Below are 57,671 nucleotides of genomic sequence, written 5' to 3'. Positions count from 1 at the left end.
GACCCGGGTGACCAGCGCGCAGGTCCGCGGCCAGCCCGTGCCGTCCAGCGGGACCACCTCGTCCGGGGGCGCCGCGCCGTCGAGGATGGCCACGGACGACGTGGTGCCCGGACCGCCGGAGGCCGCCTGGCCATCCGGGACCGTCGAGCGGCTGGGGGCGCCGGCGGCGGTGCCCGCGCCGGCGAGGATGACCACGGGATAGGAGACCGCGGGATAGGAGATGTAGCCGTCGCCGGTACGGCCGTCGCACATCAGGGTCACGGTCACCCGGCCTGGCGGCGCCACCCGCAGGGTCTCGCTCAGCAGGTCGACGAGCTCGTCGCGGACCTCGTAGGGGATGTCGGCGAACTCGCCGGCGACCTGGAGGTTGACGGTCGCGCCGCGCGCCTCGGCGGCGTCGATCGCCGTCTCCAGCTCGGCGAGCGGCCCGGCCCGCCCACCGGAGCCGGACAGCATCCGGCGCAGCGCCCTGGCCCGGTTCGCGCAGAGCCGGCGGACCTGCTCGTCGCGCGGGTCGGCCGAGCCGTCCGCGACCGCGCGCAGCAGCGGGAGCACGTCCCCGTTGAGCCGGGCGAGCCGGCGCGCCCGGTCCCGGCGCACGACGGCGGCCGCCTCCTGGTGCGCGCCCAGCTCCGCCTCGAGGTGCGCCGCCCGCGTGGTCGCGTCGGCGGTCGCCCGCAGCACCGGCCCGGCGGTCGTCACCAGCAGCTGGACCGTCGAGATCCCGTAGAGGGTGCCGAGCATCCGGATCAGCTCCAGCGGCGCCGTGCCGATCCGGGGCAGGCTGACCGCCAGCGCCACCGCGAGCACCACCGTCACGGCCGCGACCCACTGCCGAGCCGGCCTGGACACGGTGATCGGGAGGAGCAGTACCGTCGGCGCCAGAATCCCGGCCCAGTCGTAGATCCTGATCACGTCGGTGCCGGAGGTGGTCGCCGCGCCGGCCAGGACGATCGCGACGATGAAACCAAGGGCCGTCAGCGACTCGACGCCCGTCAGCGGGCGCCACCAGGTGACGGCGGCGATCCGGAGCGCCCCGCCGGCCACCACCACCCACAGCAGGAGCGACGCGTACGACGCGATCGGCGCGAGGAGGTCCAGCGACGGCTCGGAGTGCGCGCGGAAGGCCACCGCGGGCAGCGCGAGCACCACGACGCCGGCCAGCAGGGCGACGCCGACGGCGCGGCGGATGGCCCGTTCGTAGTCCCGGCGCAGGTCGGCGCCGTCGGCCGACCCGGCGGGAACGGGCCGCGGCGCCTGCCAGTCCAGCTCGACCCGGGTGCCCTGCCCGGGGACCGACTCGATCCCGGCCCAGCCACCGACGTCGGCCATCCGGCCGTGCACCGAGCCGCTGACGCCGAGGTGGGCCTCCTCGTCCGGGCCGTCACCGGCCGGGACAGCGGCGGCGGTGCGAGTGGCCGCGGGGTCGTAGCGGACCGCGTCGAAGCCGACGCCGTCGTCCTCGATCTCGACGCGCACCCCGTCCCGCCAGCGGTTGACGCTGACGCGCGCCGCGCCGACGCCGGCGTGCCGGCGGATGTTGGTCAGCGCCTCGCGCATCGCCGCGGCGAGCGCGTTCACCACGTCCGTGGGCAGGAGCTCGGCCGCGGGCCCGGCCGGCTCGGCGTCGCGCGCCCGCCTGGCCGGCAGTGGCCACCGCCGGTCGTCGACCCGGGTGAAGGTCAGCGTCACGTCCAGGCCGTCGTCGACAGCCTCCTCGGCGACCGCGCGCACCTGCCGGTCCAGCTCGCCGTCCGAGTCGCCGGGGGCGTCGGCGGTGCTGCCGGAGCTGGCCAGCAGCTGCTCCACCTGCGCGACGACGCGGCGACAGCGCGCCCTGGCTCGCGCGAGACCCGCCTCGCCCGAGGAGGTGCCGGCGGTCTCGCCACCGGCGCCACCGCCCACACCGGCGTCGCCGACACCGCCGAGGCCGATGCCGGCGAGCATGTTCAGCACCGTGTCGTGCAGGAAGCGCTCGCTCGAGCGCGCCGACCGCGCGCGCGCCGCGGCGACCAGCTCGGCACGCGACCGCGCGCCGACCGCGTCCAGCCAGGCGTCGGCGTCCAGCGCCACCCGGCGGATCCGGACCACCCCCTGGCGCAGCGCGAGCCCGATGAACAGCAACAGCCCGGTGGAGGTGACGACCTGTGGCCGGTGGTCATGGGCCGGAATGAAGTGGGCGCAGGCGAGGGCCAGGATCGCCACCAGCGAGAAGCGGGTGCGCAGCGCGCAGACCGCGCTCAGCGCGGCGAACACGACGGTGAGCAGGACCCACGAGCTGGGGTCACCCAGCGAGGCGTCGGGCACCGTCCACGGCGCCGTCAGCCCGACGGCGATCCCGATGGCGACGTCGACGAGGACGAGCGCCCGCGGCAGCGCCCGCCGGGCGGTGACCGCGATGTAGACCAGGCTCCAGGCCACCACGAGCGCCGGGCCGACCAGGCCACCCGGGCGCTGGCCGTACCAGTCGCRCCACCAGATCCCGACATAGCTGACGGTGAACAGCACGACGAGGGCGCGCAGCACAGCCAGGCCGCGGAAGTACACCGCGGAGAACGTGTCAAGAGCGCGGGCCGGCATACGGCATTTCCCCCCACTGCCTGCAGAGCGGCGCAGTCCCGTATCTATCTACGATGCCGCATCTTCCAGGCACATGGGGTATCCGCCACGACGCTTTCGGTGCCGACCATCAGTGATCCCGGGGCAACGGCCTCCGGGCATGCGAAAGAAGATCATTTTCGCACACCCTTTGGCTCTCTAGGCGGCGGGTACGTCGACGCGGCAGGTGAGCACTCGGGACTCCCGGGTCGCGCGGCGCTCGTCGTCCACGAAGGAGCGGGCGGTGCAGATGAACAGGGTCCGCCCGTCCTCGCCGCCGAGCACGCAGGCGTAGGCGCCCTCCTCGCCGGTCGACACCTCGGCGCGGACCTCGCCACCCTCGCGCACCCGCAGCACCCTGTTGTGGAAGGCGTCCGCGACCCAGACCGCGCCTTCGGCGTCGGCGCAGATGCCGTCAACGGCGGTGAGCCGGTCGTCGGCCGGCAGCTCGGGCACCCGCAGCCCGCCGGAGGCGAGGTCGGCCCAGACCCGCTGGCCGACCAGCGCGCCGTCCTCGGCCACGTCGAACGCGGTCAGCCGGTACGCGAACGTCTCGGCAACCACCAGCGTCGGCCGGCCGCCGGCGCCGGCCGGGAGGACGACCGCGCCGTTCGGGAACATCAGGTCCTTCGCCGCGACGGTGGCCGTGCCGTCTGGGTCGACGCGGATGAGCACGGTCGGCCGGGGCTCCTCGCCGGCCATCACGTCGAAGCCGAAGTTCCCGGCATAGGCGCGGCCGTGCTCGTCGACGACCAGGTCATTGAGCTTGCCGTCGCAGAAGCTGGACAGGTCGGCGTGCACGGCGAGCTCACCCGTCGGCTCCTGGCGCAGCAGGTGCCGGTCGCGCATCGAGACGACGAGCAGTCGCCCGTCGGGCAGCCAGCCGAGCCCGGCCGGCTCGCCCGGGACCTGGGCGACCACCTCGGCCGAGCCGCTGACCGGGTCGACCGCCAGCACCTCGCCGAGGTACTGGTCGGACACCCACAGCCGGCCGTCGTGCCAGCGAGGGCACTCCAGGAACGACCGGCCGTCGAGCAGCACCGAAACGGGGGTAGAGGTCACCCGGGTCTCCATCCATCGATGTGAGCGCGGAACGGCCCGCAGCCAGCGTCGACCGACGGGGCCGAGCCCACACCGTAACGGCCGCCTACTCCGGGCCACCGAGACCCCTCCAGGACAGGATTCCTATACCGCCCGGCTAGGGCGAACCCCGACCATTCACCCCTGGTTTTCCCAGCAGCCGTTGGCGGGTGCGTGGCCGACGGGCAACATCGGACGACCGTCGCGCTTCGGAGGATGATCTGTGGGGCTGGACCTACCGCTGGCCGAGGCGCCCACTCGACCGGGCCTGGTCACCGTTTTGCGCGCCTGGGGCCGGATCGGGTGCGTCGGCTTCGGCGGGCCGCCCGCACACATCGCGCTGCTGCGGGCGCTGTGCGTGGACAGGCACCGGTGGTTGTCCGCCACCGAGTTCGAGGACGCGGTCGCGGCCTGCAACCTGCTGCCCGGCCCGGCGTCCACCCAGCTGGCGATCTACTGCGGCTTCCGGGTGCGCGGCAGGGCCGGGGCGATCGTCGGCGGGCTGGCCTTCATCGGGCCAGGGCTGGTGGCGACCCTGGCGCTGGCGGCGGTGTTCCTCGCCGRCTCGCCGCCGCGCTGGGTGCGGGCGGCGGGAGCAGGCGCGGGCGCCGCGGTCGCGGCGGTCGCGGTGCAGGCCGGCCTCGCGCTGCTGCCTGCGAGCTGGCGGCGGATCAGGGCCATCGGCCGCTTCGGCCGGCTGCGGTGGCCGGTGTACCTGGTCGCGGGGATGGCCGCGGCGGCGACGGTCGGCCCGTGGGTGGTGCTCGTCCTGCTGGCCTGCGGCGCGGTCGAGCTGGCGACGTCGGCCCTGCGCCCCCCAGCGGGGAGTCGATCGGCCGAGGCCGTGAGTGGCTCGCCGGAGACGGCGCAGGTCACGGCTGCGGCCCAGGAGACTCGAGCCACACGTTCGGCCGAGCCCGAGGGAGACACCGGCCCAGGCAGGCGAGCGAGCGGGCGCGACGGGGGCGACGGGGGCGAAGGGCGGGTGCGGGCCGGCGCGCCGCTGCCGGTGCTGGCGGGCGCGGTGTCCGCGGTGGGTGCCGGCGGGCTGCTGGCGCTCGTCTGGGTCGCGTTCAAGGTCGGCGCCCTGTCGTACGGCGGCGGCTTCGTGATCATTCCATTGATGCAGGCGGACGCCGTCGACCACTACCACTGGATGACCGCCGGCCAGTTCCTCAACGCGGTGGTGCTCGGGCAGGTCACCCCTGGGCCGGTCGTCCACACGGTGGCCGCGGTCGGCTACGCGGCCTACGGCGTGGGCGGCGGTCTGCTGGCCGCCGCGGTCGCCTTCGGGCCGTCGTTCGCGTTCGTGCTGGCCGGTGGTGGACGCTTCGACCAGCTGCGCGGCGAGCCCCGGGTACGCGCCTTCCTCGACGGCGCCGGCCCGGCGGCGGCAGGCGCGATCCTCGGCTCGGCGGTGCCGCTCGCGCTCGCGCTCGGCCAGGCGTGGCAGTACGCCATCCTGGCCGGCGCCGCGGTGCTGCTGGTCGCGGCGCGCCGCGGCGTCGTCCTCACCCTGCTCGCCGCGGCCGCGGCCGGCGTCATCGCCGTCGCCGCTGGCGCCCCGCTCCCCACATAGCGGAATCCGAGAGCGCTGGGCGAGGGATCAGGTATCAGGATCCGCCGGCCGTCGTTCAGCCGCGAGCGAGTGGGCAGGCCGGCCGGGCCGGGCGGGACAGCGCCGAGGAGACCACGATCGGCACTCGGCGGTTAGCAACGCCTAACCACCGAGAAGTTAGGGGATGTTAACCAGCCTGGCCGGGCGGCCGTTCGCGAGCGGTAATCTGCCTGCATGCCAGGGCGCGCCAGCACGACCCGCGCCGAGGCGACGCCCTCGGACGACGGCCCTCCGGGTGGTCACGGCGACGCCGGGACCGGAAGTGTCGCGCCGATCGCGACAGCGGCGCCCGCGGCCGCGTCGGGGGCGCGGCGCGAGCAGCTGCTGGCCGCCGCCGCGCGGCTGATGGCCGACCGGGGCTACCACGGCGTCAGCATCAACGACATCGGCGCCGCCGCCGGCGTCTCCGGCCCGGCGGTCTACAAGCACTTCCCGAGCAAGCAGGCGATCCTCACCGAGCTGCTGGTCGGGATCAGCGAGCGGCTGCTGGCCGAGGGGACGGTCAGGGCCGAGGCGGCTGCGAGCCCCGACGAGGCGCTGGACGCGTTGGTGCGCTGGCATGTGTCGTTCGCGCTGGRCTCCCCCGAGCTGATCCGCCTCCAGGACCGCGACCTCGCGAGCATGGACGAGACGGCGGCGCGGTCCGTCCGGCGCCTGCAGCGCCGGTACGTGGAGATCTGGGTGGCCCAGCTGCGGGCACGCGACCCGGGGATCGCCGAGGACGCGGCGCGCGCCGCCGTCCACGCCACGTTCGGCCTGCTCAACTCGACGCCGTACAGCGCCACCGGTGGCGCCGCCCGGCTCGGCCGCGCCCGCATGGCCGACCTTCTGCACCGCCTGGGCCTCGCCGCCCTGCGCGCCGCCAGCTGACGATCAGCCGATTGCCAGCCGCCCGCACGGCGACCGCTTGTACCTAGAGGGCACTATGTGATGAGGTCGCCTTCCTCGCGCCGCATCGGTCGCGCGCCGCATCGGTCGTACGCGGTGAAGGGGAGGGCGAACCAGTGACAGAGCCAGTCCAGAAGCTGCGGGTGGTGCAGTGGACCACTGGCAAGACCGGTTCCGCCGCCGTGCGCGGGATGGCCGGGCATCCGGCGCTCGAGATCGTCGGCTGCTATGCGTACTCGGCGGAGAAGGTCGGGCGGGACGTCGGGACGCTCGCCGGGATGGCGCCGATCGGGATCACCGCCACCGACGACGTCGAGGCGCTGTTGGCGCTGCGGCCCGACTGCGTGGCGTACATGGCGTACCGGCCGGACTTCGATCACCTCGAGCGGATACTCGCCTCGGGCGCGAACGTCGTGACGACGATGTACATGCTGGCCGGCTCCGGCTATGGCGACGACGCCCGCGAACGGCTGGTGGCGGCCTGCGAGCGTGGCGGCTCGTCGCTGTACACGACCGGCGTCTACCCCGGCCACGCCGCGATGACGGCGCTCGCGGCGAGCGCGATGTGCAGCCGCATAGACCGGATCTCGCTGCTGGAGTCGCTCGACATGAGCGGCTACGCGAACGAGAGGATGTTCCGGGCGATGAGCATCGGGCTGGACCCCGACGACCCGGCGGCGCCGGGGATGATCGAGGCGAACTGCGGCTCGTTCAAGGAGCAGATCCGGGTGCTCGCGCACGCGCTCGCGGTCGACCTCGACGAGGTCCGCTTCACCGCCGAGTTCGGCGCCGCGAATGCCGACACCGACTTCGGCTTCATGAAGCTGGAGAACGGGCAGATCGCGGGCTTCAAGGGCGTCATCGCCGGAATCCACCGGGGACGGTCGGTCATCGAGTGCCGGTTCGTCTGGAAGCTCGGCCACGACATGACGCCGAACTGGCCCGTCGAGGACGGCTACGTCCTGGACATCGAGGGCGAACCCGGTGTCCGGGTGCGCCTCGCGCCGCTCGGCGGCGCGCACTTCGCGGGCGCGGTCACCACCGCCATGCCCGCCGTCAACGCGATCCCCCAGGTGGTCGCCGCGCCGCCCGGCATCGTGAACCACGCCGACCTGCCGTTCGTCACGGGCCGGTATCTACTGACCCGCACGAACAACGCCTGACGAACGACGCCGGACGCCGGACGCCGACGCCGGACGCCTCCGAGGCGTCCGGCATGATCGTCTTTTGCGCCCCCTGGTGGTCGCGGAAGGACCGGCGGATGCGACCCGCGGAGGGCGCAGATCGCGATCATGCCAGACGGCGCGACAGGGTCAACCTTGCCGGGGCAGGCGCCAGGCGACCTGGATTGGATACTTAATACCGTTCGCCCATGCGCGCGAATGTTAGTCACGGCACATTCGGAGTTCCCGCGCCGGGTATGGCGCCGCGCGCTTGTTTCGGCAACTTTACCGGCGGCGTTCCGCGCGGCGTCCGTCAAAGCCGCCCTGAAGCGCGGACGCGCTTCTCGTTGTGACATTCACGACGCCACGGCGTACCGCCGTGAGCCCCAGGCGCGGCCGGCACCAGGGCATCTACCCGCAGGTAACGGCCGTGGTGACGGGCGGCGCCGAGCGGAACGGTCAGACCACGCCGCCCAGCGGGCACGACACATTTCAGCCCGCCAGGGACGCACCACATACTGCGCGCAGACACAAGTGATTGACCACGAACCGCCGCCTCGGTACCAACTATTTCACCGTGTCACCGACGTTGGAGGGACGCGTGGGTGAAGCACCCACTCGCACCTCCTTTGGCAGAGCCGCCGCTCGTTGGTGACGCGACGCGTCACAACGCGCTGGTCATGTCCCTGTCGGCAGTGCCGCCGAAGTGGTCCGGTAACCCGGCCACCGACGTGACCGGGTTTTCGCTGGCGGAGGTTCGCTGAGGTTGAAACCCCAGAACCCGGCCCGCGCGCTCGCCTGACCAGACGACTCCTGACCAGACAGACCCATCGCCTGACCAGACAGACCGCCTGCCCAGACGACCCCCTCCCCCGGAGATCCGCTGACGCCGATCCCCGGGACCGGGGGCGGCCGCCCCGCCAACAGCGTTTCTCCCCAGCCCGTTCGCGACGTCCGTCGCCGCGAACCGACCTCGCGTTCCCGCACTCGGTGTCCCAGCCCGGGACACCGTCGTCGGCACCACCCAACCACCAGCGGAGGTTCCTTCATGCACCGGACATCAGCTCTGACGGCGCCATGCGCCGTCAGGTCACCACGGCGGCGCGCCGCATTGCCCCCAGCCACCGGCACCGAGGCCGGCATGCCAGGTTTCCAGGCCCTGTCCCGTATCCAGATCCTGGCCCCCGCCGCCGAAAGCGCGATCAAGCCCATCAGCGGTTTCTCCGGTTTCTCCGCGTGCTTCGGCGAGATCGCCACACGTGGGGTGACCCGACAGGTACGTCGCAGCTCCGGCCGTCTCGGTGGCGGCGGCGGATCGGCCACGTCGCGGATCCGCCGGATCGGCGGCCTTCCGGATTCCCGATCCGGCGGGAACCTCGCCGCCGATCCGGCCGGAACCCCGTCGCCGGTCCGGAAGGGAGCCCGGGCCCGATGAGGATCGGTGTGGCGCGCGAGACCGCGCCGGGCGAGCGGCGGGTCGCCCTCATCCCGCAGGAGGTCGACGGCCTGCGCAAGGCCGGCCACGAGGTGGTCGTCGAGGCGGGCGCCGGCGCGGGCGCGGGCTTCCCCGACGCGGCCTATGCCGAGCGCGGCGCGGTCGTCGGCACGGCGGCGGACGTGTTCGCCACCGACGTCACGTTGTTCGTCCGCGTCCCGGGCCCGGACTCCACGGCGACGGGAGAGCCCGCCGCCTGGCCGCGGCCGGGACAGGTCATCGTCGGCCTGGCCGACCCGCTGGGGACGCCGGCCGCAGTGGCCGCGCTCGCCGCCCGCGGCGTCACCACCTTCGCGCTGGAGTTGTTGCCCCGCATCACCCGGGCGCAGGCGATGGACGTCCTGAGCTCGCAGGCGACGCTCGCCGGCTACAAGGCGGCGCTGGTCGCCGCCGGCCGGCTGAACAAGATCCTGCCGATGATGACGACGGCCGCCGGCACGCTGCCACCGGCACGGGCGCTGGTGATCGGCGCCGGGGTCGCGGGGCTGCAGGCGATCGCGACCTGCAAGCGGCTCGGGGCGGTCGTCTCCGCCTATGACGTGCGCGCGGCCGCCGCCGAGCAGGCCGAGAGCGTCGGCGCGACGTTCGTCGACCTGGGACTGGAGGCGGAGAGCGCCGAGACGGCCGGCGGCTATGCCAGCGCGCAGAGCGAGGACTTCCTGCGCCGCCAGCGGGAGGCGCTCGGCAAGGTGGTCGCCGCCCAGGACATCGTGATCTCGACCGCGCAGGTGCAGGGCAGGCGCGCGCCCGTGATCGTGACGGCGGAGATGGTCCGCGCGATGGCGCCCGGCTCCATCGTGGTCGACATCGCCGCCGCGCAGGGCGGCAACTGCGAGCTGTCGATGCCGGACGAGGAGGTCGACGTCGGCGGGGTGACGGTGCTCGCCCCGACGAACCTGCCTGCGACGGTGCCCGCGCACGCCAGCCGGCTGTACGCGAAGAACCTCGCCAACTTCCTGCGGTTGCTCCTCGTCGACGACGCGGTCCGCCTCGACCTGACGGATCCGATCATCGCCGACACGCTGATCACCCACGGCGGCGAGGTCGTCTCCCCCCGGGTGCGCGACCTGCTGGGCCTCGCGGCTCTCGACGCCACCACGGCGACGGGTGCCGGCACCGCCGACAGCGACCGCGAGGCGGCCGCCGTTCCTACCACGGCTGGGGGGTGAGGCCGATGTCCACCGCGATCGAGAGCGGCCTGTACGTGTTCCTGCTGGCGAGCTTCGTCGGCTTCGAGGTGATCCGGCGGGTGCCACCGCTGTTCCACACCCCGCTGATGTCGCTGACCAACGCGGTCGCCGGCATCTCGCTGGTCGGCAGCCTGGTCATCGCCGGTTCCGACCACGGCGTCGTGTCGACCCTCCTCGGCACGATCGCCGTCACCGCGTCGACGATCAACGTCGTCGGTGGGTTTCTGATCACCGACCGGATGCTCAAGATGTTCCGTCCACGCGACGCCGCCGGTAAGGGCGCGCCGACGGGCGGGGCCGGCCCCAGCGCCGCCGACTGGCTGCGAGCCAGGTTCCGTAAGGACCCCGCCGCCGCGACCACCCAGGAGACCGCCCGATGAACGACTACATCGTGCCTCTGTGCTACCTGGCCGCCGGTGGTCTGTTCATCGTCGGCCTGAAGGGCATCACCCAACCGAAGACGGCTCGGCGTGGACTGCAAGCCGCCGAACTCGGCATGCTGTTCGCGATCATCGGCACGCTGGTGAACAAGGAGATCGTCGACTTCCGCTGGATCATCCTGGCGTTCGTCGTCGGGTCGGCCATCGGCGCGCTGATGGCGGTCTTCGTCCCGATGACGGCGATGCCGCAGCGGATCGCGCTGTCACACGCCTTCGGCGCGCTCGCCGCCGGTCTCGTCGGCACGGCCGAGTACTACAACCACCAGCCGGAGATCGGGGCCTTCACGATGGCCGCGATCACGCTCGAGGTGCTGCTCGGTTTCCTGACCTTCACCGGCAGCCTGATGGCGTTCGGCAAGCTGCACGAGATCCTGCCCGGCCGCCCGCAGGTGTACCGCGGGCAGAACGTCGTGAACCTCCTGACGCTCGTCGTCGCCGTGGCGGCGGGCGTGTGGCTGGTCGCGGACCCGTCGAAGACGTTCCTGTTCCCGGTCGTCGCGGTGCTGGCGGCGGCGTTCGGCGTCATGCTGATCATCCCGATCGGCGGCGCGGACATGCCAACCGTCATCTCGCTGCTGAACTCCTACGCCGGCCTGTCGTCGGTCGCGATGGGCTTCGCGCTGGACAACAAGGCACTCATCATCGCGGGCGCGCTCGACGGCTCGGCCGGGTTCCTGCTCTCGGTCATCATGTGCCGGGCGATGAACCGCTCGTTCAGCAACGTGCTGTTCGGCGCGTTCGGGGCGGCGGACACGTCCGCCGCGGCGGCCGGCGTGGTGGAGGAGCGGCCGGTGCGCATCGCCACCACCGAGGAGGCGGCGATGCTGCTGGAGACGGCCCGCTCGGTCATCATCGTGCCCGGCTACGGGCTCGCGGTGGCCCAGGCCCAGCACCGCATCCGCGAGCTGGCCGACGCGCTCACCCGCAACGGCGCCCAGGTCCGGTTCGCCATCCACCCGGTCGCCGGCCGGATGCCGGGCCACATGAACGTGCTGCTCGCCGAAGCGGACGTGCCCTACGACCAGATCCTCGACATGGACGAGATCAACGCTGATTTCGCGCAGACCGACGTCGCCCTCGTCGTCGGCGCGAACGACGTGACGAACCCGGCCGCGAAGACGAACAAGGACAGCCCCATCTATGGCATGCCGATCCTCGACGTCGAGAGCGCCAGGACCGTCATGGTCGTCAAACGCGGCATGAAGGCCGGCTTCGCCGGCGTCGAGAACGAGCTCTACTACCAGGACAAGACCCTCATGATCTTCGGCGACGCCAAGAAGGTCGCCGAGGGCCTCGTCCGCGACCTGGAGGCATCCGTGCACGCCTGACCGTGTACCGGCTGACCGTGTACGGCTGACCGTGTACGGCTGAGCTGCCGGGGCCAGTCCAGGGAATGGATGCCTGGACTGGCCCCGGCAGTCGTCAATCTGGACTGGTCGCGCCAGTCATCAGGACGACAGCGCGGCCCACGAGCGCGGCCTAGCCTGCCGCTTCATGGATTCCACACGTTCAGGCGAGCCAGGCTCCCGCTCGCACCCGCTCCGCTGGGTAYTGGCATTGCTGCTCATCCTGGGCGGCGGCACCATCGTCGTTCTCGGGCTCGTCATGGGATCGAGCTGGGGATGGCACAGCGGCCACACCATTCACAGCCTGCTGTGGGGCACCGTCGTCCTATCCGCGGGAATATCGCGACTGCCACCGGTCCGCGACGCGGAGCAGGAAACGAAGCGGGCGACGGGTGGCGACGATCTCCCGCCTCAGGCACCCGAGCCGACGCGGGTCGACCCTGGCGCCTGAGGCCCCGTCAGCCGGCGCCCGAATCGCACTCGCACCCCCGGGTCAGCTCGTCGTCGACGGCGCGAGGCCGAGGATGGCGTGCATGGTGCGCAGCGCCCAGGTGGGGGCCTGGGTCTCGCCGTGGAGCTGCCGGGCCGGGTTGATGCCGGCGGCCAGCGCCTCCAGGCCGAAGACGGCCTGGTCGGTGTCGAGGTCGGCGGCGAGCTCGCCGGCCGCGACGGCGGTCCTGATCTCGGCGGCGAGGGTGCGCCGCCAGCGGCCGGTGACGACGACCAGCGCGTCGTGCACCGGGCCGGTCCGGCCGTCCCACTCGAAGCTGGTCTCGGCTATGAAGCAGCCGCCCGCGAACCCGGGAGCCTCGGCGTAGCGCGTCCACGACTCGCAGATCCCGAGTAGGCGTTCCAGGCCCGGCCGCAGGTGGCGCACCGGCTCCCAGACCCGTAGGCGGAAGAGATCCGCCGCATGGTCGAGGGTGGCGAGTTGAAGCTGCTCCTTGGTGCCGAAGTGGCCGATCACGCCCGACTTGCTCATCTCCAGGTCAGCCGCGAGCCGGCCGATCGTCAGCCCCTCCAGACCCTCGACCGACGCGATGTCGGCGGCGCGCCGCAGGATCGCCGCGCGGGTATCGAGCGCGTCAGCGACGGAACGGCGACCGGACACAGGCCGAGCATACCGATCGATCGTTCGCTATTGAAGTACGAACGTTCGGACGCTAAATTTCGGCATCATGAGCTCCCAGCCCCTGTCCTCCGCCGCCCCACCGACCCCGGCCACGGCGTCCAGCCCGGCCACGATCCCGTCGCCGGTCACGGCCGGGCTGACGCCGTCCGCGGCGGCGCCAGCCCGCTCAACCCGAACCGCGGTGCTGCTCGCCTGTGGTGGTTCGTTCCTCGCCTTCCTGGACGCGACGATCACCAACCTGGCGGTCCCCGACCTCGCCCGCGACTTCGAGGTCGGCGTGACCTCGGTGTCCTGGGTGGTGACGCTCTACGCGCTGCCGTTCGCCGCGCTGCTCGCGCCCGCCGGACGGCTGGCCGACCTGTTCGGCCGCCGCCGGCTGTTCGTCGCCGGCGCGGCCCTGTTCACGGCCGCCTCGCTGCTGGCGGTGGTCGCGCCGCTGTTCGGGGTTCTGCTCGCCGCCCGCGCCGCGCAGGGAATCGGCGCGGCCCTCCTGATCCCCGCGTCGTTCGCGATCGTGCTCGCCGACACCCCGCCCGACCGTCGCGCCGCCGCCATCGGCCTGTGGAGCGCCTCGGCCGGTCTCGCGGCGGTCGCCGGCCCGGCGGTCGGCGGGATTCTCGTGGACGTCGCCAGCTGGCGGGCGCTGTTCTGCGTCAACCTGCCGATCGGGCTGCTGCTGATCGAACGCGCCGTCCGTTACCAGCCCGCGGCCATGCCAACCGGAACCGCGGCCGGCACCGGAATCGGAACCGGGGCTGGGGCCGACACCGCGCGGCGCCGCGCGCCGGATGCCCTGGCCACCGTCCTGCTGGCCGTCGGCATCGGCGCGGTCGTCCTCAGCCTGACCGAGGCGCAGCGATGGGGTTGGGCGAGCCCGGCGACGCTCGGGTTTCTGCTGGGGGGCGTCCTGAGCACGGCCGCTGCCGTCGGCCGGTCGGCGCGCCACCCGGCCCCGGCCATCGAGGTCGACCTGTGGCGCAGCCCGGGCTACGCGGTCGCCAACGTCATCTCCGCCCTGTTCGGGGCGGCGCTGTACGCCTCGTTGCTGCTCGGCGTGCTGTTCCTCGTGGAGGCCTGGCAGTACTCGGTGCTGACCGCCGGCCTCGCGATGACGCCCGCGGCCGGCTGGGCGGCGCTCGTCGGCATCTCGATCGGCCGGTCCCGGCGGCAGCCCGCGCCCTGGGTGCTGGTCGTCGGCGGCGGCGCCCTGATCGCCGCGACCTCGTTGGTGCTCGCGATCTGGCTTCCCGTCGACCCGCGCTTCCTCACCGCCTGGCTACCGGCCGGGCTGGGCCTCGGCGTCGGCATCGGCGCGGTCAGCGTGGGGGTGTCCAGCGCCGCGGCCCTGGCGGTGGAACCCCGGCGGTTCGCGGCCGCCGTGGGCCTCAACATCGCGGCCCGCCAGGTCGGCGGGGCGATCGGCGTGGCCGCGACCGCGCTCCTGCTCGACCGTCAGCCCGGCGACGGCATCGGGCCCTTCCAGGACGTCTACTGGATGATGACGGCGCTGTGCGGCGCGATCGCCGTCGTCGGTCTCCTGCTGCGTCCTTCGCGGCGCCCGGGCCAGCCCGCCGAGGAGGTCGGGCGGTGACCGTCCTGGACGACGCCCTGGAGCGGGCGGATCCCGACTGCCTGACCCCGGCCGAGGAGGCCGAGCTGTTGCGCGGCGCGCCCTGGCGGCGGCTGGTGGTGCTGGGCGACAGCATCGCCGCCGGGGTGCGCGAACCCCGCGCCGGCTACCGGGACCTGTGCTTCGCCGACCGGCTCGCGGCGGCGCTCGCCGAGGGGAGGCTCGCCGACGGGAGGAGGGCACCGCGGGACCAGCCGCACCGCTCCCGGCATCTCGACTCCCGGCATGTCGACCCCCAGCACCTCGACGTCCAGTACCTCAACCTCGGCGTGCCGTGGGCCCGCCTCACCGACGTCCGCGACGGCCAGCTGCCCGCGGCGCTGCGGTTCGAGCCGGACCTCGCACTGGTCGTCGCCGGCGGCAACGACACGCTGCGCCCCGACTACGACCCCGAGCAGTCCTGGCGCGAGCTGCTGGAGATCGCCCTCCCGCTCGCCGACCGGGGCGCGCTGGTGGTGACCATCGGCCTGTTCGACCTCGCCCGCTCGGGGCTGCTGTCGCCGCGCACCGCCGCGACGATGGCCGGCCTGTTCGACCGGCTCGACGCGATCACCGCCGCCGTCGCGGCCCAGGTGGGCGGCCTGCACGTCGACACCCATCATCACCCGCGCGCGGCCGACCCGGCCATCTTCGCCAGCGACCGCGTGCACGCGAACGCGGCCGGCCACGCCATCGCGTCGGCCGCGATCATCCGGGCGCTCACGGCCCACCGGCCGGCCGACGACGCCAGGCCGTCGATGCCAGGCAGGGGATGACAGGCAGGGGATGAACCGTCCCTGAACCTCGCCGGGCTGGCGGCCCCCTCCGGGCCGCCAGCCCGGCGGCACAGCGAGCGCGCTGATCGGGGATCCGGGCGACGGCGGCGGCGTAGCGTGGCTACCGTTCGGTAGAGCGATGGCCGGCGCCGCCTGGGACAAAGGTGGGCTAACCGGCCGACGGTCCGGGCCGCCGGACCAAGACCTCGGCCGCCCGCAGTCCGTGCCAGGAGGAACGCGATGACCGCGACGACGCCCGTAGGCGCCTCCCCCACTGCGACGCCCACCCCCGCCGCGACCACCGGGCCGGGACGCCGGCTCGACGCGGCGCTGTTGGCGCGGCTGGTATCCGGCGTGACCGCCACCGGCGAGCCGACGACGGTCACGGCGCCGTTCACCGGCGAACCGCTGGTCTCGTTGCCGCAGTCGACGGCCGACGACGTCCAGGCCGCCTATGCCGCGGCGCGTGTGGCGCAGGCAGCATGGGCCGCCACGCCGGTCCGCGACCGGGCCGGCGTCCTCACCCGGCTGCACGATCTGGTGCTGCGCCAGCGGGACGAGGCGCTCGACATCCTGCAGTGGGAGACCGGCAAGGCGCGCGCGCACGCGGTCGAGGAGGTACTCGAGGTCGCCGCCTGTGCCCAGCACTTCAGCCGCCGGGCCCCCAGGCTGCTCGCGCCGCACCGCCGATCCGGTGCCTTCCCCGTGCTGACGCGGACCRTAGAGTCACGCCGCCCGAAGGGCGTCGTCTGCGTGATCACCCCGTGGAACTACCCGCTGGCGCTGTCCGACGACGTACTGCCGGCCCTGGTCGCGGGCAACGCGGTCGTGCAGAAGCCGGACACGCAGACCGCGCTGTCCGCGCTCTGGCTGCGCGAGCTGGCGATCGAGGCCGGCCTGCCCGCCGAGCTGTGGCAGGTGGTGCTCGGCGGTCGGGACACCATCGGCGACCCGCTGATCGACGGCGCGGACTTCATCGCGTTCACCGGCTCGACCACCGCCGGCCGGGCGATCGCCGCGCGCGCCGGCCAGCGGCTGATCGGCTGCTCCCTGGAGCTCGGCGGGAAGAACCCGATGGTCGTGCTCGCCGACGCCGACGTCGACAAGGCGGCCAGAGGCGCCATCCGGGCCTGCTTCAACAATGCCGGTCAGCTGTGCGTCTCGATCGAACGGATCTACGTCGACCGTTCGGTGTACGACGCGTTCGTGAAGGCGTTCGTGGGCGAGGTCGACCGGCTACGGCTCGGCGCCTCGCTCGACTACGCCACCGACATGGGCTCACTCACCTACCAGCGCCAGCTCGACGCCGTCCGCGCCCACCTCGACGACGCGGTCTCCAAGGGCGCGACCCTGCTCGCCGGCGGCAAGCCCCGCCCGGACCTGGGTCCGCTGTTCCACGAACCCACCGTTCTCGCCGACGTCACCCCCGGCATGGCGCTCCACCGGGACGAGACGTTCGGCCCGGTGGTCGCGCTGTACCCGGTGGATGGTGACGACGCGGCGATCGCCGCCGCCAACGACACCGAGTACGGCCTGAACGCCTGCGTATGGAGCCGCGACACCGGTCATGCCCGCGCGGTCGCGGCGCGCATCGACGCCGGCACGGTCAACATCAACGAGGGCTACGCGTCCACCTACGGGTCGCAGGGCGCCCCCATGGGCGGCATGAAGGCCTCCGGTCTCGGCCGGCGCCACGGCGACGAGGGGCTGCTCAAGCTCACCGAGCCCCAGACCGTCGCCAGCCAGCACCTCCTCGGTTTCGACCCGCCCGGCTTCCTCGGCCCCGACCGCTACGCCACCGTCCTCACCCACACCCTCACCGCCCTCAAGCGCCTTCACATCCGCTAGCCGGTCTCCGCCCGCCAGCTACCTCACGCGGGGATCCCGGACGTCCTGTCCGACGCCAGGGTCACGAAACGGCGCTGTTCGTGCCTCTGACGTCGGACAGGATTCGMCCTGATGTCGGACAGGCGGCGAGCGACCAGTGAGGGACGCGGTCAGGGGGCGAGGTCGTCCATGGCGCGGTAGAGACGCTCTTCGGAGACGGGGTAGGGGGTGCGCAGCGTCTGGGCGAAGAGGCTGACGCGGAGTTCCTCGATCATCCAGCGGATGCGCAGGAGGTCCGGGCCCGGCGGGGCGCCCGGCGGGAGGAGGTCCACCGCCAGCTCGTCGTAGGCGGCGCGGACCCGGGCGATCGTGGCCAGCTTGGGCTGCTCGCTGGCCACGTCGGCGGGGAGGCGGTCCAGGCGGCGCAGGGCGCCGGTCAGGTAGCGCGTCAGGTCGTCCAGACGGTCGGCGCCGGTGGCCGTGACGAAGCCCGGGTAGACGAGCGCGGCGAGCTGGCGGCGCAGGTCGTCGAGGCTCGCGGCGAGCGCCGGGGTGAGCTTGACGGCGGTCCGGGTACCGACGCCGCCCTGGGCGGCGGCGAACGCCGAGGACAACGACCGCAGGTCCTTCACCTGGACGGGGCGGCCCGCCGCCGGGCGGCCGGCTGCCGGACCGCCCGCCGGCGAACCGCCCGCGAGTGCCTCCGTCCGCGCCTTCACGTCATGGGCGAGGACGAGGACCCGTTCGACGGACCGGACGACGGCGAGGGAGCGCTCGGGCAGTTCCGCGCGGACCGCGTCTCGTAGCCGTTCGAACCCGGCCTCGTCCCACACCGGGCCGCCCGCCTCGGCGATCAGCGCGTCGGCGGCCGCGGCGACGGCGTCGTCGAGCAGGTCGCCCACGCTCGCGTGCGGATGATGGCGCAGGGCGAGCTTCGACGCGTTCGAGAGCTGAGTGTTGATGTACCGAACCGGTGACGGCACCGACGCCAGAAGGAGCGCCCTGGTACCGACGGGATGGGCCCGGCTCTGCTCGGCCTCGGTCGCCAGCACCCGCAGCGCGACACCCCCGGAAGGCTCGGCCACCAGCGCGGGGTAGCCACGGACCACGTGACGCCCGGACCTGCGCTCGACGGTGCGCGGGATCGTGCCCAGGTCGGCCCAGCCCGTCAGGCCGGTCCGTTCCAGGCTCCCGCCGGCGGCCGACACCGCCGCCGTCAGCTTCGGCGCCAGCTGGCGCTTGAGCTCGTCGAGGTCCTTGCCCTCGGCCAGCGCCCCCGACGGTCGCTCGGCGTTCCCGTCCCGTCCGTCACGCCCGCCGCCGCGCCCATCCCGCCCGTCGCGCTGGTTCTGGCCGCCGTTCTGTTTGTGACCGTCACGCTGTTTCTGGCCGTCGCGCTGCTTCTGGCCGTCGTAGACGCGAAACGTGATCCTCAGGTGCGGTGGCAGCCGGCTCAGGTCCCAGTCCCCGCGGGAGACGGTCGTGCCGCCGCCTATCCGGTTCAGCTCGCGTTCGACGACGGCGAGCAGCGGGCCGTCGGCCGGGCCGACGCGGTCCAGCACCGCGCGCGCGTAGTTGGGTGCGGGGACGAAGCTGCGCCGCAGCGCCTTCGGCAGCGAGCGGATCAGCTCGGTGACCAGGTCCTCACGTAGCCCGGGCACCTGCCAGTCGAAACCGTCCGGCTCGATCTGGTTGAGGATCGCGAGGGGGATATGCGCCGTGACGCCATCGGCGGCCGAGCCGGGCTCGAACTGGTAGGTCAGCGCGATCTGGTGCTCGTCCCCGGGCCGGCCGGGCCAGGAGTCCGGGAAGTCCGCGGCGCTCACGCCCGTCGCGCCCGGGTTGACGAGCATCTCCGGGGCGAGGACGAGCAGGTCGGGCGTACCCGGACGGGTCTTCTTCCACCAGGCGTCGAAATGGCGGCCCGAGACGACGTCCGCGGGTATGCGGGCGTCGTAGAAATCGAAGATCGTCTGGTCGTCGACGACGATGTCGCGACGGCGCGCGCGGTGTTCCAGTTCCTCGGCGTCCGCGAGCAGCCGCTGGTTCTCGGCGAAGAACGCGTGCCGCGTCTCCCAGTCGCCCTCGACGAGGGCGTGCCGGATGAACAGCTCCCGGCAGAGCGCGGGATCGATCGCGCTGTAGTTCACCGTCCGGGCGGCCACGATCGGCACGCCGTACAACGTCACCTTCTCGGTCGCGAGGACGGCGGCGGAGCGGCGCGACCAGTGCGGCTCGCTGTAGGAGCGGCGGACCAGGTGCCCGGCGAGCGGCTCGACCCACTCGGGCTCGATCTTCGCCGCGATCCGGCCCCACAGCCGGGACGTCTCGACCAGCTCGGCCGCGACCACCCAGCGCGGCGGCTTCTTGAACAGCGCCGAGCCCGGGAAGACGGCGAACCGGGCGCCGCGCGCCCCCAGGTAGTCCCTTTTCTCCGGGTCGAACAGGCCGACGTGCGACAGCAGACCGGTGAGCAGCGCGGCGTGTATCTGCTGTGGGCTCGCCGGGGTGGCATTCGTCGACAGGCCCAGCGAGCGGGCCGACTGGCGCAGCTGGCTGTGGACGTCCTGCCATTCCCGCACTCGCAGGTAGCGCAGGAACTCGGTGCGACACAGCTTGCGGAACTGGTTCGACGACAGTTCCGCGGCCTTCTCCCGCAGGTAGTTCCACAGATTCAGGTAGCCGAGGAAGTCCGACGTCGGCTCGGTGAACCGGGCGTGTTTCTCCGCCGCCGCCTGCTGGGCGTCGGGCGGGCGCTCGCGCACGTCCCCGACGGCCAGCGCCGCGGCGATGACGAGCACCTCGGCGAGCGCGCCCTGCTCCTCCGCCGCGACGATCATGCGGGCCAGCCGCGGGTCGGCCGGCAGCCGGGCGAGCCGGCGTCCGAGCGGTGTCAGCCGCGGCGTGCGCTCACCGCCGCCACGTGCCTCACCGCCGCTGCCGGCGACGTCGGTGGTGGCGGCACCGACGCTGGCACCGCCTTCGGCGTCGGCGACCGGTTTCGCCGGGGCGGGCAGGCGGCGCGGCGACTCGAACGCGCCGAGCTCGTGGAGCAGCGCCAGGCCGTCGGTGACCTGACGCGGGTCGGGCGGGTCGAGGAACGGGAAGTCCGCGACCTCGCCGAGCCCCAACGACGACATCGACAGGATGACGGAAGCGAGATTGGTCCGCAGGATCTCCGGGTCGGTGTACTCCGGCCGGGTCTCGAAGTCGTCCTCCGAGTAGAGGCGGATGCAGATACCGGCGGACGTCCGTCCGCAGCGGCCGGACCGCTGGTTCGCCGACGCCCGCGACACCGGCTCGATCGGCAGYCGCTGCACCTTCAGCCGGTGGCTGTACCGGGAGATCCGGGCCGTGCCGGCGTCGACGACGTACTTGATTCCCGGGACGGTCAGCGACGTCTCGGCGACGTTCGTCGCGAGCACGATCCGCCGGCCCTGATGCGACTGGAACACCCGATGTTGTTCGGCCGCGGACAGCCGTGCGTACAGCGGCAGGATCTCCCGGGGCAGCAGCTCCCTGCTCGGCCGGCGGGCCAGCGCGTCCGCGGTGTCGCGGATCTCCCGCTCCCCGGAGAGGAAGACGAGGACGTCGCCGGGCCCCTCGACTGACAGCTCGTCGACGGCGTCGCAGATCGCGGTGACGACGTCCCGGTCGGGATCACCATCGGGGTTTTCCGGGTCGATGACGGGCCGGTAGCGAACCTCGACCGGGTAGGTCCGGCCGGACACCTCGATGACCGGGGCGTCGCCGAAGTGGCGGGAGAACCGCTCCGTCTCGATCGTCGCCGAGGTGATGACCACCTTCAGATCCGGCCGGCGCGGCAGGATCCGGTGCAGGTAGCCGAGGATGAAGTCGATGTTGAGGCTGCGCTCGTGCGCCTCGTCGATGATGAGCGTGTCGTACTGGCGCAGCAGCCGGTCCGTGGTCAGCTCCGCGAGCAGGATGCCGTCGGTCATCAGCTTGACCAGCGTGTCCTCGCCGACCTGGTCGGTGAAGCGCACCTGGTAGCCGATGAGTCCGCCCAGTCCCTGCGCGCCCGTCTCCTCGGCGATCCGGTCCGCGACGGTGCGGGCGGCCAGCCGGCGCGGCTGGGTGTGCCCGATCAGCCCGGTGACGCCCCGGCCGAGCTCCAGGCAGATCTTTGGGATCTGCGTCGTCTTGCCCGAGCCGGTCTCGCCGGCCACGATGACGACCTGGTTGTCGCGGATGGCCGCGAGGATCTCGTCCTTACGCTGGCTGACCGGCAGTTCGTCCGGGTACTTCAGCGCCGGCACGGCGTCGCGGCGCAACGCGACGCGAATCTCCGCCGTCTCGACCTCGTCGGTGATCTCGACGATCGCGCGGGCCCGCGCCGCGGCGTCCGGATCGTGGCGGACGCCGTCGAGGCGGCGCGCCAGCCGGTGCCCGTCGCGCAGCATCAGCGCGGGCAGCCGCGCGGACAGCCCGGCAAGCTCCGCCCGCTCGGCCGCCCCGAGGTCGACGGGCCGGCCGCCGTCGCGTTGCTTCCCCACCGGGTTCCCCACCGGCCCGCGTCCCGACGCTCCGCCGCCGGCACGGCCGCCGCCGGACCCGTCACCGCCTGGGCGGCCCGACGTTCCCGGCCTGCGGCGCCGGCCAGGTCGGCCAGCCCGCTCGGCCCCGGCGCGGCCGCCGGTCATGGGGTCGGCCGACCGGTCCACCGGGGTGGCGGCGGGGTCGGCGGACCCGCCGGTCGGCGATTCGACCGGCTGCTGAGCGTGCGGCAACGTCACGGTACGAGCAGAATCCAGGTTCCCGAGCAGGGGCTTACGGCGACAAACGACAGTCTCACAGCCCTGGCTACGCCAAGGCGGTCACGGCGGGCGACCCACGACGCATCACGCGACGCCCCCGCCCCGCGTCCCCGCAGGTCAGACACATGCGCCCACCATGAATATTCCCGTGGCCCCGCCACCGCAAGCCAATATCGGGCTCGTCGAGCCGTGGCCACGGCCTGACGAGCCGTGGCCACGGAGGCCGGCGGCCAGCAGCCAGCGGCCGGTCAGCCGACGCCGGAGGTGGCCGGCTCCGGCGTCTTCCCGCTGGCCGGCACCGGCTGGGCCGGGGTGCTGGCCGGGCCGGGCACCGGGGCCGCCGCCCCGTTCCCCCGCCAGGACGGCCGGGCGTCGGGGTCCGGCGGCAGTGACGGCGAGAACTCCTCGCCGAGGCGGCTGATCGCGGTCCTGGCGAAGATCTGCTGGTGCGTCACGGTGCGCTCCGAGCGGCCTCGGCCGACGAAGCTGACGGCCCAGTGCAGCAGCGTCGTCACCCGGTGCTTGAAGCCGATGATGTAGACGAGGTGCACGGCCAGCCACATCAGCCACGCCACGAAGCCGGTGAGCTTCAGCCTGCCGATGCTGGCGACGGCGCTGAACCGCGAGATCGTCGCCATGCTGCCCTTGTCGTGGTACTTGAAGAGCCGGCCGGACTCGCGGCCCTCGATCCGGGCGCGGATGTCCCGGGCGGCGTGCCGGCCACCCTGGATGGCGACCTGCGCCACTCCCGGAAGCTGGTTCAGCGAGATCATGTCGCCGACGACGTACACCTCCGGATGGCCGGGCAGGGTCAGGTCCGGCTCCACCTGGACCCGGCCGGCCCGGTCAAGCCCCGCGCCGCTCTGCTGGGCGAGCTGCCTGCCCAGCGGGCTCGCCTGCACTCCGGCCGCCCATACCTTGCAGACCGACTCGATGCGCCGCCTGGTGCCGTCCGCGTTCTTGACCTCGATGCCGGTCGCGTCGACGTCGGTCACCATCGCGCCCAGCTGAACCTCGACGCCCAGCTTCTCCAGCCGCTGGACGGCATAGGCGCCGAGCTTGTCGCCGAACGCGGGAAGTACGACCGGAGCCGCGTCGAGCAGGACAATCCGCGCCTTGCGCGGGTCGATGCTCCGAAAATCGCGGCGCAGAGTCCGGTGCGCGAGCTCGGCGATCTGGCCGGCCATCTCCACACCGGTCGGGCCGGCGCCGACAACGACGAAAGTAAGCAGCCGCTCAATGTCCGCCTCGTCGGTGGACGCCTCCGCCAACTCGAACATGCCGAGAATCCGGCCGCGAAGCTCGAGGGCGTCGTCGATGCTCTTCATTCCGGGCGCGTGCTCGGCAAACTGGTCGTTGCCGAAATATGACTGCCCGGCGCCGGCGGCGACGATCAGGCTGTCGTAGTGGTGCAGGGTGGTGCGGCCGACGAGCTCCGAGGTGACGGTCCTCGCGTCAAGGTCGATGTTGGTGACCTCGCCGAGCACGACCCGGGCGTTGCGCTGACGGCGCAGCACCTCGCGGGTCGACGGGGCGATCTCTCCCTCGGAGAGGATCCCGGTCGCCACCTGGTAGAGCAGCGGCTGGAACAGGTGGTGGGACGTCCTCGCGACGATCGTGACGTCGGCCCAGGCGCTGCGAAGCGCCTGGGTGGCGAACAGTCCGCCGAACCCGGAACCGATGACCAGGACGCGGTGCCGGTAGACACCGCCCTCGGTCGCGCCGACCTCGGTGTCACTGGTGGCCATGGTGTTCGCGGTCACAATTCCTCTCCACTCATCCCTTAGGCGAGCGCGGTTTCCGCCGTTCCGCTCGACCATCTCACAGGAACGCCGGAGAGTGGCCGCCGCACCAGGGTGAGCTTCAACCCGTAAGTAGCGCACCTTCACCCGGATGGCTGTAGCAGAAATCACACCCGCCAGAATGTCGGCCGTATCGCGCCGTCTTACGAGCCTGGTCACCTCTCTCGACCCACCGCCCGCCGTACGCGCTCATCGCCGCGGGAACACGTCGCAATTGCCTCTATTCCAAGCACATCCGGGCAGCATCTATTCCGTTCCGGCGCTGGCCGACTCCCGCGATGGCCGACCCGGTGGCCAGGGCATCGGGTCGGCCATAGCCGACCGCCGGCCAGCGCCACCAACATGGCGGCGCGGACCGGCGGCACGGACCCGGTGGCGTAGATCGGTGGCGTGCACCGGTGATACGGACCGGTGGCACGGATCGTGACCGGGTACCGGCGTCAGGCGCCCGGCTGCGGAACGATGCGCAGGTAGGGCTTCGGCGCCTCCCAGGTACCGAAGAGCTCCTTGGCCTGGTCGTTGTTGACCGAACCGGCGATGACGACGTTCTCGCCCTGCTTCCAGTTCACCGGCGTGGCCACCTTGTGCTTCGCCGTGAGCTGCAGCGAGTCGATCACCCGCAGGACCTCGTCGAAGTTGCGGCCGGTCGTCATCGGGTACACCAGGATGAGCTTGATCTTCTTGTCCGGGCCGATGACGAACACGTTGCGGACAGTCTGGTTGTCCATGGCCGTGCGCTGGGCCGGGTCGCCGCTGGCGTCGGCGGGCAGCATTCCGTACGCCTTGGAGATCGAGTAGTCGGCATCCCCGATCAGCGGGTAGTTGGGCGCGGTGCCCTGCGTCTCCTCGATGTCCTTGGCCCAGCCCTCGTGCAGCTCGACCGGGTCCACCGAAAGGCCGATGATCTTCACGCCGCGCTTGTCGAACTCGGGCTTGATCGAGGCGACGTAGCCGAGCTCGGTCGTGCAGATCGGCGTGAAGTTCTTGGGGTGCGAGAAGAGCACCGCCCACGAGTCTCCGATCCACTCGTGGAAGGAGATCGGCCCTTCGGTGGTCGCGGCCACGAAGTCAGGAGCGGTTGCGCCGATCGTCAGAGTCATCGATGTCTCCGTCGTGTTCCGGCGCGCGCCGCGCCGGGTTCCGTTGAGGTCAGTGGCGACTCTACGGATGCCAGGTGGCATCGACGGCTCCTTGCGACGTCCCAGCCGCCCACCGCCCTGATCGACCAACCAGACAGGGCCGCCGCCGGGTCAGGCCGCGGCCAGCTCCACGGTGGCGAACGAGTCGACGCGTGGGTATCCGGCGAGCGCGTCCGCGTAGGGCTCCCCGGCGCGGGCGACGCCGAGCGCGGCCCAGCCCGCGGCCATGGCCGCGTCCAACTCGCCGGGACGGTCGGTCAGGAACAGCAGCCGGCCCGGCTCGACGCCGAGGGCCGCCGCGATCCGCGCGTATGAGGCGGCGTCGCCCTTCGCCCCCGCGTTGTCGAGGTCGAAGTACGCCGACAGCAGCGGACCCAGGTCGTCCGGCTCCTCCCGGCCCGTCGTCGTCGTGACGCGGCTGAACCAGGCCCGCTGCGCGATGACCGAGCCCGAGGAGTAGACGGCAAGCCGGATCCCGGTGGCGTGCCAGCGCCGCAGCGCCGGCGCGACGTCCGGGAACAGCACCCCGGCCAGCTCGCCGGCGGCGAACCCGGCCGCCCAGATCTGCCCCTGCAACGCCTTCAGCGGGGCGACCTTCGCGTCCCGCGCGAGCCAGTCGTCCAGCGCCGCGAGGACCCGCCCGGGGCCGGCACCGGGCTCCCCGAGCAGGTCCCGCGCCTGCGCGACGGCGCGGCGCACCTCGGGGTCGTCCGCCCGCTCGGCGAGCCAGCTCGCCATCCGGGCCCTGGCATACGGGTACAGGGTGCCGACGACGGCGGAAGTCGGGCTGGCCGTCCCCTCGATGTCGACGACGACGGCGGTCACGGCCCGGCCGCCGGCCGGCCTGCCCGACGGGGCGGGCCGCGCGCCGCCCGGCGAGGACGCCGCCGCCGGCCGTCCGACCGGCCGGTCGGACGGCCGGCGGCCGGGGCCAGCCGTCATGCTCCGGCGCGCGGCGCGCCGACGCGCGCGAGCGTGTCGAAGTCGGGGAAGCGGGCGGCGATGTCGCTGCCGGTGAAGTCGCCCACCCAGCCGTCGGGGTCGCGGAAGAACCGGACCGCGGTGAACGAGGGCGCCGTCCCCATGTCGAACCAGTGGGTGGTCCCGGCGGGCACGAACAGCAGATCGCCGGCCTCGCACAGCACGGCGTGCACCTCCTCACCCCGGGAGGCGTCGCGGGTGTGCAGGTAGAAGACGCCGCGGCCGGCGGCGAAGAAGCGGACCTCGTCGTCGGCGTGGGTGTGCTCGGCGAGGAACTTCGCCCTGGCCACCGCCGCCGTCGCCGCGAAGCTCGGGGCGCCCGTCGGGTGCAGCGCGACCACGTCGATCTGGACGAAGCCCTCGGTCTGGACGACCCGCTCGATCGGGTCACGGTAGGCCGCGAGGACGTCCTCGGCCGGCGCGGTGGACGCCAGGCCGGGCACCAGCGGCCAGCGCTCGAACCGGAAGCCGAGCCCGCCAAGGAAGGAGCCGATCAGCGCCGGGTTGGTGGTCGCCAGGGCCACCGTCGCCGGGTCGTCCGCCGGCCAGGTCGTCAGAGCCGTCATCCGTGCCTCCTCGGTCCGAGCCGCCGTCCCACGGACGGAACCCGCCGATCGTCCGACCGGCGGAAAACCCGAGTCAAGACGCGGGCGCCATCATGACGTCCCGGTGACAACACCGTGGCATCGGCGCCACCCGCTTGACCAGGGCCGGGCACGATCCGCATAGTGCCGGCATGTCGGAGCCGCCGGACCCAGACCAGAGCGGGTCCGCCCCGCTGGCTGGCTCGAGCTGGCCTCCGCCGCGGCCAGCCCCCCGGCAACCGCACCGATGGCCACCGCCGTCCCCCGTGCCCTCGGCGGCGGCGCGGCCGCAGCCGCGGCCGTCATCCTCGCCGTCGCTGCCATCGCCTCCACCGTCGAGCCCGCGCCCGGTGGTGTGGACGGGCACGTCCGTCCGCCTGCTGGACCAGACCCTGCTGCCGGACCAGCTCGCGGACGTCGACATCCACCGGGTCGACGACCTGGTGGCCGCCATCCGCCGGCTCGCCGTCCGCGGCGCGCCCGCGCTCGGGATCGCCGGTGCGTACGGCGTCGCCCTCGCGATCGTGCAGGCGGCGCGCGAGGGCTGGGACGGCTCCACGTTCACCGCCGCGGTCGGCCGGTTGCGCGCCGCCCGGCCGACGGCGCTCGCGCTCGCGCTCGGTGTCGACGCCGCCTATGCCGTCGTCGACGATGGGCTCGACGCCGTCGTGGCGGTGGGGCACGCGCTCGCCGAGGCGGACGAGCGGGCGAACCGGGCGATCGGCCGGCACGGCGCCGACTGGATCCTCGCCCGGCTCGGCGACCGCCCACTACGCGTCCTCACCCACTGCAACACCGGCGCGCTGGCCACCGCCGCCTGGGGCACCGCCCTCGGAATCATCCGCGAGCTGCACGCCCGCGGCCGGGTCGAGCTGGTCTACGTCGACGAGACCCGGCCGTTGCTGCAGGGCAGCCGGCTCACCGCCTGGGAGCTGGCCCAGGCCGGCATCGACCACCGGGTGCAGGTGGACGGCGCGGCGGCCGGCACGATCGTCGGCGGCCTCGTCGACGTCGCCATCGTCGGCGCGGACCGCATCGCGGCGAACGGCGACGTCGCGAACAAGGTCGGCACCCTCGGGGTGGCGCTGGCCTGCGCGCACGCCGGCATCCCGTTCGTCGTCGCCGCCTCGGCGTCGACGGTGGACGAGGACCTGCCGAGCGGATCTCTGATCCCGATCGAGCGGCGCGCCGACGACGAGGTCCTGGCCTGGTCCGCCCGCCGTGTCGCCCCGCCGGGCGCCCGCGCCCACAACCCGGCCTTCGACGTCACCCCCGCGAGTCTGGTCAGCGCCCTCATCACGGAACACGGCCCCCGCCCGCCCACCGTCTCCCCCATCTGACCTCCCCCGCCTGATGGATACGCGTCGGTCTGGTTGATGGGAAGGCGTTGAAGCGGCCAGGGCGATCGTCCGACACTGGCGGTCATGAGCCTTACCGAGCGGACGGCGGACGCGCGTCCTCCGGAAGGGCGGCCTGGCGGCGCCGCCTCCCACGTCATCGACCACTCGGCACATGACGGCGCGGCACGCGCCGACGGGACGCGACGGCGGCGCACCATCGAGGACGTCGCGGCTCTCGCCGGGGTGTCGCGCGCGACCGTCTCCCGCGTCCTCAATGGCAGCACCCACGTGATCCCGGCGACCAGGAACCGGGTGCTCGCCGCGGCGGACGAGCTGGGCTTCGTGCCGAGCCCCGCCGCCCGCGCGCTGGCCGGCGGGCGAGGCGACCGGGTCGCCATCGTGGCGATCTCGCACCCCTGGTGCCCGGAGGAGGACCGGTTCTTCGGCACCGTCGCCTACGCCGCCGCCGAGGCCGCAGGCACGGCCGGTCTTGGGGTCTTCCTGCGGAGGTTGGAGCACGGGGACGGCGCCGGGCTGCGGGAGCTGGCCGCCGACCGCGCCCTCGCCGGCCTCATCGTCATCAACCCGAGCCGCGAGGCACTGGCCGTGTTGCCGCGGCAGGTGCTGCGCCGCACGGTCACCCTCGGGGCCTGCTCGCCGGACGTCGCGGCGGCCGACGTCGACAACCCACGCGCGTCACGAGCCGCGCTCACGCACCTGTCCAGGCTCGGCCGGCGGCGCATCACGCTGGTCGCGGGCCCGGACGACCTGCCGTGCGTACGGGAACGGACCGAGGCCTACCTCTCCCACCAGGCCGAGCTCGGCGAGCCGGGCCGGCTCGTGCGCTCCCGGCTCGGGGTGGCGGCCGCGGCCGCGGCACTCGACGCCTCGTTCGAGGCCGACGGACCGCCGGAGGCGATCTTCGCCGCGCACGACGGCCTGGCCACCGCGGTCGTCGAGGTGTGCCGCGAGCGGGGGCTGCGCCTCGGCGACGACGTGGCGGTCGTCGGGTTCGACGACGACCCGGCCCCGCTGGGGGCGGTCCGCCACGCCTACGCGGCCGTGCGCAGCCCGGTGCCCAGCATCGCCGTGACCGCCCTGCGGATGGTCGCCTCCGGCGACACCCGGGCCGAACAGCGCAGGCTCCCTCCGGCCGAGGTGGAACGGGGGCACGGTCGCGGGCTCTCGCCCCGACCGGCGGCGGTTGCGTCCGGCGGGTCGGTGTAGGCGCGGGTAGCGGTCGTTGGGTGGTGGCCCGTCGGTGGGGTGTCGAACCCGAGGCGGGCGGATCGCCTCCATCAGGTCGCCTCGGTCAGGTCGAGGTCACGTGACACGGTGAGGCGCGCGACGACGGCGACCGCCGCGAGGATCCCGGCGCAGGCCAGCAGGGCGATCTGCGCGCCGGAGGTGAACGCGTGGCGTGCGGCGGCCGAGAGGGCCGCGTCGTGCAGGCTCAGGGCGCCCCGCAGCGAGTCGCGCGCGGCCGCGGGCGCCGCCGACGGCAGGTCGGACTGGTAGATCACGTTGTAGATCGAGCCGAGCAGCGCCACACCCAGCGCCCCGCCGATCTCCTGGAAGGTGTCGCCGAGCGCCGCGCCCGTCCCGGCCGCCTCGGCGGGCAGCCCGTCGAGCACCGCCAGCGCCGCCACCGTGATCCCCAGGCGCACCCCGGCGCCGAGCGCGAGCAGGCCACCGGCCAGCGGCAAGTAACCGTGGCGGATCCCGAGACCGAGGCAGGCCATCGCCGCGGCGGCGATGAGCAGGCCCAACGCGGCGGTGCCCGCGGCGCCCAGGCGGCGCGCGCTCCACGTGAACAGCGGTCCGGCGCCGATGAGGCCGATCGCGATCGGCGCCGAGCTCACCCCGGCCTCGATCGGCGAGTAGCCCTTGAGGATCTGCAGGTGCTGCGTGATGAGGAACAGCGAGCCGCTCGCCGCGAACATGAGCGCTCCCTGCGCCGCGCCGGGGCCCGCGACCGCGCGACGCCCGATCAGCCGCACGTCGAGCATCGGGTGCGCCGCGCGCAGCTCCCACCACACGAACACGACGCCGGTGACGAGCGCGCCGAGCGCGGGGCCGACGACGAGCGGGGAGCCCCAGCCGTGGTCGGGCCCGTCGACCAGCGCGGCGACCAGGCCGAGCATCGCGAGCACCGACAGGACGGCGCCGGGCAGGTCCGCGGGACCGCCCGACCGTTCGGCGTCGGGCGGGATGACGGCGCGCACCAGCAGCAGCGCGAGTGCCGCGATCGGCACGTTGACGAGGAACACCGACTGCCAGGAGAAGAACTCCAGCAGCGCGCCGCCCAGCAGTGGGCCGATGACGAACCCCAGAGCCGCGACCGAACCCGCGATGCCGATCGCGGTGGCCCGCGCTGGCCCCTCGAAGGCGCGGTACATGAGCGCGACCGTGCTCGGCAGGAGGAACGCGGCGGCCACGCCGGAGAGGGCGCGCAGGGCGATCAGCTCGGGCCCGGAGTGGACGACGAGCACGAGCGCCGAGGCGGCGGCGAAGGCGGCGAGGCCGCCGAGCAGCACCCGGCGGCGGCCGAGGCGGTCGGCGAGGCTGCCACCGGTCAGCAGCAGGCCGCCGAACAACAGGCTGTAGGCGTTGACGATCCACTGCAGCTGGCTCGTGCCGGCGTTCAGGTCGGTGGAGATGGAGGGGAGCGCGACGTTCAGGACGGTGTTGTCCACGGTCACGGCGAGGGTGGCGAGCATCAGCGCGGCGAGCACGGGCCAGCCCGCGCGCAGCGAGGTCGCGGGCGGCCTGCCCGTACGAGGTTCGACTTCTAGAACGCTGTTCGATGCGGTCATGGGRACTACGATGACCCGAACAGTGTTCGAGCGTCAATAACCCGGACGGTTCCCATGCCCAAGCGGTCCACCCGGCCGCACGACTACGGCCACTCCTTCAAGCCCGCGAAACGCCCGCCGTTGCACCGCGACCGCGTCGTGGAGATGGCGATCGCGATCCTCGACGCGGACGGCCCCGACGCGCTGACCTTCCGCCGTCTGGCAGCCGATCTGGAGGTCGGGGTCGCCACGCTCTACTGGCACGTCGACAACAAGGACGTGCTGCTCAACCTCGCGTTCGACCACGTGGTCGGCGAGATCGAGGCCGGCTTCGACGCCGAGCCGCACCGGCCGTGGGAGGAACGCCTGCGCGACGGGTTCATCGACCTGTGGCGCGTRCTCAGGCGCCACCCCTGGGCGGCCCGCCTGGCCATCGCCTCCGTCGAGCGAGGCCCCAACACGCTGCGCCACTGGGACCGTGGCGCGATGCTGCTCCTCGACGCCGGCTTCGACGAGCGGGCGGTGTTCTACGGGCTGTCGGCGATATTCACGTACGTGATCGGCACCGGCGTGCAGGACGCCACCTGGCACTCGTACACCGCCGACAACGAGCAGGTCCAGCGGGAGGCACTCGACCAGGCGACCGCCTTCTTCGCGTCACTCGACCACGACGCCTACCCGTCGTTCCGACGCGTGCTGCCCGTGCTGGCCGCCCACAAGGAGGACGAGCAGTTCCTCGCCGGCCTCGACCTCGTCATCGCCGGCCTGCGCGCCCAGCGCTGACACCGACGCCACGCGTCTGATCACCCCGTCCGGCACCTGTCGAAAGAGCCGCCGCAGCCCCAGCGCCCGCCGCCCCGGTGTCCGGTGTCCGGTGTCCGGTGTCCGGACAGCGTTCCCTGTCAGGTGTTGGAGACCAGAGCGCAGAGCCAGTCGACGGCCTCGGCGTGGCGGCGGGCGGCGCGCAGGTCGTCGCCCCAGGCGTACATGCCGTGGCCGGCGACGAGGAGTGCCGGCACTCCCGGCTCGAGAGCGGCCAGGGCCGCGTCGGCGAGCACGGCCATGTCCTGGCTGTTCGGGACGACCGGCAGCCGGGTGGCCGCGCCATCGGCCGGCCTGCCCAGCGCCTTGAGCATCTCCAGGCCGGCAAGCTCCACTCCGCCCGGGTGGCGGGCCGCCGCGCGCACGCACGCGAGGGTGTGCAGGTGCACCACCGCCCCCGCCCCGGTCGTGGCGGCGAGCCGGGCATGCAGTGCCGCCTCGGCGGACGGGCGCACCCGGACGCCAGCCGCGATGACGCCGCCGGACGGGGTGGCCGTGCCGTCACCGGTGGCCACGAGCAGACGGCCGTGACCGTCCACCTCGACGATGTCGAGCACGGTCAGCTCGCCCTTGTCTCCGCCGGAGCCGGTGACGGCGAGCCGCAGTGGTTCCCGGCCGAGCACGACGGACAGGTTCCCGGAGGTCGCCCGCATCCAGCMAAGCCCGGCGAACCGCGCCGCCTCGGCGACCAGTGCCGCGGCGACGGCGAAGCGTTCCTCATGCCCGGCCATCCCGCGCGGTGTCGCCTTCCCATCGGCCACTTCTTGACACTGACACAACCACTCGGAGCAGGCCCGGACGCCAGCTGAGGCCGACGTCCGGTCAGGCCAGCGGGAGGTAGGCGCTGGCGACGGCGTCGCGGTTGGCCTCGGCCTCCGTCGCGGTGCCGGACCAGGCGAGCCGGCCGTGCCGCAGGACGTGGACGTGGTCGGCGATCGTCAGCGCGCTGCGGACGTGCTGCTCGACGAGCAGCACCGCGAGGCCCTCGTCGGCGGCGGCGCGCACCGCGGTCAACAGCCGGGTGACGATCTGGGGGGCGAGCCCGAGCGACAGCTCGTCGGCGAGCAGCGCGGTCGGCCGGCGGGCCAGCGCCCTGGCGAGCGTCACCATCTGCTGCTGGCCGCCGGAGAGCAGCCCGGCCTTGCGGTCGAGGTGCTCCTCCAGCTCGGGGAACGTCGCGAGCGCCAGCGCCGGGTCGCAGCGGCCGACGCGCAGGTTCTCGCGCACGGTCAGGCTCATGATCACCGAACGGTCCTCGGGGACGAGGCTCAGCCCGGAGCGGGCACGCCGGTGCAGCGGCGCGGTGGTCGCGCTGCCCGCCCAGTGCACCTCGCCCGCCTGCGGCGTGAGCGCCCCGGCGAGGGTGAGCAGCGTCGTGGTCTTCCCCGCCCCGTTCGGCCCGAGCAGGACGACGACCTCGCCGGCACGCACCTGGATGTCGAGCCCGCGGACGACGGGCGCCCCGCCGTAGCCGGCGGACAGCCCGTGTGCCGCGAGCACCGGAGGCCGGACAAGCATCGGCCGCGCACGGCGGCCACGCCCGGCCAGCTGCCTGACCACCCCTGCCTTCGCGCTCATCGGGCGGCCCCCGGCGCCACCGGCTCGCCGGCCAGGCCGGACTCGCTGGGCCGCGCGGCCGGCTCCCGCTGGGCGGGAGCCCGCCGGCTGCGCGGGACGGTGACCTTCTCCCCGAGGTAGGCCAGCTGCACCATCGGGTCCTCACGGACCTGCGCGGGGGTGCCCTCGGCGATGGTCCGGCCGGCGTCGAGGACGACGACCCGGTCGCAGACGGACATGACGACGTCCATGTCGTGCTCGTTCAGCAGGATGCCCAGGCCCCACTCGTCGGCGAGGCGGCGCAGCAGGGCGGCCACCTCGGCGCTCTCGTGCTCGTCCAGCCCGGCGCAGGGCTCGTCGAGCAGCAGCACCGACGGGCGGGCGGCGACCGCCCGCGCGATCGCGAGCAGCCGGCGCCGGCCGTAGGGCAGCTCGGTGACGGTCCGCAGGAGGTCGTCGGCCAGCCCGAAGGCCTCGATGGCGGCGCGCGCCGCCGGCGGCAGCACGCTCGTGCGCGGCCAGACCAGGTTCGTCAGGTAGGCGCGCAGGTCGCGCGGGTCGCTCGCGGCCTCGATGTTCTCCAACACGGTCAGGTCCTCGAAGAGCTCGAGGTTCTGGAACGAGCGCTGGACGCCGCGCCGCGCCCGGCGGTGCGCGGGCAGCCGGTCGAGCCGGTGCTCGCCGAGTGTCAGCTGCCGGGCCCTGGCCGGGGTGTAGCCGGTGATCGCGTCGATCACGGTGGTCTTGCCGGCGCCGTTCGGGCCGATCAGGCCGACGATCTGGCCGGGCGTGACCCGCAGGCTCACGTCGTCCACGGCGGTGACGGCGCCGAACCGGACCGTCAGCCCCCAGACCGACAGCGTCGCAGGCCGGATCACGCCCGCGCCGCCCGCGAGCGCGGCGAGCCTCGCGGCCCGGGCGCCGGCGGCCGCGCCGGCCTGGCCGCCGGGGCCGGCATCGGCCGCCGGGGCCAGGGCGGCCACGACCGGCGTGGCACCTGTCGGGCCAGCCAGCAGCTGGGCGAGTCGCCGGCGCTCGCGCGCCGCGCGCGCGGCCCTCCTCGACGGTGGCGTGAAACGAGCGGCCACGGCGCTGGCCAGGGCCGCGTTGCCAGGCGCCATCCCGCCGCCGGAGGTGGCGAGGATGGTGACGAGCACGACGCCGCCGATCAGCGGCACGTACCGGTCGAGCTGGGTCAGCCAGTCGAGCACCCAACCGCTGACCCCGATCGCGGCGGCGGCGAGCACCAGCGCGCCCACCCACGGCCAGAGCCGGCGCGAGGCCGGCCGCGCCGAGGCCGGCCGGCCGGCGCCCGTCCGCGCGGCGTCTCCCGGCGCGGACGCGTCGCCCAGGCCGTCCATCTCACCGTCGGCAGCGTCCGGCACCGTGGCGCGCGGCCGACGGACGCCCGCGCCGGCACTGAAGCCGACCACCGCGCCCAGGATGGCGATCATCGTCCTGGCGAACACCGCCACGTCGGTCAGCAGCTTCCCGAGCCAGGCTCCGAACCGGGTGCCGAGCGTGCCGGCGGCCCAGGCCGCGCCGGCGAACGCGCCGCTGACCCAGCCGACCCCGCCGAGCACCGCGAACGCGATCAGCAGGATCGAGCTGAACGGCGAGAACGTCATGCCGCCGTAGTCGATGTTGCCGCGCGAGCCGTAGAGGTAGAAGGCGTAGAGCACGCCGCCGAACCCGGCGATCGCGGCCGACAGCGCGAACGCGTAGAGCTTCGCGCCGACGACGCTGACCCCGAGCGATGCCGCCGCCCGCTCGTTGGTCCGGACCGCGATCAGCCGCCGGCCCGCCCGGCCACGGCGCAGGTTCGCGACCGCGACCGCGACGATGGCGAACGAGACCACGGCGAGCGTCGCGAACGCGCGCGGTGCCACGACCGTGTCCAGCCGCACCCCGAACAGCCGCGCGTGTTCGACGACGGTGCCCTCCGACTGGCCGAGCTCGCCGAGCGACGCCGCGACCGAGCCGGGCGGGGGCGGCGTGTGGTAGCCACGCTGGAACAGGATCGCGTCCGCGGCCGCGCCCAGACCGAGGGTGACGACGGCGAGCTGCAGGCCTCGGGTACGCAGCGCGGGCAGCGCGAACAGCACCCCGAGCGCGGAGGTCCCGAGGATGCCGAGCGCGAGCGCCGCCTCCAACGGCCAGCCGCGGACCGCCACGAGCCGGCCGGCGATCAGCGCGGCCACCCCGGCGAAGGCGAGCTGGGCAAGCGAGAGCTGGCCGGTGAAGCCGACGAGCGTGACGACCGAGAGGATGAGGATCGCCCACAGCGCGTTGGCGTTCAGCGCGTTCACCCAGTCCACCGGCAGCGCGTACCAGATCAGGCAGATCGCGGCGGTGACGCTCACCACGAGCGCCGGCCAGTGGATCCGGCCGCTGCCCAGCGCGGGGAGCCGCTCGCTCACGTGTCCCCGGTCGGGGATGTGCCGGCCCCGGATCGCCAGATAGAAGACGATCACGACCAGCGGGATCGCCCGGTCGACACCCCGCCAGGCGGGATGGCGGGTGACCAGCTGGACCTGCGTCTCCACCTCGATGACCGCGAGCACGACCGACGCGACGAACACGGCCGGCAGCGAGCGGAACCCCGCCAGCAGGCCGATCGCGAGCACCGGAACGATCAGCAGCATCAGGTTCGGCGCCGACAGCGGCATCTGCAACGGGGCGAGCAGCACACCGGCGAGCCCGGCGAGCGCGGCCCCGAGCGTCCACGCCCCGGCGGCGACCAGGTCGGGCGACCAGCCGAACGTCGCGGCCGCCCGCGGGTTCTCGGTGACGGCCGTGGCCGCCAGCCCGATCGTGGTGTGCCGGAACAGCGCCCACAGCGCGGCGAGCACCACCGCGACGACCCCGATGCGGACGAAGACATCCCAGCCGACCGGCATGCCGACGATCGTCACCTTGCCGGTCGGCAGGATGGTCGGCGCGGTACGCACGGGCGTGCCGTACATCAGGGTGAGCGCTGACTGCAGGATGATCAGCAGCCCGAGCGTGGCCATGACCCTGGTCAGCGCCGAGCCGTCGCGCATCGGGCGCATCACCAGCAGGTGGAAGAGCAGGCCGATGAGCGCCGTCGACCCGACGGCGAGCACGGCCGCGAACCAGGTGGGCAGATCCCACACCTCGGAGGCGCCGTGGAACGTGTAGGCCGCCCAGGCGAGCAGCGCGCCGTGCGCGAGGTTCAGCACGCCCGCGCCCCGCTGGACCACCACGATCCCGGCCGTCATCAGGGCGTACAGGCCACCGGTGCCCAGGCCGAGCAGGGCGTAGCCGATCGCGTCGTTCACCGTGGCCTACTTTCACTACCAGAAACGCGGTACCGGCACACCGGGACCCGATGACGCGTCACGGTCAGCAAACCAACGCCTCCGACGCATTTCTGTATCGAGAAGCCCACGGCTCTCTCAATGCCGGTGCGACCTCGTCTCCCACGGCGTCCGGTCGCGCGAGAACGACATGCTCGCACAACCGTCGACCGGGTATCCAACGGCCTCCGGTCACCCGAGAACAACATGGTCCCACGGCCCACGACAAGGCCCCCAGCTACCCCGCGGAACCCGGGCCGGCGTCGATCGTTGAACGGTCCAAGGGGGTGCGCATGCTCGAGCTGGTGGCGGGGGGCAACACGCCGCTGCCCCCGGGCGCCGTTCGCGTCCGGCTGGGCGGGCCGTTCGACCTGTCGGCGCTGATCGTCGGCGACGGCGGCCGAGTCGGCGGTGACGAGGACTTCGTCTTCTACAACCAGGCGGCGGCGGCCGGCATCCGGCTCACCCCCGCGACCAGGGACGGCGGCGCCGACGAGCTGACCATCGACCCGCGCCGGCTGCGCCGCGGCGCGGCGCGGGTGGTGCTGGTGGCGAGCCCCACGGACCGCGTCTCCCCGTTCGGCCGGCTGCCCGCGCCAGTGACGACCGTGCACGACCTCGCCGGCATCACCCTGATCCGGCTGCTGCCGCCGCGGCTCGGCCCGGAGACCGCCCTGCTCGTCGGCGAGCTCTACCAGCGCGGCCCCGCCGGCGCCGGCGGGGCGGCCGGAGCGGGCGGCGCTGGCGGAGGGGCCGCTGGGTGGCGGATCCGGTCGATCGGGCAGGGATACGCCGACGGCCTGGCCGGGCTCGCGCGCGACTTCGGTGTCGACGTGGAGCCCGAGCCGGCCACGCCGGCGCCCCGGCCCGTTCCGCTCCCGGCCGGCCCGCTACCGGTGCCCACGCCAGGTCCGCCCGGCCCATCCAGGCCACCCAGCGCACCCAGGCCACCCAGGCCACCCAGCGCACCCAGACCGCCAAGCCCACCGAGCCCGCCCGGTCAGCGGGCCGAGCCGGGCCCACCGTGGGCGCCGCTGTCGCCACGAACCCCGGACGCCGACCGGCTCGCCGAGGTGATCATGCTGACGAACCAGCAGCGTCAGCAGCACGGCCTGCGGCCGCTCGCGCCCGAGCCCCGGCTCGCCATGGCGGCCGCGGCGCACAGCGCCGACATGGCCCGGCGCCGGTTCTTCGACCATGCCAGCCCGGAGGGCAGGCAGGTCTCCGACCGGGTCGAGGCGGYCGGATACCAGTACGCGACGGTGGCCGAGAACATCGCCGCCGGCCAGCGGACCCCGATGGAGGTCGTCACGGGCTGGATGAACAGCCCGGGCCACCGCCGCAACATCCTGCTGCCCGAGATCACCGAGATCGGCATCGGCTACGCCGTCAGCGACGACGTCTACGGCTGCTACTGGACCCAGGTCTTCGGTGCCCCCCGCACCTGGTAGGCCGGAGCGTTACCGCACCCGTCAGGCGCCGGTCTGGGTGAGGATCTTCAGGGCGTCGTAGGCCTCGGTGCCGAGCGGGACGTAGGTCTTCGTCGCCGAGTCCCAGCGCACGCCGCGCATCGTGGTGTTGAACAGCCGCTGCGCGCCGGGGATCGGCGACGGCTTGGAGAAGTCCAGCGGCGGCAGCAGGCCGAGGTCGAGGCCCGAGGTCTTGTTGAGCTGGTCGAGCAGCGCCGCCGACGTCAGCTCGTCGCCAGGGATCGCGTTCGCGACCTTCTCGACGACCTGCACCGACAGCCACGAGCCGACGGTGTTCGTCGAGCTGATCCGCCTGTCCGTCGCCGCGGCGGCGTCGCCGGCGGCGGCCTCCGCGTCGAGTTCCTGGACCGCCCTGGCGAGCTCGGGGAACTGGCCGGCCTCGCTGAGCTCGGGGAACGCGCTCGCGAAGACGATCGAGTCGGCCGCCGCGCCCTCGTCGATGAGCCAGTCCCGGGAGAGGACACCCAGCGCGTGGCAGTACTTGCCGCCGGCGGCGCCGCCACCCTTGATCACCGCGTAGGCGCCCTGATCGACGACGACGAGGACCGTGCCGTTCACGCCGGCCCTGCTGAGCTGCGTCGCGGTCGGCGTGAAGTCGCTGGTGTCGATCGGGACCCGTGGCTCCAGCGCCAGCGGCGAGCCGGCGTCCTTCGCCCCGATCTCCGCCATCTTCATCAGCCGGTCGGCCTGCGGCAGGTTGTAACCGACGGCGCCGAGCTTCGTCGCGCCGGCCTTCTTCAGCAGGGCCGGGCACACCGCCGGGTAGTCGGTCAGCGGGCTGAGCATGAAGCTGACCGGGGAGGACAGCTCCGACTGGTCGACCGAGATGCCCCCGGAGCCGATCGACGGGATCTTGGCGGCCTCGAGGATCGGCATGATCCCACCGGTCGCGCTGACCTCGTTGACGACGGCGAGCACGTGCTCGTCCACCGCCCGCTGGGCGCAGGACTTGGCGGTGGCGGCGTCGTTCTTCTCGTTGCAGTAGACCAGCTCGACCTTGTGCCCCTTGATCCCGCCACGGGCGTTGAGCCCGCGCACCGCGGCATGGGAGGCCGCGAGGATGTCGGGGTAGTTGGAGCCGGCCGTCTCGGTGGGCAGGATGGCCATCAGCTTCACCGTGGCGCCGGCCGCGACCGGGGTGCTTGCTCCGGAGCCGCCGTCGTCGCCGGCGGACTCGCTGCAGGCCGCCAACGCCAGAGCGGAGCCGAGCGCCGCCGCGGCCAGGCGCAGCATGTGCCGTCGTCCCACCTGGGACCCTCCTCAAGTTCTCGTCGACAGATCTCGTCGACGGCGAGCCCTCGACCGCAAGCCACCTGGCCGCGGGGAGCGGCCAGCGCGCCGACGCGCCACGACCACGCGCGTCCGTCGGACCCGCGGAGGTTCTGGCGCGGGGATTCTGGCGTGGCGGTCAGGGCAACGACACGGTAGCTGGCGCCGGTTCGCCCCTTACGTGAGGGTGTGCGCGAACGTCCGGCCGTACGCGCTCAGATCACTCTCAGATCAGGTGCGACCAGGCATAGGCGAAGCCCATGATCTGGTCGGTCAGCGTGTCGAACCGGGCGGCGATCGACGGGCTCGAGATGGCGCCGTACTGGTCGATCGTGGCGGATTCCTGCCTGCTCAGGCTGACCCCCAGCGGGGTGGGCCAGCCGCCGAGCGCGTGCACCGTGGCCCGCAGCGCGGTCAGCGCGCCGCCGGCGCCCGGGCCCTCGTCACAGGCCAGCAGCCCGACGGGGCGGGCGTCCAGTCCCGGCCGGGGCGTGTCACCCAGGTCCCACAGGTAGTCGAGGGCGTTCTTGAGCGCGCCCGAGGTGCCGCCGTGATAGTCCGGGGCCGCGATGACCAGGCCGTCGGCGCGGCGGACCTCGCCGACGAGGCGGCGGATCGACCCTGAGCGCTCCTTGGCGTCCGGATGGTAGGGCGGCAGATCCAGCTCGGCGACGCTGAGCATGACCGTCTCCGCGCCGGCCTGGGCGAGCATCCGGGTCGCGGCGCCCAGCGCCCGCATGGCCGGCGAGTCGGTCCGCGCCGATCCGCCGATGCCRACGACCAGCGGCCGGCGCCGCCCCGATGCTCCCGGGCCGATACCGGAATTGCGGCGATCAAGACCGGGGGGTATGCGGTCGGCCGGCGCGTCCTTGCCGCGACGGACCGACAAGGGGGAACCGTCGCGCACCACTGCCGGGCCCGTCCCGAAGCCGTCCACCAGCCCGCTCCCTCCCGACCAGCCGTTATGCAGCGAGCCTATGGCCGTCATGCCGACGGCCGATACGGGGGTAGTAACCATGTTTGTCCCATGACGTTCCAGTGGTCGTCGTATGGCGAGCGCCCAATCAGCGGCCCAACGGCAGCTGCCGGGGGCAGGCGTCCCGTAACAGCGATGAGCGGAATCGGCAGACAGTTGTAACAGCAGCGGCCTAGCTTGCTCCCATGGACGACCCTGTCGACCCGGCCCTTCGCCGCCGCGCCGTCGACGCCGCCCGCGGCGTCGTGCCGTTCGACCTGCTCATCACCGGCGGCAGCGTCGTCGACGTCGGTACCTGCGAGGTCCGGCCGGCGGACGTCGGACTGGTCGGTCCGCTGATCGCGTCGGTCCACCCGAGCGGCAGCCGGACGGACGCGCTCGACGCGTTCGACGCGACCGGAAGGTTCATCGCCCCCGGCCTCATCGACATGCACGTCCATTTCGAGAGTTCGATGCTCACGCCCGGGGCCTACGCCTCGGCCGTCTGCCCGCGCGGCACTACGACGATCTTCGGCGACCCGCACGAGCTCGCGAACGTCTCCGGCGTCGCCGGGGTGCGCTACGCCGTGGAGGCGAGCCGCGGGCTGCCGGTGCGCTTCATCATCCAGGCACCGTCGTGCGTGCCGCCGATGCCGGGGCTGGAGCTGTCCGGCGCGGACCTGCACGGCCCCGAGGTCACCGAGATGCTCGCCTGGCCGGAGGTCGGCGGCCTCGCCGAGGTCATGGACATGCTCGGCGTGCTGACCAGCGACGGACGGATGGTCGACGTCGTGGCCGCGGGCCTGGCCAGCGGGAAGCTGGTCAGCGGGCACGCCGCCGGCCTCACCGGCCCCGAGCTGCAGGCCTACCTCGCGGCCGGGATCACCTCGGACCACGAGATCGTCACGCAGGACGACGCCATGGAGAAGCTGCGCGCCGGCCTGACCGTCGAGCTCCGCGGCGCGTTCGAGCATCTCCTTCCCGGCCTGGTCGCCGAGCTGAACGCACTGCCGGAGCTGCCGACACACCTGTGCGCCGCCACCGACGACCTGTTCGCGCTGACGCTGCTCACCGACGGCGGCATCGACCACCTGCTGCGCCGCCTGGTCGGCTACGGCCTCGACCCGGTGCGCGCGCTGCGGATCGCCACCTACCACGCGGCCTACCGGCTGCGGCGCACCGACCTCGGCCTGGTCGCCGCCGGCCGGCAGGCCGATCTGATCATCCTGTCCGACCTGGCGGCGGTCGCCGTCGACGACGTCTTCGCCGCCGGCCAGCACGTCGCCTCCGCCGGCGAGATGATCGTCCCGGTGGTCGAGGGACCGAGCGTGCCACCGCTGGACACGATGAAGATCGACTCGCTCACACCCGACCACTTCGTGCTGCGGGTCGGCCACCTGCCGGACGGGGTCTACAACGGCACGGCGCGGCTGCGGGTGCTCGACGGCCCGGTCTTCACCACCTGGGGCGAGGTCGACGCCGAGGTCCGCGACGGTGTGGTGGTGCCGCCGGCGGGGCACATGCTGCAGGTCGCGGTGCACCGGCACGGCCGGATCGCGCCCCGCCCGCAGGCCGCGCTGATCTCCGGTTGGGGGGAGTGGACAGGCGCCGTCGCCACCTCGGTCTCGCACGACACCCACAACCTGGTCGTCTTCGGCCGCGACCCGGTCGACATGGCGGCCGCGGCGAACCAGGTGATCGCGGACGGCGGGGGCGTCGCGGTCGCCGCCGGGGGCGAGGTGGTGGCCCGGGTCGCGCTCCCGATCGCCGGGCTGCTGTCGCCGCTGCCGGCGGCCCAGGTCGCCGAGGCCCAGCGGGCCGTCCAGGACGCGGCCGCCGAGGTCGGCCTCACCCTCCGGATCCTCACCCAGCCGCTGTTCACCGTCATGGTCGCCTCGCTCGCCTGCCTCCCCGGCCCCCACATCACCGACCTCGGCCTCATCGACGGCACCACCGGCGAGCGCGTCACCTCCCCCCTCCTCGCCTGATCGCCTGATCGCTGGTGGCCTGGTGGCCTGGTGGCCTGATCGCCGTTTGAGCCCTCCGGCGGTCACAGCAGAGCCCGGCTTACGACCACCACGGGGCCCAAGAAACGATCATGGCCGGGCGAGAGAGTGGCGAACGACAGCGGCGACGTGGTCGGGACGGGTGAGCACGTCTGACCAGGTGAAACGCAGGATCGTCCAGCCAAGGCGGGACAGGGCGTTCTGACGGTCGCGGTCGCGGTGCAGCGGCTCTGGATCGGCGGCGTGGTCGCCATGGAAGGCGGCGCCATCCGCCTCGACGAGCAGCCGACGAGCCGGGTAGGCGAAGTCGGCGCGCGCGACAGATCGCCCGTTCTCGTCGATGACGGCGTATTGAGCCTCGGGCGGCCTGAGTCCGTGGTCGTGCAGGACGAGGCGCAGCCGGCTTTCGAGCGCGGACTCCGTGCGGGCGTCGACCTCCGCGAGCCATCGGAACCGGGCCGCCGCGCCGCGTCGACCGAGCAGGTGCGCCGCCACCTCGACCACACCGCGGAACCGGCGATCGTGTGCGGCGGCGTCCAACAGCGCCACCGCCTCCGGTCGGTCCCAGGCGAGAACGAGATCAGCGAGCGTGCGCGTCACCGACGTGACCGGAACCCCACGGCGCCACCAGACCGGCGTGCCCGCGCGAGATCCCGAGTGCAGAACGATGCCCCGCGCAGCGGTCCGCGCGGCAGATCCGGTGATCAGGAGATGGATCGGCTCCGAGGTGGACAGCGCGGGAAGCGCGCGCAGGTCGAGCAGCCTCGCGGCCGTGACGCCGCATACGACCGCCTGCGGCCGACGAACCAGAGCCGCGTGCACCCGACCAAGAAACGGGTCGGCGCCAGCGACGAGATAGGTGCCGGGGAACGGCCGGACCCAGTCGCCGGTCCGCACGAGTTGCCGGATCTGGCCCCGGGTCAACCCCGCGCCCAGCGCCTGCTCATAGGTGACCATGCCGTCCTGCCACCCGGCTGTCCACAGCGCCGCCGCCATCCCCGGATACGCCAGAACCGACCGAGCTCCCCCGCCAACCCCCACACCAGCACACCCTCCTCCCCGACCACCCCCGGCACGGCCACCCCGGCGTCCCTGTGGACAGCCCTCAGTCGTTCTTGATCGGCGTCTCAGCCCCGCGGTGGTTGTGGATCCGGTCCCGGCGCAACCACGGAAGGGCACAGACGGCGATCACTGGGGGCGGGTGGAGGCGGGGAGGGCTCGGGAGTCGGGAGGTCAGGGGCCAGGGAGCCGGGAGGTCGGGAGCCAGGAGGTTGGGAGGTTGGGAGGTCAGGGGTCAGGGGGTCGGTGGGGCTGCCGGGGTGGTGGTGCCGGCGACGGGGTGGCCGCGGAGGATGATCAGGTCGGGGGCGGCGAGGACGGCGATGTCGGCGCGGGGGTCGTCCGGGTAGACGACGAGGTCGGCGGGGGCGCCTTCCTCCAGGGCGGGGAAGCCCAGCCAGGCGCGGGCCGACCAGGTCGCGGCGTCGAGCGCGGCCTCCGGCGGCAGGCCGGCCCGGACGAGCTCGGCGATCTCGGCGGCGACCAGTCCGTGCGGCAGGGAACCGCCTGCGTCGGTGCCGACGTAGATCGGGATGCCGGCGTCGTAGGCGGCGCCGACGGTCTCGAACCGGCGGGCGTGCAGGGCGCGCATGTGCTGGGCGTAGCGCGGGTACTTGGCCTCGGCGTCGGCCGCGATGCCGGGAAACGTGGCGATGTTGACCAGCGTCGGCACGATCGCGATGCCGCGGGCGGCGAACAGCGCGACGGTGTCGTCGGTGAGGCCGGTGGCGTGTTCGACGCAGTCGATGCCGGCGGCGGCCAGGTCGGGCAACGCGTCCTCGGCGAAGCAGTGCGCGGTCACTCGGGCGCCGGCGGCGTGCGCCGCCGCGATCGCCTCGACGACGGCGTCCGCCGGCCAGCAGGAGGCGAGGTCTCCGACGGAACGGTCGATCCAGTCGCCGACGAGCTTCACCCAGCCGTCGCCGCGTTCCGCCTGCCGCCCGACCTCGGCGACGAGCCCGTCGGGCTCGATCTCCTCGGCGTAGTTGCGGATGTAGCGGCGGGTCCGCGCGATGTGCCTGCCGGCGCGCACCAGCCGGGGCAGGTCCTCGCGGTCGTCGATCCAGCGGGTGTCGGCCGGGGAGCCGGCGTCGCGCAGCAGCAGCGCGCCGACGTCCCGGTCCGCGCGCGCCTGCGCGAGCGTGGTCTCCTGGTCGACCGCGCCATGCGCGTCGAGGCCGACGTGGCAGTGCGCGTCCACGAGACCGGGCAGCACCCAGCCACGTACCGTCTCGGCCGGTGCCGTGGGCCGGGAGAAGGTGACCCTCCCGCCGACCACCCACAGCTCGTCACGGACGTCCTCGGGCCCGACCAGCACCGGGCCGGCCAGCCGCAGGACTTCCTGAGACGGTGATCGCGCTGGGTTCACCACGAACAATGCATATCTCACCTGGCGGTGGCCGACCGGGTACTCGGCCGCGCCGGACCGCCCGACGGCTCCTGCGGACGAGGAAGGCCCGACCCGGGACGGAAACGTCCCCCCAGGCCGGGCCATCCGCGCTACGGGAGCCGCGGGACCACCAGTGGCGGTCTACGGGACCGGTCTACGGGACCACCGGGCCGGTCTGCGGACCACCGGGGCGGTCTGTTGGACCGCTAGTGGCGGTCGGACTGCCACGGGCCCTTGATGGCAACCGTGACGCCGTCCTCCTGGATGTTGGCGTAGAGGTACTTGCCGTCCGGCGAGAAGGTGGCGCCCGCGAACTCCGCCTGGCTCACCGAGCGGGCCAGCGGGTAGGGGTTGCCGTCGTCGCCGATGACGACGAGGTGGTTGTCGCCGTCGCCGTCCTCGCAGAGGATCATCTCGCCCCAGGCGGAGATGTGGATGTTGTCCGGCCCGTCGAACGTGCCGCCGGGTGCGAAGCGCACCACCAGCTCGATGGTGCTCCGCTTCGGGTCGAACCTCCAGACCTGGCCCTCGTGCAGGCCGGCGGCGGGTGCCGCCTTGGCGTAGCTGGAGACGAAGTACGCCGAGCCGTCCCGGAAGTAGATGCCCTCGGCCTTCGGCACCACGGAGACGGATCCCGCGGTGAACTGCTTGCGCACCGACGTGGTGGTGGCGTCCGGGTCAGGGACGTCGACCCACTTCACCGCCAGCTTGGTGCCGATCTCGGTGACACCGGACAGGTCGGCGAGGCCGCCCGCGAACATCGCCTGCAGCTTGCCGCCGGCGCGCAGGCTGCCGGGGCCGCCGAGCGGCCGCTTCGGCAGGAACCGGTAGACGAGGCCGAACGGGCCGCTGGCGTCCTCGGTCAGGTAGAGGATGCCGGTCTTCGGGTCGACGGCGACGGCCTCGTGGGCGTAACGGCCGAGCGCGGTGAGCGGCACCGGCGCCGGGTCGTGCAGCCGGCCGAACGGGTCGACCTCGAAGACGTAGCCGTGCCGCTTGGTCAGCTTCGCGTCGTGGAGGCTGGCGGTGTCCGGGGCGAACGGGTCGCCCACGGGGACGAGCTCGGTCTCCTCGCAGGTCAGCCACGTGCCCCACGGGGTCGGGCCGCCGGCGCAGTTGCGGACGGTGCCCGCGAGGCCGACCTTCTCCGACAGCAGCTTGCCGCCGTCGACGACGAGGACGGTGTTGCCGCCGTCCGCGCCCTCGTCGTAGGTGAGGCCCTTGACGTGCGGGACCGGGTACTTCGCCTCGTGGGTCAGCTCGTGGTTGCGCACGATGGCGGTGTTGCGGCCGGCCGCGAACGTGTGCATGCCGTCCTGGAAGGTGGGGCTGAGCCCGCCGCCGGCCAGCGGTGTGCCCTGGACGGAGACCTTGGTGTAGCTGAAGCCCTTGGGCAGGTCGACGACGCCGTTCGGGTCGGCGACGAGGTCACCGTAGCCCTTGAAGACCGGGCCGTGGCCCGGGTCGCCGTGACTACCCTGACCACCCTGTGGACCCCCCGCGTATGCGGTACCACCGAAAACGGAGCCGATCGAACCCGTGAGGACGATGCCCAGGCCGGCGGCACCGGTGCCGAGCACGTGACGACGATTGACAGACATGTGGAACCTCCTTCGGCCGGCGGTAAGGCTTCCAGCCGGAGGTGTCCGGTCGACGACGGCAGACGGAAGGACCGAGGTAGCGCAGTCGACCGACGCGTAACGGAGCACGGTCCGCGGCGTCCACAGGGTGTCGGCGAGCATCCGGTGCCGCCTCGCCCCACGCGGAGGGTGGCGTGGGACGAGGCGACGTTCTCCGCCAGGTAGCCAGCCTGGCAGCCCGAGTCGCCCAGACGGCCATGGCAGYCCAAACTTTTACACACTTGTAGCACTTTCCCGATGCTCCGCCCACCAGCCCGGCCAACCAGCCCGGCGACCGGCCCGACCGACAGCCCGGTGGCGGCCACGCGCGGACCTGGCGGAGTCGGCGAGCCCCGCACGGTGACGGGAGGCCGTGCCCGGCGCGCGGCGATTCGTCCGCGGCGGATGAGAACACGTTCCTCAAAGACTCTGGCCATCTGATCGGGGATCGGCCAGACTGCGCCGTGGGCCGTGATGTGCAGCACACGGACCCTCTATGCCTCGGCCATGGTGTATCGGCGTCCGGGCGGAGGGTCCGCGCCGCCGCGCGCCACGGGCCACGCGGCGCCGCGGGTACGCGGGCCCGCGTGGTACCCGCGTCCGCCGCGGGACGCCCGTCGGCGCACGCGCGATCCGGCGGGGGATGCGAAACCGCGGCGCCAGGAGCCGAGGAGACATGTATGCCCGTTCGGACCAGACCCGCGCCGACCGCGGACCCGGCCGCCACCTCACGCCCGGTACCCGCGCCCCGCGCGGCCGTCGGCGCGCGCACGCTGCGCAAGGACAACTGGTGGGTGGAACCGCTGGTAACCGTCGTCGTGCTCGCGGGATTCGTCGTCTACGGAATGTGGGCCGCGCTGCGGAACGGGAACTACTTCCACGACCCGTACCTTTCGCCGTTCTACTCGCCGTGCTTGACGGATAACTGTCTGGACAACGCGACCCCGCATATCTTCGGCGATATCTCGCCGGTGTCGCCGGCGATTATCATTCTGATCTTCCCGCTCGGCTTCCGGCTCACCTGCTACTACTACCGGAAGGCCTACTACCGCTCGTTCTGGTGGGCGCCGCCGGCCTGCGCGGTGCCGGACTTCCGCCGTGGCTACCAGGGCGAGACGCGCTTCCCGCTGATCCTGCAGAACATCCACCGGTACTTCTGGTACTTCGCGGTCGTCTTCGCCGCGCTGCTGACCTACGACGCCGTGCTCGGTTTCATCTACGACGGCCACTTCGGTATCGGGGTGGGCTCCGGCGTGCTGGTGGTCAACGCGGCGCTGATCTGGCTGTACTCACTTTCCTGCCATTCGTGCCGGCACCTGTGCGGCGGTGGTCTGAAGCGGCTGTCCGCCGCCCCGCTGCGCCGCCGGGTCTGGGCCAGGCTTTCGGTGCTCAACCGGCACCACATGTTCTTCGCCTGGGCCAGCCTGCTGTGGATCATGGCGACCGACTTCTACATCTGGCTGGTCGCGTCCGGCCATCTCACCGACGCGCACTGGATCTCATAGGCGGCGCCGGAGCGGCCTGGGCCGCTTCGAGCCCGCCAGCCAGATGCCAGGAACGAGAGAAGGAAACACCTGTGACAGCCGAGACACACAGCTACGACGTCGTGGTGGTCGGCGCCGGCGGAGCGGGCCTGCGGGCCGCGATCGAGGCGCACGAGCAGGGCGCGCGGGTCGCCATCGTCTGCAAGAGCCTGCTGGGCAAGGCGCACACCGTGATGGCCGAGGGCGGCATGGCCGCCGCGATGGCCAACGTGTGGCCCGAGGACAACTGGCGGGTGCACTTCCGCGACACCATGCGCGGCGGCAAGATGCTCAACCAGTGGCGGATGGCGCAGATCCACGCCCAGGAGGCCCCGGACCKGGTCTGGGAACTGGAGGAATGGGGCGCCGTCTTCGACCGGACCCCGGACGGGAAGATTCTCCAGCGCGACTTCGGCGGCCACCGCTACGCGCGCCTCGCCCACGTCGGCGACCGCACCGGCCTGGAACTCATCCGGACCCTGCAGAACCGGGTCGTCGCGAAGAAGCTCGACGTCTTCATGGAATGCACCGTGCAGCGGCTGCTGACCGCGCCGGACCCGGCGACCGGCGGCGAGCGGATCGCCGGCGTCTTCGCCTACTGGCGCGAGACCGGCACGTTCGTCCGGTTCGACGCGCCGGCCGTGGTACTCGCCACCGGCGGTATCGGGAAGTCCTGGCAGGTGACGTCGAACTCCTGGGAGTACACCGGCGACGGCCAGGCGCTCGCACTGCGCGCCGGTGCCGCCCTGATGGACATGGAGTTCGTCCAGTTCCACCCGACGGGAATGGTCTGGCCGCCGTCGGTGCGCGGGATTCTCGTCACCGAGGGCGTGCGCGGTGACGGTGGCGTGCTGCGCAACACCGAGGGCCGCCGGTTCATGTTCGACTACATCCCCGAGGTGTTCGCCGCGGACACGGCCGACACCGAGGAGGAGGCCGACCGCTGGTACACCGACAAGAAGACGGCGCGGCGCCCACCGGAGCTGCTTCCGCGTGACGAGGTCGCCCGCGCCATCAACTCCGAGGTGAAGGCCGGGCGCGGCACGCCGCACGGCGGTGTCTTCCTCGACATCGCCAGCCGCCGCGACCCGGAGACGATCCGACGCCGCTTGCCGTCGATGTACCACCAGTTCAAGGAGCTGGCGGACGTCGACATCACCAGGGAACCGATGGAGGTCGGCCCGACCTGCCACTACGTGATGGGCGGGATCAAGGTCGACCCGGAGAGCCAGGCGACGACGCTGCCGGGGCTGTACGCGGCCGGCGAGTGCGCCGCCGGGCTGCACGGCTCGAACCGGCTCGGTGGTAACTCGCTGTCCGACCTGGTGGTGTTCGGCCGGCGCGCGGGCGCCGGCGCCGCCGCCTACGCGACGGCGCTCGCCGAGACCGACCGCCCGGCGCCCGACGAGACCCAGATCGCCGAGACCACGGCGCGGGCGCTCGCCCCGTTCGAGCGGGCCGCGGCCGGAGGCGACACCGAGAATCCCTACCAGCTGCAGTCCGACCTGCAGGCCGTGATGCAGTCACTGGTGGGGATCATCCGGACCGAGCACGAGCTGACCCAGGCGCTCAAGGAGATCGGGGAGCTGCGCCAGCGTGCCGAGCGGGTCGCCGTCGAGGGGCACCGGCAGTACAACCCGGGCTGGCACCTGGCGCTCGACCTGCGCTCGATGCTGCTGGTCGCCGAGTGCGTCGCCACCGCGGCGCTCGCCCGCCGGGAAAGCCGCGGCGGCCACACCCGCGACGACTTCCCCGGCACCGACCCGGTGTTCGCCCGGATCAACCACGTGGTCCGGCTGCGCGACGGCGCCGTCGACCTCGCCGCCGAGCCGCTGCCCGAAATGCCCCCCGAGCTCACCTCGCTCTTCGACCCGCCGGCGCCCACGCCAGCGCCAGCGCCAGCCGCGGCGGCGTCCGACGTGCCGCCGCAGCCGGCCGACACGGGCCGGGACGAGACCCCACCCGAGACGCCCCCGGTCGCCGGGACGAACAACGAGAGGAACGCCTGACGATGGGCTACGACCTGGCTATGCGGGTGTGGCGCGGCGACGCCGACGGGGGCGAACTGCGGGACTTCACCGTCGAGGTCGAGGAGGGCATGGTCGTCCTCGACGCGGTGCACCGGCTGCAGGCCACCCAGGCGAACGACCTGGCCGTCCGGTGGAACTGCAAGGCCGGCAAGTGCGGCTCGTGCTCGGCGGAGGTGAACGGGAAGCCCCGGCTGATGTGCATGACCCGGCTGAACCTCTTCGAGCCCGGCGAGACCGTGACCATCACCCCGCTGCGCACGTTCCCGGTGGTCCGCGACCTCGTCACCGACGTGGCCTTCAACTACGAGAAGGCCGAGGAGGTGCCCACCTTCGCGCCGGGTCGGCCGACCGGTGACGACGGGCATCACCGCATGCAGCAGGTGGACGTGGACCGCGTCCAGGAGTTCCGCAAGTGCATCGAGTGCTTCATGTGCCAGAACGTCTGCCACGTGCTTCGCGACCACGAGGACAAGAAGAGGGTGTTCGCCGGGCCGCGGCTGATGATCCGCTACGCGGAGCTGGAGATGCACCCGCTGGACACGAACGACCGGCGTGACCTGCTGCGCGCGGAGGCCGGCGTCGGCTACTGCAACATCACCAAATGTTGTACGGACGTCTGCCCGGAACACATCAAGATCACCGATAATGGGATCATCCCGCTCAAGGAGCGGGTGGCTGACGCGTCCTTCGACCCGATCGCCGCGCTCGGCCGTCGCCTGCGCCGTCACTCCCCCGCCGATGGCACGGGCGGCGGCGCGGACGGCAGCGCCTGACGGCGACCCGCCAGAGCTGGCGTCTGACGCCGGCCCCGCCAGGGCACAGAACGGGCCGCCCCCGCATTCGCGGGAGCGGCCCGTTCTGTGCCCGCTGTGCCTCCGGTATCGCCAGCTGGTCCTTCGACCAGCGCGCCACCAGCCGCTTCTGGCTGGTGAGATGCCGCCTCAGCGAGGCTGAGGCGGCACCGCTTCCACCGTTGGCTTGTTACCAGTAGGTGTTACCGGTCGTGCTGTCAGCCCTCGGTGTGCGCGCCGAGGGTGTTGCGCCGACGCCGGGCCGCGACCCGGAGCAGCAGACCGCCGCCGAGGAGGGCGAAGGCGATGGAGGCCATGGCCCCGGTCTCGACACCGGTGAACGGCAGGGCACCGCCGGCCGGGGTCGCGCCACCGCCACCGACACCGCCACCGCCACCGCCGACGCCGACACCGACGACGCCGACACCGACGGCGCCGACACCGTCACGGCAGCGCCTGTCCTTGTCGTCGAACAGGCCGTCCTTGCCATCCCGGCCGTCCTTGCCGTCGATGCCGTCCTTGTTGTTCCGGCCGTCCTTGCCGTCGATGCCATCAGCCAGCGTCGTCCGGCCGTCCTTGTTGTTCCGGCCGTCCTTGCCGTCCTTGAAGCAGTCGTCCTTGTCGTTCCAGCCGTTGATCGGGATCGGGATCGGGATCGGGATGCCGTTGATCACGGTGATGTTGCCCTTGCCGTCGGTGATGGCGCCACCGAGCCCCGGGTCCCCGAAGTCACCGACGCCACCGATGTCGCCAGGACCGCCAGGCCCACCAGGACCGCCAGGGCCACCAGGACCACCAGGACCACCGAAACCGTCGGGGCCGAGCACGAGGACCGTGGCCGTCAGGGTCCGGTTGATCGGCGCGGCGGCCAGCGCAGTCTTGGCGGCAAGCTCTTCCTGGTCCTTGAACACCGGGTCGATCTTCTCGTCGCCGAGGATGCCGGCCGCCGGGAAGCCCGGGCCAGTCGCGGTGATCGTGTTGGTACCCACGGCCGTCAGGGTCAGCTGACCACTGATGTAACCGCTGCCGTCCGCGTACACGGTCGAAGCCGCGAGGCCCGACGGGCTTGAGGCGCTTTCGACGCCTCCGCTGGTGTTGAGCGCGACGGATGCGCCAGGCACGAAGCCACAGCCCGCGAACAGCAACGACTGGCCGGACTCGATCACGGTCTGGCTCACCTGAAGCGGGCCGAAGAGACCGCCGCACGTCTTCGACGGCGGGTACGGGTCCTTCTTCCGCTTGTCGTCGAACAGATCCCGCTTGTCGTCGAACAGCGACCCGTCATCGACCGCCAAAGAGGAGATCGAAGGGTCGCTGGTTGCCGCGTCACTGAGCGGTGGAGCGTCATCGACCGCCAAGGCGGCGGTCGCTGGTAGGGCGGCGACGGCGAGCCCGCAGCTTGCGAGCAGCGCGACGCCTAGCGTGCGGAGTTTCATCGAGGCACTCCCCAACGGGTGATCAGTGCAAGCAGTCGAACGATTGACTACGCGGAGGTTACTTAGCGTAACTGCCAGTGTCCAGAACCCTGCGGAGTTACTTCGATGCTGTGAGCGACCACGGTGGCCGGGCGGGGAGCCCGGCGACGGCGAACGACTCCGGCGTCACGAGCGGTTGGGTACGCACAGTGAGCGCGGGGCCGGCGACCGGCTCCCAGACCCGCAGCACGAGCGTCCGCGTCCGGCCTCGGTCCAGCGGCAGGAACATGGAGACGACGGAGTGGCCACGCTCGATGTCGTTGACGGGCAGCRCCCGCTTGCCGTCCAGCGCGGCTCCGAGCAGGCGACTGCCCACACCCGTGTAGACCGACAGCCAGACTTGGTTCTGCGCGTCCGGGTTTCCCCCGGGCCCGCCRCGATCGAGGCGGTAGCGCACGTACTCGGGCAGGCCCGCCGGAGCATCGTTCAGCAGCTGCACGGCGATCGTCGCGACCCCGCCACCGCCCGGCGCCGGGTCCATCCGGTAACCGACGGCGCGACGCATCCAGAAGTCCAGCTTGCTGGCCGCCGCGTTCTGCGTGACCACCGCCAGGAAAGGCCCGGGCGCGCTCGGCAACGCTCCGCCGAGCGGAGTGGTGGAAAGAATGCCCTGTTCCTCGACGTGGTCGCTTGACACCAGCAGCCGGCCTTCACCGGTAGCTCGGCCGAGCGCCTCGAGCAGCTTCGGCGTGCCGCCGACGCCCGACGTCACCGCGCGGTAGACGGACTTGCCTACATCGGCGAAAAACTGGTCGCGCTCGTTGGTGTCGCTGATGAGCGCGTAGGCGTCCGACTCCACCAGCCTGACCAGGTCGCCCGCCTTGATCACCCGTCCGTCCGGCATGACGGCCGGCGTGGTCGCCGCGAGCAGGTAGGACAGGGCCGTGGGATCGATGCTGACGGTGCCGTCGACGTCGATACCCGTGGTCCTCTTGTAGAGGTCGGAGTAGAAGCGCCCGGCCGTCGGGTAGTCGGGCGTGAGATTGGCGTTCGCCCAGATATCAGTCGGCTGGTAAGGCCCATATCTGGCGGCAAGGTCGGCCGGCAGCCGCGCATCGGCCCGCGGCGTCGAGTCGGGGGGCAGCTGCGGCAGCTTCCCGTTCCCCGAGATGTCGTCGAGGCTGAGTTCGCCGTTGCGCACGGTCAGTACACCGAACCCGCCGATGATGCCGCCATTGGCCCGGGACTCGGCGGGGTTCTGCACGATCAGCAGGTAGCGACGCGCCTCACCGCCCGCGCCCAGCATTGGTGGCCCGATCTCGGTGGCAAGCTTCAGGCCGGCAAGCGAGCCGGCGAGCCGGGTGGCCTGGCTGGCGGCGGTGGCGCGGGCTGGCGCGAGCCCCAGCCGCCGGCCCAGCCAGCCACAGTCCGGGACGGCGGCGAGTGCCGTGCGGAACCTCTCGACGGCCGCCGCGGCCGCGGCGACCGGTTCCTTGCCGCGGGCGAGCGCCGTCAGGTTGATCGTCAGGCCCGACCGCAGCGACGCCGGGTTGAGCGTGCCGGCGGCCTGGGCGATGGCGGGCAGCCCGCCGCCCGCCACGCCATCGACCGCGACGGTCAACGAGTGGGCGGACCGCAGCGGGCAGCCGACGCCGGGAAGGTACGTGGCGGCCGACCACACCGGGTCGCCAGTGAGGTCGGCCGCCGAGTGGGCCCGGTCACTGATCCGGCGCACCTCGGCCGCGAGGTCCGCGGGCGCCGGTACGTCGCCGGCGAGCAGCCGCTGCTGCAGTCGGGTGATGTCCGCCCGTGCGCGGTTCAGCTCCGAGTGGGCCAGCAGGCCGCGCACGCCAATCCAGCCGGCCAGCGCGAGCACCGGCCCGAGGACGCAGGCACCCACCAGCAGCGCCCGCCGGCTCGGCCGGCGCACGAACCGGCGCGCGAACCGGCGCGGCCACCGCGCCACCCGCCCGACCACCGCACCCCCACCGTCGATCGCACCCCCGCCGTCGCCGCCCGTCGCGCCTGGCCGCGTCGGCATCTTCCGGGCCGGCGGCGGGCCACCACGCGACGCCACGTCGGCCCGCGAGACCTGGGCCGGCACGGTGACCTCGACGACCGCCGCGCCCTCGACGACCGCCGCGCCCTCGACGACCGCCGCGCCCTCGACGACCGCCGCGCCCTCGTCGGCCGTCGGCGCCGAGGCGCCCGGGGCGTGTCGCCTCTCGTCGGCGGTCATGCGTCGACGGCGGGGGCGCGGTGGTCGGGCACGATCGCCCGCTGCTCGGGCATTGCCGCCCGCTGCTCGGCAATCGCGGTGAGGCTGACCGGCTCGTCGCCCGCGCGCGCCACGCCGGCCGGGCGGCCACTCGGGGCCGCGCCGGGTCCGCCCCGGTCGAAGGAGCCGGCGACCGGGCGCTCCGAACGCGCGGGCGACGCGAGGCGCGGCCACCAGCGGCGGCCAGCCGCGGCCAGGCGCGCGAAACCGAGGCGCCAGAATGCTCCCTMGCCAGCCGGTCGGCCGGCCAGCCCGCCGACCGGGACCATGGTCAGCACGGTGCCGAGCACCCGGCCGCCGGCCGCCCCCACCGTCGCCGTCGCGTCGCGCAGCTGGCCGCACCGGGTGTGCCCGGCCCGGGCGAGCAGCAGCGCGCCACCGGCCCGGCTGGCGAGAACCGCCGTACCGGCCTCCGCCAGCAGCGGCGGCGTGTCGACGACCACGAGGTCGTAGCGACTGGTCAGCCTTTCCAGCAGGTCCGCCATGCCACGCGAGGCCAGCAGCTCGCTCGGGTTCGGCGGGACCGGTCCACTCGGCAGGACGTCGAGCCACCCGTCGCCGACCCGGCCGGCGCCCCACGGCCGGGTCGCGACGTCCAGCTCGGCGGCGCCGATGAGCACGGAGGTGAGCCCGGGCGACGGCTCGACGCCGAGGTAGCCGGCGAACGACGGCTGGCGCAGGTCGGCCTCGACCAGGCAGACCCGCGCCCCGCCGTAGGCCGCCGTGATCGCCAGGTTGCAGCAGGTGGTGGACCGGCCCTCGGACCCGACGGCGCTGGTGACGACGACCGCGCGCGGCGGGCCGTCCACGTGCAGGAAAGGCAGGGAGGCGCGCAGCCGGCGGAACGCATCGGCGCGCGGCGAACGCGGGCTTCCGTACACGACCAGCGGGCGCCGGACCGCGTCGGGCTCCTGGGCGACCGACCCCAGCAGCGGCGCGCCGGTGATCCGGACGGCGTCGTGCTCACCGACGCGCGCGCGCTCGCCCGGCAGACCGCGCAGGAGGCGTGCCAGCGCCACCGCGCCGCCGACGACCAGGCCGAGCAGGACGCCGAGCGCGACGACCCGGACCGGCCGCCAGACGGCCGCCGCGGCGAGCAGCCCGCCCAGCGCCGCGCAGGCGAGGACGAGGAACCAGACGCGCCGCCCAGCGCACGCCCACTCCAGCAGCCGCGGGAGCCACGGGCCGGGAGCCCGCGGGCCCAGAGCCCGCGGATCCAGACTCGGTCGATCCAGAGTCAGCCGATCCAGAGTCCGCGGCTCCAGGGTCCGCGGTTCCGCGGCTCTCGGCTCCAGGCCTCGTGGCTCCGTGGCCCGTGTCTCCAGGTCCCGTGTTTCCAGGTCCCGTGTTTCCAGGTCCCGTGGCCGCGAGGCGCGGAACGTGGAGTTCCGCGGTTCCAGGTCCGGTAGTTCCACGCGTCCGCTCACTTTCCGCCCCGTCTAGTTGTTCCGCCGGGTCAGACCAGGACCGGACACGGAGGACGCGCCGGTCGCGGCGTACCGCCTCGTCGCGCCGCCGGGCGGGACGGCCGTACGACTCGCCACGCCCGCGCGTGCCCGCCGATCCGTAGCACCGAATCGACCTTCGGATGCGCTTACTCTATGGCGTCATGTGGAGACGTAGAGTAGAAGGCGCGCGTGGCCGACTGTGGACGGCGGCCATCGGGCGCCGCGTGTCGCGCCTCGTGGCGCGCCTCGAGCTACGCCAGCGGGTCGGTCTCCAGATCACCTTCGACAGCCTCGCGCTGGTCGCGGGACTCGCCGCCGCGCAGACGGGGCGGTCCAACTTCGACGTCAGCACGCTGCGCGACCCCGGCTTCTGGGTGATCGTGCTGCTGGCCGTCTGCCTGCTGCACTTCCTCGGCACCGCGCTGCACCTCTATCTCGGCCGCTATCGGTTCGGCGGCTTCGAGGAAGTGCTGAGCATCCTCACCTCCGTGACCCTGACGGTCATCGGGCTGGAGATCGCGGTGGCGGCGTTCGGCCAGCCCAGGCCGCTGCCACTGTCGGTGCCACCGCTCGGCGGCACGGTCACCCTCTCGATCATGTTCGGGGTGCGCTACCTCTACCGGCTCACCGAGGAGCGGCTGCTGCGCCCCACTCCCGAGGGCACCCAGGCGCTGATCGTCTTCGGCGCGGGCGAGGGCGCCGAGCAGGTGCTGGCCGCGATGTTGCGCACCCCCGACAGCCCGTACTACCCGGTGGCGCTGCTCGACGACGACCCGCGCTGCTGGAACCTGCAGCTGTATGGAGTGCGGGTCCGTGGCGGCCGAGACCAGATCGAGACCGTAGCGAGGGCGACCGGCGCCCGGACGCTGCTCGTGGCGATCCCCAGCGCCGAGGCCACGCTGCTGCGGGAGGTCACCGGGCTCGCGGAGGCAGCGGGGCTCGCGGTCAAGGTGCTCCCCCGGGTCGCCGACCTGCTGGGCGGCAACGTCGACGTCAGCGACATCCGTGAGATCGACATCGCCGACCTGCTCGGCCGCCGCCAGGTCCACACCGACATCGCCGTCGCCGCCAGCTACCTGACCGGCCGACGGGTGCTGGTCACCGGCGCCGGCGGGTCGATCGGCTCCGAGCTGTGCCGCCAGCTGCACACCTACCGGCCGGCAGAGCTGATCATGCTGGACCGCGACGAGTCGGCGCTACGCGCCGTCCAGCTCTCGATCTACGGCCACACCCGCCTGGACGACGACAGCGTCGTGCTCGGCGACATCCGCGACGTCGACATGATCACCGCGCTGTTCACCGAGCGGCGCCCGGAGGTCGTCTTCCACGCGGCCGCGCTCAAGCACCTGCCGCTGCTGGAGCGCTACCCCGGCGAGTCGGTGAAGACCAACGTCTGGGGCACGCTGTCGATCCTGGAGGCGGCGGTCGCCAGCGGGGTGCGGCGGCTCGTCAACATCTCCACCGACAAGGCGGCCGACCCGAGCAGCGTGCTCGGCTACTCGAAGCGGATCACCGAACGGCTCACCTCGCACGTCGCCGCGGAGCACGGTGTTCCCTACGTGAGCGTGCGGTTCGGCAACGTCCTGGGCAGCAACGGCTCGGTGCTCACCATCTTCGCCAGCCAGCTGGCCGCGGGCGGTCCGCTCACCGTCACCGACCCCGACGTGACCAGGTACTTCATGACCGTGCAGGAGGCCGTGGAGCTGGTCCTGCAGGCGGGCGCGCTCGGTTCCAGCGGTGACGCGCTGGTGCTCGACATGGGCGAACCCGTGCGGATCGACGACGTGGCACACCGGCTCGTCGCGCGCGCCGAGGCCAAGCCGGGCGGGCAGAAGATCGACATCGTCTACACGGGGCTCGGTGTCGGCGAGAAGATGCACGAGGCGCTGTTCGGTATCACCGAGACCGACGACCGGCCCCGCCACCCGCTGATCTCCGAGGTCCCGGTGCCGCCGCTGGACCCGAGTCTCGTCGTCGAGCTGGACCCGTGGGCCGACGACGAGAAGGTCCGGCACGCGCTGCGGGAGCTCGGCCGCGACAGCGACCTCGCCGCCGTCACCGCCGGCCTCACCTTCATCCCCCGCCAGCCCACCGGTCCCGACTCCACCACCCCCCGCCGCT

Annotated in this window: 39 protein-coding genes (1 of these 39 running past the window's edge); 19 read left to right on the top strand and 20 right to left on the bottom strand. The window is 73.2% G+C overall.

Annotated features, from left to right (window positions below):
• Positions 1-2,580: the 5' portion of an ATP-binding protein gene (locus tag BCD49_RS34990; protein ID WP_071042366.1), read on the bottom strand. The gene continues 63 nt to the left of window position 1, outside the view; 2,580 of the gene's 2,643 nt are visible here — the first part of the coding sequence; it begins with the start codon at positions 2,578-2,580; its stop codon lies beyond the left edge, outside the window.
• Positions 2,581-2,757: 177 nt separating this feature from the next.
• Positions 2,758-3,660, bottom strand: coding sequence for an SMP-30/gluconolactonase/LRE family protein (locus BCD49_RS34985; RefSeq protein ID WP_007513644.1), 903 nt, complete (start codon positions 3,658-3,660; stop codon positions 2,758-2,760).
• A 241-nt stretch (positions 3,661-3,901) separates the two neighbouring features.
• Here BCD49_RS34985 and BCD49_RS41480 point away from each other — a divergent pair, with 241 nt between their 5' ends.
• The 7 genes from BCD49_RS41480 to BCD49_RS34940 all read left to right on the top strand — a co-directional run bounded on the left by BCD49_RS41480 (position 3,902) and on the right by BCD49_RS34940 (position 12,269).
• On the top strand, positions 3,902-5,257 hold the full coding sequence (locus tag BCD49_RS41480; RefSeq protein WP_083401884.1) for a chromate transporter: 1,356 nt from the start codon (positions 3,902-3,904) through the stop codon (positions 5,255-5,257).
• 213 nt (positions 5,258-5,470) lie between these two features.
• A complete protein-coding gene (locus BCD49_RS34970; protein WP_083401883.1) occupies positions 5,471-6,166 on the top strand; it encodes an SACE_7040 family transcriptional regulator in 696 nt (231 codons plus the stop codon).
• A 134-nt stretch (positions 6,167-6,300) separates the two neighbouring features.
• On the top strand, positions 6,301-7,347 hold the full coding sequence (locus BCD49_RS34965) for an NAD(P)H-dependent amine dehydrogenase family protein (protein ID WP_007513638.1): 1,047 nt from the start codon (positions 6,301-6,303) through the stop codon (positions 7,345-7,347).
• 1,431 nt (positions 7,348-8,778) lie between these two features.
• Positions 8,779-10,011, top strand: coding sequence for an NAD(P) transhydrogenase subunit alpha (locus BCD49_RS34955; protein ID WP_007513632.1), 1,233 nt, complete (start codon positions 8,779-8,781; stop codon positions 10,009-10,011).
• Positions 10,012-10,016: 5 nt separating this feature from the next.
• Entirely contained in the window at positions 10,017-10,412 is a 396-nt protein-coding gene (locus BCD49_RS34950; protein WP_007513630.1) for an NAD(P) transhydrogenase subunit alpha, read from the top strand.
• A complete protein-coding gene (locus BCD49_RS34945) occupies positions 10,409-11,800 on the top strand; it encodes an NAD(P)(+) transhydrogenase (Re/Si-specific) subunit beta (protein WP_007513628.1) in 1,392 nt (463 codons plus the stop codon). The genes BCD49_RS34950 and BCD49_RS34945 overlap by 4 nt, the downstream gene beginning before the upstream one ends.
• A gap of 229 nt (positions 11,801-12,029) precedes the next feature.
• The gene (locus BCD49_RS34940) at positions 12,030-12,269 is read left to right on the top strand and encodes a hypothetical protein (RefSeq protein WP_027141190.1); all 240 of its coding nucleotides are present in this window, start codon (positions 12,030-12,032) and stop codon (positions 12,267-12,269) included.
• A gap of 42 nt (positions 12,270-12,311) precedes the next feature.
• On the opposite strand, the gene BCD49_RS34935 is transcribed toward BCD49_RS34940, so the two are convergent.
• Entirely contained in the window at positions 12,312-12,929 is a 618-nt protein-coding gene (locus BCD49_RS34935; protein ID WP_007513625.1) for a TetR/AcrR family transcriptional regulator, read from the bottom strand.
• 67 nt (positions 12,930-12,996) lie between these two features.
• On the opposite strand from BCD49_RS34935, the gene BCD49_RS34930 reads away from it, so the two are divergent.
• The 3 genes from BCD49_RS34930 to BCD49_RS34920 all read left to right on the top strand — a co-directional run bounded on the left by BCD49_RS34930 (position 12,997) and on the right by BCD49_RS34920 (position 17,183).
• A complete protein-coding gene (locus BCD49_RS34930; protein ID WP_007513624.1) occupies positions 12,997-14,541 on the top strand; it encodes an MFS transporter in 1,545 nt (514 codons plus the stop codon).
• The gene (locus tag BCD49_RS34925) at positions 14,538-15,335 is read left to right on the top strand and encodes a GDSL-type esterase/lipase family protein (protein WP_007513623.1); all 798 of its coding nucleotides are present in this window, start codon (positions 14,538-14,540) and stop codon (positions 15,333-15,335) included. The genes BCD49_RS34930 and BCD49_RS34925 overlap by 4 nt, the downstream gene beginning before the upstream one ends.
• A gap of 240 nt (positions 15,336-15,575) precedes the next feature.
• Positions 15,576-17,183 carry a succinic semialdehyde dehydrogenase gene (locus BCD49_RS34920; protein ID WP_071042365.1) on the top strand — a complete coding sequence of 536 codons (1,608 nt, stop codon included), beginning with the start codon at positions 15,576-15,578 and terminating at the stop codon, positions 17,181-17,183.
• Between the two features lie 149 nt (positions 17,184-17,332).
• On the opposite strand, the gene hrpA is transcribed toward BCD49_RS34920, so the two are convergent.
• From hrpA to BCD49_RS34895, 5 genes are all read right to left on the bottom strand, one after another.
• Positions 17,333-21,676 (bottom strand): ATP-dependent RNA helicase HrpA, encoded by a 4,344-nt coding sequence (gene hrpA / locus BCD49_RS34915; RefSeq protein WP_007513621.1) that lies wholly within the window; start codon positions 21,674-21,676, stop codon positions 17,333-17,335.
• 509 nt (positions 21,677-22,185) lie between these two features.
• The gene (locus tag BCD49_RS34910; protein ID WP_051467380.1) at positions 22,186-23,685 is read right to left on the bottom strand and encodes an NAD(P)/FAD-dependent oxidoreductase; all 1,500 of its coding nucleotides are present in this window, start codon (positions 23,683-23,685) and stop codon (positions 22,186-22,188) included.
• A 494-nt stretch (positions 23,686-24,179) separates the two neighbouring features.
• The gene (locus tag BCD49_RS34905) at positions 24,180-24,839 is read right to left on the bottom strand and encodes a peroxiredoxin (protein WP_027141192.1); all 660 of its coding nucleotides are present in this window, start codon (positions 24,837-24,839) and stop codon (positions 24,180-24,182) included.
• Between the two features lie 150 nt (positions 24,840-24,989).
• The gene (mtnC, locus tag BCD49_RS34900) at positions 24,990-25,820 is read right to left on the bottom strand and encodes an acireductone synthase (RefSeq protein WP_083401882.1); all 831 of its coding nucleotides are present in this window, start codon (positions 25,818-25,820) and stop codon (positions 24,990-24,992) included.
• Positions 25,817-26,425: a 1,2-dihydroxy-3-keto-5-methylthiopentene dioxygenase gene (locus BCD49_RS34895; protein ID WP_007520260.1), complete on the bottom strand. Its 609-nt coding sequence runs from the start codon at positions 26,423-26,425 to the stop codon at positions 25,817-25,819. Before BCD49_RS34895 ends, mtnC begins: the two co-directional genes overlap by 4 nt.
• Before the next feature lie 368 nt (positions 26,426-26,793).
• Here BCD49_RS34895 and mtnA point away from each other — a divergent pair, with 368 nt between their 5' ends.
• Together mtnA and BCD49_RS34885 are read left to right on the top strand one after the other, a co-directional pair.
• Complete coding sequence (gene mtnA, locus BCD49_RS34890; RefSeq protein WP_007520259.1) at positions 26,794-27,783, top strand: S-methyl-5-thioribose-1-phosphate isomerase; 990 nt, start codon at positions 26,794-26,796, stop codon at positions 27,781-27,783.
• An 84-nt stretch (positions 27,784-27,867) separates the two neighbouring features.
• Positions 27,868-29,010, top strand: coding sequence for a LacI family DNA-binding transcriptional regulator (locus tag BCD49_RS34885; protein ID WP_007520257.1), 1,143 nt, complete (start codon positions 27,868-27,870; stop codon positions 29,008-29,010).
• A 71-nt stretch (positions 29,011-29,081) separates the two neighbouring features.
• Here the strand turns inward: BCD49_RS34885 and BCD49_RS34880 are convergent, their stop codons facing one another.
• Positions 29,082-30,599, bottom strand: a complete 1,518-nt coding sequence (locus tag BCD49_RS34880; protein WP_007520255.1) for an MFS transporter — start codon at positions 30,597-30,599, stop codon at positions 29,082-29,084.
• Positions 30,600-30,653: 54 nt separating this feature from the next.
• Here BCD49_RS34880 and BCD49_RS34875 point away from each other — a divergent pair, with 54 nt between their 5' ends.
• Positions 30,654-31,361, top strand: a complete 708-nt coding sequence (locus BCD49_RS34875) for a TetR/AcrR family transcriptional regulator C-terminal domain-containing protein (RefSeq protein WP_007520253.1) — start codon at positions 30,654-30,656, stop codon at positions 31,359-31,361.
• Between the two features lie 119 nt (positions 31,362-31,480).
• On the opposite strand, the gene BCD49_RS34870 is transcribed toward BCD49_RS34875, so the two are convergent.
• The 3 genes from BCD49_RS34870 to BCD49_RS34860 form a co-directional block, all read right to left on the bottom strand.
• Positions 31,481-32,131: a class II aldolase/adducin family protein gene (locus BCD49_RS34870; RefSeq protein ID WP_071042364.1), complete on the bottom strand. Its 651-nt coding sequence runs from the start codon at positions 32,129-32,131 to the stop codon at positions 31,481-31,483.
• A 91-nt stretch (positions 32,132-32,222) separates the two neighbouring features.
• A complete protein-coding gene (locus BCD49_RS34865) occupies positions 32,223-32,918 on the bottom strand; it encodes an ABC transporter ATP-binding protein (protein WP_035930737.1) in 696 nt (231 codons plus the stop codon).
• Positions 32,919-32,974: 56 nt separating this feature from the next.
• On the bottom strand, positions 32,975-36,259 hold the full coding sequence (locus tag BCD49_RS34860; RefSeq protein WP_071042363.1) for an ABC transporter permease subunit: 3,285 nt from the start codon (positions 36,257-36,259) through the stop codon (positions 32,975-32,977).
• 311 nt (positions 36,260-36,570) lie between these two features.
• Between BCD49_RS34860 and BCD49_RS34855 the strand changes: the two genes are divergently transcribed.
• Positions 36,571-37,728 carry a CAP domain-containing protein gene (locus BCD49_RS34855; RefSeq protein WP_071042362.1) on the top strand — a complete coding sequence of 386 codons (1,158 nt, stop codon included), beginning with the start codon at positions 36,571-36,573 and terminating at the stop codon, positions 37,726-37,728.
• Positions 37,729-37,749: 21 nt separating this feature from the next.
• Here BCD49_RS34855 and BCD49_RS34850 read toward each other — a convergent pair whose 3' ends face one another.
• Entirely contained in the window at positions 37,750-39,015 is a 1,266-nt protein-coding gene (locus BCD49_RS34850) for an ABC transporter substrate-binding protein (protein WP_007519008.1), read from the bottom strand.
• Between the two features lie 247 nt (positions 39,016-39,262).
• The gene (locus BCD49_RS34845) at positions 39,263-39,973 is read right to left on the bottom strand and encodes an NADPH-dependent FMN reductase (protein ID WP_232794237.1); all 711 of its coding nucleotides are present in this window, start codon (positions 39,971-39,973) and stop codon (positions 39,263-39,265) included.
• Between the two features lie 224 nt (positions 39,974-40,197).
• Between BCD49_RS34845 and BCD49_RS34840 the strand changes: the two genes are divergently transcribed.
• Entirely contained in the window at positions 40,198-41,979 is a 1,782-nt protein-coding gene (locus BCD49_RS34840) for an adenine deaminase (RefSeq protein ID WP_007519004.1), read from the top strand.
• 108 nt (positions 41,980-42,087) lie between these two features.
• On the opposite strand, the gene BCD49_RS34835 is transcribed toward BCD49_RS34840, so the two are convergent.
• The 3 genes from BCD49_RS34835 to BCD49_RS34825 form a co-directional block, all read right to left on the bottom strand.
• Positions 42,088-42,993 carry a type IV toxin-antitoxin system AbiEi family antitoxin domain-containing protein gene (locus BCD49_RS34835; protein WP_035925522.1) on the bottom strand — a complete coding sequence of 302 codons (906 nt, stop codon included), beginning with the start codon at positions 42,991-42,993 and terminating at the stop codon, positions 42,088-42,090.
• 298 nt (positions 42,994-43,291) lie between these two features.
• Positions 43,292-44,551, bottom strand: coding sequence for an amidohydrolase family protein (locus BCD49_RS34830; protein WP_007519002.1), 1,260 nt, complete (start codon positions 44,549-44,551; stop codon positions 43,292-43,294).
• Positions 44,552-44,652: 101 nt separating this feature from the next.
• Positions 44,653-46,047, bottom strand: a complete 1,395-nt coding sequence (locus BCD49_RS34825) for an alkaline phosphatase PhoX (RefSeq protein ID WP_007519001.1) — start codon at positions 46,045-46,047, stop codon at positions 44,653-44,655.
• A gap of 698 nt (positions 46,048-46,745) precedes the next feature.
• On the opposite strand from BCD49_RS34825, the gene BCD49_RS34820 reads away from it, so the two are divergent.
• The 3 genes from BCD49_RS34820 (at position 46,746) to BCD49_RS34810 (ending at position 50,391) form a co-directional block, all read left to right on the top strand.
• Positions 46,746-47,570, top strand: a complete 825-nt coding sequence (locus tag BCD49_RS34820) for a hypothetical protein (protein ID WP_007519000.1) — start codon at positions 46,746-46,748, stop codon at positions 47,568-47,570.
• Positions 47,571-47,641: 71 nt separating this feature from the next.
• Positions 47,642-49,597 (top strand): fumarate reductase/succinate dehydrogenase flavoprotein subunit, encoded by a 1,956-nt coding sequence (locus BCD49_RS34815; protein ID WP_071042361.1) that lies wholly within the window; start codon positions 47,642-47,644, stop codon positions 49,595-49,597.
• Between the two features lie 2 nt (positions 49,598-49,599).
• Positions 49,600-50,391, top strand: coding sequence for a succinate dehydrogenase/fumarate reductase iron-sulfur subunit (locus tag BCD49_RS34810; RefSeq protein ID WP_007518998.1), 792 nt, complete (start codon positions 49,600-49,602; stop codon positions 50,389-50,391).
• A 236-nt stretch (positions 50,392-50,627) separates the two neighbouring features.
• Here BCD49_RS34810 and BCD49_RS43835 read toward each other — a convergent pair whose 3' ends face one another.
• The 3 genes from BCD49_RS43835 to BCD49_RS34795 form a co-directional block, all read right to left on the bottom strand.
• On the bottom strand, positions 50,628-51,845 hold the full coding sequence (locus tag BCD49_RS43835) for a hypothetical protein (RefSeq protein ID WP_007518996.1): 1,218 nt from the start codon (positions 51,843-51,845) through the stop codon (positions 50,628-50,630).
• 97 nt (positions 51,846-51,942) lie between these two features.
• Complete coding sequence (locus tag BCD49_RS34800; protein WP_083401881.1) at positions 51,943-54,063, bottom strand: DUF4012 domain-containing protein; 2,121 nt, start codon at positions 54,061-54,063, stop codon at positions 51,943-51,945.
• Positions 54,060-55,517, bottom strand: a complete 1,458-nt coding sequence (locus BCD49_RS34795; RefSeq protein WP_071042360.1) for a CpsD/CapB family tyrosine-protein kinase — start codon at positions 55,515-55,517, stop codon at positions 54,060-54,062. The genes BCD49_RS34800 and BCD49_RS34795 overlap by 4 nt, the downstream gene beginning before the upstream one ends.
• 194 nt (positions 55,518-55,711) lie before the next feature.
• Between BCD49_RS34795 and BCD49_RS34790 the strand changes: the two genes are divergently transcribed.
• On the top strand, positions 55,712-57,671 hold a 1,960-nt coding region (locus BCD49_RS34790), incomplete at its 3' end, for a nucleoside-diphosphate sugar epimerase/dehydratase (protein WP_035925525.1).

Source organism: Pseudofrankia sp. EUN1h, assembly GCF_001854645.1.
Taxonomy (GTDB): Bacteria; Actinomycetota; Actinomycetes; order Frankiales; family Frankiaceae; genus Pseudofrankia; species Pseudofrankia saprophytica.
The sequence above is the reverse complement of the archived record's forward strand: the minus strand, read 5'-3'. Positions and strand labels throughout refer to the sequence as shown.

Bases quoted from the DNA above. Each gene is read 5' to 3' on its own strand.
- BCD49_RS34955 (WP_007513632.1), top strand. From the start codon at position 8,779: ATGAGGATCGGTGTGGCGCGCGAGACCGCGCCGGGCGAGCGGCGGGTC.
- BCD49_RS34950 (WP_007513630.1), top strand. From the start codon at position 10,017: ATGTCCACCGCGATCGAGAGCGGCCTGTACGTGTTCCTGCTGGCGAGC.
- BCD49_RS34945 (WP_007513628.1), top strand. From the start codon at position 10,409: ATGAACGACTACATCGTGCCTCTGTGCTACCTGGCCGCCGGTGGTCTG.
- BCD49_RS34930 (WP_007513624.1), top strand. From the start codon at position 12,997: ATGAGCTCCCAGCCCCTGTCCTCCGCCGCCCCACCGACCCCGGCCACG.
- BCD49_RS34910 (WP_051467380.1), bottom strand. From the start codon at position 23,685: ATGGCCACCAGTGACACCGAGGTCGGCGCGACCGAGGGCGGTGTCTAC.
- BCD49_RS34905 (WP_027141192.1), bottom strand. From the start codon at position 24,839: ATGACTCTGACGATCGGCGCAACCGCTCCTGACTTCGTGGCCGCGACC.
- mtnC (WP_083401882.1), bottom strand. From the start codon at position 25,820: ATGACGGCTGGCCCCGGCCGCCGGCCGTCCGACCGGCCGGTCGGACGG.
- BCD49_RS34895 (WP_007520260.1), bottom strand. From the start codon at position 26,425: ATGACGGCTCTGACGACCTGGCCGGCGGACGACCCGGCGACGGTGGCC.
- BCD49_RS34885 (WP_007520257.1), top strand. From the start codon at position 27,868: ATGAGCCTTACCGAGCGGACGGCGGACGCGCGTCCTCCGGAAGGGCGG.
- BCD49_RS34880 (WP_007520255.1), bottom strand. From the start codon at position 30,599: ATGACCGCATCGAACAGCGTTCTAGAAGTCGAACCTCGTACGGGCAGG.
- BCD49_RS34865 (WP_035930737.1), bottom strand. From the start codon at position 32,918: ATGCTTGTCCGGCCTCCGGTGCTCGCGGCACACGGGCTGTCCGCCGGC.
- BCD49_RS34840 (WP_007519004.1), top strand. From the start codon at position 40,198: ATGGACGACCCTGTCGACCCGGCCCTTCGCCGCCGCGCCGTCGACGCC.
- BCD49_RS34835 (WP_035925522.1), bottom strand. From the start codon at position 42,993: ATGGCGGCGGCGCTGTGGACAGCCGGGTGGCAGGACGGCATGGTCACC.
- BCD49_RS34830 (WP_007519002.1), bottom strand. From the start codon at position 44,551: ATGGCCCGGCCTGGGGGGACGTTTCCGTCCCGGGTCGGGCCTTCCTCG.
- BCD49_RS34825 (WP_007519001.1), bottom strand. From the start codon at position 46,047: ATGTCTGTCAATCGTCGTCACGTGCTCGGCACCGGTGCCGCCGGCCTG.
- BCD49_RS34820 (WP_007519000.1), top strand. From the start codon at position 46,746: ATGCCCGTTCGGACCAGACCCGCGCCGACCGCGGACCCGGCCGCCACC.
- BCD49_RS34810 (WP_007518998.1), top strand. From the start codon at position 49,600: ATGGGCTACGACCTGGCTATGCGGGTGTGGCGCGGCGACGCCGACGGG.
- BCD49_RS43835 (WP_007518996.1), bottom strand. From the start codon at position 51,845: ATGAAACTCCGCACGCTAGGCGTCGCGCTGCTCGCAAGCTGCGGGCTC.